A 45571-nucleotide genomic window follows, 5' to 3' on the forward strand; every position below is an offset into this window, starting at 1 on the left:
ATTGCTAATGGATTTTTAGCTACATCATTATTAAAACTCTCAGTATTTAAAGTTTCTGAAGTATATTTATAAATACTAGTGCCAGATGCGTAAGCTAACGATTCATTGATAACAAAAATTCTATTTAAATTACTACCAATGTTAAGGTTAGTCCAGGTTTGTCCACCATTATTTGTTTGGTAAAAGCCAGTGTTGTGGCCACCCATCCAACCTGTGGTTTCATTAATAAAACCAACGGCTTGCACATCACTTTCTGGAGCATCAAAACTGTTCCAAGTTATTCCTGCATTAGATGAAGAAATTAATTTTCCGGGGTTAGGTGCTGTGCTGTAAATAGCTCCAAAAAAAGTATTAGGGTTGCTGTTTAAGATTTGTAGTTTCCAGACATATTCACCAGAAATATTAGAGTTATAAATTTCTGTCCAGGTTTGTCCACCATCAGTAGTTTTTAAAATAACGGCTCCAGTTGTACTTTTGCCAGCAACATACCCTGTAGTTTCTGATGTGAATTTTATTTCAACCAAGGCTGTTGCATAGGCAGACATGTCTATGTATTGCCATGTGTTACCACTGTTTGTAGATTTTATAATATGGGCTGGTTCAAAATAAGCGCCACAACCATAAATAGTTGATGTTCCAACAACGTCTAGCCCACAAATAGCGTTTGGATTTGGTGTTATGTTTGTAACTTCACTCCAAGTTTGGCCACCATTAGTGGTTTTAAAAAAAACATTGTTTAAAGTGCCTAAAAAACCAATATTTTCATTTAAAAATATGATGTTTCTAAAATAATAATTACCAGGTAGATTGGCTTCGTTGAGTTGCTCAGTCCAAGTTAAACCTCCATCTGTTGTTTTAAAAACAGAAGCATAATAACCATTAGCTGCCCAACCTGTGTTTTCATCTAAAAAATAGACATCATCAAACCGTTGCCCATTATTATTTGGGACAATATTAGGGGCAAGCTTCCAGCTAGATTGTGCAAAAACAGAAAAGCTTAAAAGTAAAAAAGATATTTTAATTGCTTTCATTTGCAACAAACATAGCTAAAATGTATTAGAGGAAGTATTAAAAATTACTTTTTAATAACTTTAACATTCATTTCTTCCACTTTTTTGTTAGATAAAGGTGAAGGTGCACCAAATAATAAATCTTCACTAGTACCAGTTTTAGGGAATGCCATTACTTCTCTAATAGAGGCTTTTTTCTCTAAAATCATCATTAAGCGGTCTACACCCCAAGCTATACCGCCGTGTGGTGGTGCGCCATAATGAAATGCTTTGTACATTGTACCAACGCTTTTCATCATTTCTTCTTTGTTGTAGCCCATGTTGCGGTAGGTAGCTTCTAAAATTTCAGGCTTATGAGCACGAACAGAACCGCCACCAATTTCGTAGCCATTCAAAATTAAATCATATTGTTGTGCTATAATAGATCCTATTTCTTCTTCTTTACCGTTTATATGTTTTTCAATGTCATAAATTGCTGGCATTGAAAAAGGATTGTGTGTAAACGTCCAATTACCTTCGTCGGTTTTTTCAAACATAGGAAAATCTACAACCCATGCTGGTCTTAATTCTTTAGGGTTTATGAGCTTTAACATTTTGCCCATTTCTTGTCTAACCGCATCTAAAGCTTTATTTGCGGTAGCATAATCTGCAGCAGAAAAGAACACTATATCTCCTACTTGCGCATTGGTAGTTTTTATGATTCCTGCAGCTATATCTTCACCTAAAAATTTAATGATTGGTGATTGTAAATCGTTTTCATTAACAATAATATAAGCTAAACCGCCTAAACCATGGTCTTGAGCAATACCTGTTAGTTTTTCTATTTGTCCTTTAGACATGCGTTTGTTCCCTTGTTCTTTAGCGGAAACTTTTATGCATTTTACAATACCTCCTTCATCAATAGGTTTACTAAATACTTGGAAGGTAGTATCTTTAACTATTTCAGTTATATCTTGCATTTCTAAGCCAAAACGAAGGTCTGGTCTGTCGCAACCATATTTGTCCATGGCTTCCTTATAAGTTAATACTTGGAACGGTTTTAAAATCCATTTTTTGCCATATACTTTTTTAACAATATCATTGAACATATTGGTGTTCAAATCTATAATTTGTTGCATGCTGGCATAAGCCATTTCAATATCTAACTGGGTGAATTCTGGTTGTCTATCACCACGAGAATCTTCATCTCTAAAACAACGTGCTATTTGGAAATATTTTTCATAACCACTCACCATAAGCATTTGTTTAAATTGTTGAGGTGCTTGTGGTAGGGTGTAAAAAGCTCCAGCTTCTTTACGTGTTGGTACTATGAATTCTCGAGCGCCTTCATCGGTACCTGCGCTTAAAATAGGTGTTTCTATTTCTAGAAAATCTTGCCCATCTAAAATATCGCGCATTAGTTTAATAACTTTGTGTCGATTTTTTATAACACGGTGTACATCTGCATTTCTATGATCTAGAAACTTGTATTGAAAACGCGTAGTTTCATTGGTTTTAGTGGCACGTTTAATTTCAAACGGCAGTGTTTTTGAAAGGTTTAGTATGTCTAACTCTGAAGTTTCTAACTCAATAGTTCCTGTTCTTAGGCTTGGGTTGAAGTCATCTTCTTTACGTTTAACAATTTCACCCGTAACCATTATAACAGATTCTGGTTTTAATTTTACTAATTCATCTAAGTTAGGGAAGGTTTCTCTACTTAAACGTACTTGGAAAATTTCATTACTTGAATCGCGTAAGTCTATAAACATTAATTCGCCATGGTCTCTAACACTAGAAACCCATCCAGAAAGCGTTACTCTTTCTGATATGGATGCTTCAGATAAATCGGTTGCAACGTGTGTTCTATATTCTTCTTTAACTACCATGGGAATTTTAGGTAGTACTTCTTCCTCTTCTTTAGTGGTTTCTTTTTTGGTCTCGTTTTTCTGAGATTCTTTCTGTTTTTCGGTTTTAGAATCTACTACATTTTCAGCAGCTAAGGCATCTAAAATACCTTGGCGAATGACTTTTCCTGATGCTCCTTTACCAATAATACCAATAACTTTACCAACTAAAATACCGGCTTTACCTTGGTTGCCATTTTTAATATCGTTAGCTATAGCTTCATTTTCATTAATAACTTTAGCAATAGCACTGTCAATTTTTTCTTTTGAAATGGTGTTGTCTTCAAAATACTTGTTGTAATCAAAATTTCTATCTTTTAAATAAGATGTAATTGCATTTTGAACTAATACCGAAGTAATTTTATCTTCTTTAAAAAGTTTAAAAATTTCAATGAGGTGTTCAATTCTATAGATGTCTACATAATCATCGGCACCAATATTGTTTACTAATGTTTTGGCAACAAACGATGGGTCATTAAGCTCTTTGTTTATGGTTATAAAAGTTTTAGAGCGTAATGGGTCTGCTGTAAAAAATTTGGCATCTTGAGGTAATACACCGCCTTTAATTAAAATACGTTCTACGGCATATGGCAGTGAACTTATATCTACATCAATAGATTCTACAACATCTTTTATATTTACAAACGGTAAATCTGGCTCAGAGATGAAACGGTAATCTGCTTCAAACTCCTTTTTACGCATGGTTTTAGTTTGCTTTAAATCGGCATCAAATAAAACCGTTGTTTGGTCTGGTCTAAATTCTTTGTGTTCTATGTAGTAGTTAAGTTGTTTTTCAACCTCTTCTTTTAAAGCCTCTGTCATGAATTTAAAAGAGTTTAAATTTTTTATTTCAGTACGCGGGTTTAAGGTGTAGCTACGCTTTTTTCTGAGCGATACAGATACGTCTGATTTAAATTCTCCTTTTTCAAGATTAGCCTCAGAGATTTTTAAGTTTTGGACAATACGTTGTAAGTATTGTGCGTAGGTTGAAGCGTCTTCAATATGATGAATACATGGTTCTGTAACAATTTCAATTAGTGGTACACCAGCTTTGTTAAAATCTACCAAAGAAACTTTTTTCTCATGCACTAATTTGGCAGCATCTTCCTCAATATGAACTTGGGTTAAATTCACTGTAAATTCACTCCCGTCATTTCTAAAACAAGATACTTGTCCGTCTGGTATTACTGGGTGGTGAAACTGTGTAATTTGAATGTTTTTAGGGTTATCTGGGTATTCGTAATGTTTTCTATCCCATGAAATAACCTCATTGCTAAAAGTAGATTTTACGGCTTTACCAAAATATATAGCTTTGGTAATGGCCTCTTTATTAATAGCGGGTAAGACTCCCATTTGTCCTGTGCAAACAGAACAGATATTTTCATTAGGGGTTTCAACCTCTTGATTAGGGCAGGAGCAGAATAATTTGGTTTTTGTATTTAATCTAATATGAGTTTCTAGCCCTATAACCAATTCTAATTCGTGTGCTTTTAAAGCCTCTTTTAATTGCTCTAAATTCATTATATCGTATCTTTTAAGAAGTTAGCAAACTTCAAAACAAGTTCGTCATTATCTTTTGCGGCAGTAATTTGTAAGCCAGTTTCTGTGCCTTGAGGCACTGTTAAAGTAGGTAATTGCCCTAGGCTAAAGCCAACTGTATAAGCGTCTGATAAATACATGGCTAGCGGGTCTTTTAAGCTATCTCCAATTTTTGGTGGTGTCATTGGTGTTACGGGAGAAATTATGATGTCAACTTCTTTAAAATCGTTTTCAAAATTTTGAGAAATTTGATCTCTTAATGCTAAACCTTTTAAGTAAATTTCATCACTAAATCCTTGTGATAACACTTGGTTGCCACCTACAATTCTGCGTTTTGTTTCTTCTGAAAGATTTTCAGAACGGGTAACAGAGTAGCTTTCTTTAAGGTTGTCGGCTTCAATGCGGTTTCCGTAGTTTGTGCCATCTAAACGAGATAGGTTAGAAGCGGTTTCGGCCATGGCTAAGGTATAATAAGTTGAAACTAAAGTGTCAGATTCAAAGAAATCTAACTCTTTAACCTTAATGCCTTTTGCTTTTATTTTGTTAATAGCTGAAAGAAAATCGTTTTTTATTTTTTTGTCAATAGCTTCACTTTCTATAAAGTTCTTAAAATAGCCTATGGTTTTAATGGTATCTGAATTTAAAATGGCGTTTTGCTCTATTTCCGCAGACGCGTAAGTAGTTTGATCTTTTACGTCTTTACCACTCATAGTGTTTAAAACAATGCGAATATCTTCAATAGATTTTGCAATGGGGCCAACGCAATCTGTAGATGATGCATAGGCCATAATACCATATCTTGATATACGCCCATAAGTTGGTTTTAGACCGTAAATACCATTATAGCCGGCAGGTTGACGGATAGACCCGCCTGTGTCTCCTCCAATAGAAAAAACGGTGTAATTTTTTGCAACATTTACAGCAGAACCACCACTAGAGCCACCCCCAACAAGTTCTGGGTTTTTGGCATTTTTTACGGCGCCAAAAATAGTGTTTTCACTAGATGAACCATGTCCAAAACTATCACAATTTTCTTTCACTAAAGGTATAGCTCCAGCATCTAATAGTTTTTGTATTGCTGTAGCTGTGTAAGCAGATTTATAGTTTTTTAACAAATTAGAGCTAGCAGTGGTATAAGTGCCAGCAACCATGTAAACATCTTTAATGCCAAAGGGAATGCCTTCTAGCAAGCCTATAGTTTCTCCATTAGCAATTTTAGTATCTACTTTTTTAGCTAATTGTAAGGCAGTATCTTCTAATAAATTGTTAACGGTATTATGGGTGTTTTTCTTTAGTAGCTCTAATTTTTCTGTTACTAGCTTAACGCAAGAAATCTCTTTGTTTACTAGTTTATTGTGTATTGTGTGTATTTGAGATTCCATCATTATTCTTCTATCACTTTTGAAACAACCAAGTATCCGTTTTTTTCTTTTGGAAAATTCTCTTTAATAATTTGTTTTTCTGTTTTAGAGCTTTCAATTACAACATCATCTCTTAAATCATTAACAGAAACCGAATTATTATTGGTATTAAAAGTATTCTTATTGGTGTGTGCATTTTTTATTACATCAAATAATTTGCTTACCGCTTCAGAGGGTTTTGCACCTTTAATACTCGACAATACGTCGACTGTCATAATTTTACTCATCTCTTAATTTTTGTATTAAAAAAAGCCTTCCGTAGAAGGAAGGCTTTATATATTTTTAAACAATAACCTTCCTAATCCTATATGTTAGGATTATTAGAGTTGTTATTGTTATTATTATTTAACATCATTAATTTTTGGTGTTCAAATATATGTAGAATTATTGAACTATACTTCTTTTTTTTAATGATCACTTTTGAATTATCAAATTAATAAAAAATTAGGTTCTAATTTGAAAGTTGTCTAAGGATTAAAGGTTTAATTTGATACATTAATTGTGGGTGAAGGTTTATATTTAAATCGTGTCAAAGAAGTAGATTTATATATGAAAAACTTAATTGCAATATTGAATTTCGGGTTTAAATAAAAGCCTCTAATCAATTGTTTGAAAATTTAAATTCAACAAAACTTAAAATAACGCCAAAATCGATTTTAAGCTACTTTTTAGACGATTTAAGACGTTTTTTATATAATTAACAATTGTTGATAATTTTTGTATAAACTCCTTAAAAAGCTTTTTAACGGCTTTTATAATTTGTATATTTGTTATTCATGATAATGATGCAATTGCGTCATTTTTTTATGAAATGAATTTAGAAGTTAAATTAAAAAAACATATATGAGCGAAGAAGCTAAAAAGCACAATTATTCTGCCGATAGTATTCAGGCACTAGAGGGAATGGAGCATGTGCGTATGCGTCCATCAATGTATATTGGCGATGTTGGAGTACGTGGTTTACATCATTTAGTTTATGAAGTAGTTGATAACTCTATTGATGAAGCACTAGCTGGTCATTGTGATACTATAAAAGTAACTATAAACGAAGACAACTCAATTACAACTGAAGATAACGGACGTGGTATTCCTGTTGGGTTACATAAAAAGGAGGGCGTTTCTGCTCTTGAAGTTGTAATGACCAAAATTGGTGCAGGTGGTAAGTTTGATAAAGATTCTTATAAAGTATCAGGTGGTTTACACGGTGTAGGTGTAAGTTGTGTTAATGCCTTATCAGAGCATTTAAAAGCAACAGTACATCGTGAAGGCAAAATTTGGGAACAAGAATATGAAAGAGGTAAAACACTTTATCCTGTAAAAACGGTTGGTGATTCTGATAAAAATGGAACAGTAGTTACGTTTAAACCAGACCCTCAAATTTTTACTCAAACACTAGAGTATAATTATGATACATTAGCTAGCCGTTTGCGTGAATTAGCTTTTTTAAATAAAGGTATTACAGTTGTTTTAACAGATTTAAGAAATAAAGACGAAGAAGGTAATTTTATTTCTGAAACGTTCCATTCTGATGAAGGTTTAACAGAATTTGTTAAATATTTAGATGCAACAAGAGAACCCCTAATGCAAGATGTTATTGCGTTTGAAGGTGAAAAAAATGGTATCCCGGTTGAGGTTGCCATGATTTACAATACTTCATATGCAGAAAATTTACACTCATACGTAAATAATATTAATACACATGAAGGAGGTACTCATTTAACAGGTTTTAGACGTGGTTTAACACACACACTAAAAAAGTACGCAGATTCTTCAGGGTTAACAGATAAGTTGAAGTTTGATATTGCAGGAGATGATTTTCGTGAAGGTTTAACAGCTATTATATCTGTTAAAGTAGCAGAACCTCAGTTTGAAGGTCAAACCAAAACAAAACTAGGAAATAGAGAGGTTTCTTCATCTGTAAGTCAAGCAGTTTCAGAGATGTTAACAGATTACCTAGAAGAACACCCTGATGATGCTAAAACCATTGTTCAAAAAGTAATTTTAGCAGCCCAAGCGCGTCATGCAGCTCAAAAAGCTCGTGAGATGGTACAGCGTAAAACGGTTATGAGTGTTGGTGGTTTGCCTGGGAAATTAAGTGATTGTTCTGAACAAGATCCTGAAAAATGTGAAGTTTTCTTAGTAGAGGGAGATTCTGCAGGTGGAACAGCTAAACAAGGGCGAGATAGAGCATTTCAAGCTATTCTTCCTTTAAGAGGAAAAATATTGAATGTTGAAAAAGCTATGCAACATAAAGTGTTTGAAAATGAAGAAATTAAAAATATCTTTACTGCACTTGGTGTAACAATAGGTACAGAAGAAGATAGTAAAGCTTTAAACCTTTCAAAATTACGTTACCACAAAATTGTAATTATGTGTGATGCCGATATTGATGGTAGTCATATTGCAACTTTAATTTTAACATTCTTCTTTAGGTATATGAGGGAGTTAATAGAAAACGGACATGTTTATATTGCTACACCTCCATTATATTTAGTGAAACGTGGGGCTAAAAAACGTTACGCTTGGTCTGATGCAGAACGAGATGAAGTAATTGCTGAATTTGGGGACGGAAGTAAAATACAGCGTTATAAAGGTCTTGGAGAGATGAATGCAGAACAATTATGGGATACTACAATGAACCCAGAATTTAGAACTATGCGTCAAGTACAAATTGAAAATGGTTCTGAAGCAGATAGAATTTTTTCTATGCTTATGGGAGACGAAGTACCACCACGTAGAGACTTTATTGAAAAAAATGCAATTTACGCAAATATTGACGCGTAAATCATACTAAATAAGGCAGGAAAACCTCATAGTAAACGCTATGAGGTTTTTTATTTTATACATTTAAAGTATATAAGTTTTTTTGTTTATAAATAGCCTTCTATATAGAATCAACATTTTCGTTAGTAACAATAGTCATTGGCGATGGATAAATTGGTTTTGGCGTTTTATTCATTACTAAATAATCACTAAGTAGTTTAATGCCCTTATAGCCTTGATTATATGGGTTCTGACAAATTAAAAAGTCTATAGTATCATTCTTTAAAAACTCAATATTCTTTTTATTAGTATCATATCCTACCAACCTAATATGGTTAAGTTGAGAATTTTCTAAACATTCAGCAATTAAAAAAGAACTACTTGAAGGTACAAAAATGCCATCAACAATATCATTTTTTAAAGCCTCATTTAAGGTGTTATTAATTACCTCTAAGTTTTTAAAATTAGGAATTACTAAATCCTTAATTTTTACAGAAGTATATTTTTCTTTAAAAAAAGCTTTAAACCCGGTAATTCTGTTATTAATTGATGAATAATTTCCTTTATTTAATCTAAATACAGGAATTAAAATTTGGGCATTATCAGTCACCATAACACTCATGAGTTTAGCGGCTAAATAACCACTTTTGTATGAGTCTTGACCAATAAATGAAAGCGCATTAAAGCCCTTTATTTCAGTATTTATAAATACATAAGGCGTTTGTTTTTTATCTAGCTGCTTTATAAATTTTGCAGTTTCTTTATGAAAAACAGGAGCTATTAAAACAGCATCAAAATTACCCTTAATTAAATTTAAAAAGGCATCTTGATAAGAATTAGAGTCAAATTGATTAAACTTAAAAAACGTAGCAGAAATTTTAAAGTTTTTTATTTCTTCAATAGCGGTTTCTATACCTTTTTTGGGTTCAGACCAAAATTCATTTTCGGCGCGTGCTTCAGGAATTAATACGCCTATTTTATAACTCTTGTTAAGAGCTAATGTACTGGCAATAGTATTAATTTGAAAATTATGCTCTTTAATAATTTTTTGAACATGAGCTTTTGTTTTTTCAGAAACACCAGGTCTGTTATGTATAACTCTATCTACTGTACCTGTTGAAACATTGGCTTTTTTTGCTATGTCTTTTATAGTTGTCAATTGTTCAAAAATTTAAAGTAAATTAAACTGCAAAAACACTTATATAATTACGTTTGCAAGATTTAATTGGGGTAAATTTACAATTTTGCGTGTACGCTCACAAACTTGTTCTAAAAGCGGTTGTTTTTATTTAATTTTAAAAGTTTTGTATTTATCAAGTTGTGGTATCTTAAATTAGGGAAGCATGATAAGTTAAAGAAGTATTAAGGTTAACACAGAAGATTTTATTTTTACTATAGAAATAAGCAATATATCGTTAGGTTTAATACCTAAAAGGGAAACTTTAAGTTAAATTTTAAATGAGTTTTATATATTATAAAATCGTTAAAAAGTAATTTTTTATCGATGAAATGTTGTTTTTTGCAGATTTTTCCATATGTTTGTCTAACCAAGTCTAATTATAAATTATAAAAATGAAAAAGATATCCCTACTTATGTTACTGTGTTTTATAACACTAACAACAAAAGCACAGAATGATATTGATGCTTTATTGGCAGCAGGTGTTGAAGATGCCGAACGTTTTGCAAATGATTACTTAATGCCAGGAACCAATGGTTTAATGCATAGTATGAATTCTAATTGGTTTAATACAGCAGATGCTAAACCGCTTGGTGGTTTTGAAATTTCTATAGTTGCAAATGCTGCATTAACTAGTGATGAGAATAAGTCTTTTTTAATGAATACTGCTGAGTATAACAATATTCAGTTTGTACAAGGGGGGCAGTCTCAAAATGTAGCCTCGGTTTTAGGAGACAATGATCCTGATGTGGTTATAGAAGTAACTTATGATGACCCTATTTTTGGAGAACAAACAGAAGAAATAACATTGCCAACAGGCTTAGCTTCAGAAAATATAAGTATGATTCCTACGGCTTTTATTCAAGGTGCTTTAGGTTTAAGTAAAGGTATTGAAGTAAAAGCACGGTTTGTACCTAATATAAATACTGAAGATGTAGAACTTAGTATGTATGGGGCGGGTTTACAAGTTGAGTTTACCAAATGGTTGCCAGCAGATAAGTTGTTACCTGTTGCTATTTCTGGTTTAGTAGCATATACTCATTTAGATGCAAAATACGATTTAACAGACTCTTCAGGAATACAAGGTGAAGATCAACGTTTAGAAACTGATACAAATACATTGTTATTACAATTAATTGTTTCCTCAAAACTACCAGTAATTAATTTTTATGGAGGTTTGGGGTATATAAAAGGAAAGTCTGAATCAGATTTATTAGGTACTTATATAGTTTCAGATGGATTAATAACAGCAGATCCAATTGTAGATCCATTTTCAGTGTCTAGTGAAGTATCTGCAGTTAGAGGAACCATTGGAACCAAACTTAAATTAGGATTTTTTAGATTAAATGCAGAATACCACCTATCAGACTTTAATGCCTTTTCCGTGGGTATTAATTTTGGATTCAGGTAAAACCCTCTTGTAATAAAGAGTTTACAAAAATGATGTTTTAATTTTAGTTAGTTTATATTTAATTTTTTGTTTTAGAAAAGTACAGGATTTTATCCTGTACTTTTTTTATTTAGAGCATTTTAATTCTTAATTTTGCATGACTTTGGTCATAAATTATTACTTTTTAAATAGTGAGTTTTGTACCATAATGAATGAACTAAAAAGAAAGACTATTAAATTATTCTAATTATATAAAAACAAACAATAAAACATGAAAGTAACAGTTGTAGGAGCAGGAGCAGTAGGTGCAAGTTGTGCTGAGTATATTGCTATTAAAAATTTTGCTTCAGAAGTAGTTTTGTTAGACATTAAAGAAGGCTATGCTGAAGGTAAAGCAATGGATTTAATGCAAACAGCATCATTAAATAGTTTTGATACTAAAATAACAGGTGTAACTAATGATTACAGTAAAACTGCAGGTAGTGATATTTGTGTTATTACCTCTGGAATTCCTCGTAAACCAGGTATGACTCGTGAAGAGTTAATTGGTATTAATGCAGGAATTGTTAAAACAGTATCATCAAGTTTAATTGAGTATTCACCAAATACCATTATCATTGTGGTTAGTAACCCAATGGATACCATGACGTATTTAGTACATCAATCTACTAACTTACCAAAAAACAAAATTATTGGTATGGGTGGTGCTTTAGATTCTGCACGTTTTAAATACAGATTAGCCGAAGCTTTAGAAGCTCCAATTTCAGATATTGATGGTATGGTAATTGGTGGACATAGTGATACAGGTATGGTACCATTAACAAGTCATGCTACAAGAAATAGTATAAAAGTTTCTGAGTTTTTAAGCGAAGAAAGATTAGAACAAGTTGCTGCTGATACCAAAGTTGGTGGAGCTACACTAACTAAATTATTAGGAACATCTGCATGGTATGCACCAGGAGCAGCTGTTAGTGCTTTAGTTCAAGCTATTGCTTGCGACCAAAAGAAAATATTCCCATGTTCTACATTATTAGATGGTGAGTATGGTTTATCTGATATTTGTATAGGTGTGCCTGTTGTTTTAGGTAAAAACGGTATTGAAAAAATAGTTGATATACCTTTAAGTGATGCCGAAAAAGAACACATGCAAAAAAGTGCAGAAGGTGTTAGAAAAACTAACGGATTATTAGACGTTTAATAATCAAAACCTTAAAAAAGATATTTATATAAAGACTGTAGCAATACAGTCTTTATTTTTTTATATTTGGCGCATGAACGCAAAATGGTACTTTAGTACATTAATAATTGCATTAACTCTTCTTGGAGTTTGCCAAAAACAAGTTTCTGTACCCAATCAGGAAATTGTAATGGACTTTGTTGATGCTAATATTACTCCAGAAGACGTTCAAGCTGCCATAGCAAATGTTAAAGAGCAATTACAAGAAGTTGGTGCAGTAAATATTAACGTTCTACAAGAAAAAAAAGGCACTTTAAAAATTTCTTATTACAGCAAGGTTAATGTTACCAATGTTAAAAAATTACTTTTAAAAGATAACTATTGGCTACTTGGTTATGCCTCTAATAATCAAGATGAAAAAGATTCACAACCTTCAAATAATAAGTTAAAAGATTATAATCTTGATGTTTATGAAATAAAAACAAATCAAGAATCATCAAGTTTAAATGGTAAATGTGTTTTAGAAATAAAACATGATTATGACCGGTTTACAAAACCTAATCTATATAGTCCGTTCCAAAAAGAATTAGTTAGTGAAGTAAATTGCTCAATAAAAATAGCCTATAAAATTAATCGTAATATAGCCATTGCGTTAGATGACACTTCAAATAAAAAGCCAGAAGTAAGAGCAGGACCTTTATCTTAAAATTCTAGCATTTAACGGTTTTTATCCTTTACCCAAACTATTTTAAAGAATAAAAGCTGTTTGTTAAAAACCTTAACAATCAATTATAAACAAAAAAAATAATTGTCAAATCTTACAGTAAATCATACATTTGCTCGTTTTTAAAAATTTGACCAAAAAATAACATAAGAATGCAAAACAAAGGATTAGTTAAATTGTTTGCTTTATTATTCGGTTTGGTAAGTATTTACCAGTTATCGTTTACGTTTAAAGCAAATCAAATTGAAAAAAATGCCGAAGAGCTAGCTATAGAGAAAATTGCTGAGACAGAGCCAGATTATCGTGCTTTAAGAAGTCAAGAAGAAGCAAACTACTTAGAGTCTATTGCTACAGATACCGTGTTTAATATTGGTATAGCAAAATATACATACAATGAAGTAAAATCTAAAGCCATGAATCTTGGTTTAGATTTAAAAGGTGGTATTAACGTAATTCTTCAGGTATCTGTAAAAGATATCTTAAAAGGATTAGCAAATAACACTACAGATCCCGTTTTTAATACAGCTTTAGAAAACGCATCTGAAGTTCAAAAGAACAGTCAAAATACTTTTCTTGAAGATTTCTTTATTGAATTCGATAAAATTAAAGGCGATACTAAATTAGCTTCTCCAGATATATTTTACACTAAAGATTTAGATGGTGAAATTGATGGAAGCATGACAGATGAAGAGGTTAAAAAAGTAATATCAACAAAAATTGATGAGTCTGTTGTATCTGCGTTTGAAGTGCTACGTAAACGTATTGATGGTTTGGGGGTTACATCACCTACCATTCAACGTTTAGGAAATTCAGGTAGAATTTTAATTGAGTTGCCAGGTGTAAAAGACATTGAAAGAGCAGAGCGCAACTTTACTACCATGGCGCAATTACAATTCTGGGATGCCTATAAAGGTGAGCAATTTTACCAGTTTTTAGCCCAAGCAAATGAGGTGTTAAAACCACTAGTAGAAGAGGCTAAAGCAGAAGCAGAAGAAGCAAAAGGAAATGATTCTGAAGATGCTACACAACAAGATGCTATTGATGACCTTTTAGGAGAAGCTACTACAGATTCTACTGAAGTTAAAAGTGCCGCTAACCCATTATTAGATTTAATAAAAGGACCAGGTTACCAAGGAGGACCTGTAATTGCTCAATTTGATATTAAAGACAAAGAGCTAATCTTAGAGTATTTAAATAAAAAAGAAGTTAGAGCTTTATTACCTGCAGAACAACGTTATACTAAGTTTGCTTTTGGTAAACCAAGTAAAAATTCTGAGATAGTAGGTTTATATGCTTTAGTAGGAAACAGAGAAAATGTACCTCAATTAAGTGGAGCTGTAGTTACAGATGCCCGTGTTAATTTTGGACTTACAGGTAAACCAGAAGTGTCTATGCAAATGAATAGCAAGGGCGCTAAAATCTGGGAACAAATGACAGGAGAGGCTTATAATAAGCAAAGCCAAATAGCTATTGTTTTAGATGATATAGTGTATTCTGCTCCAGGAGTAACTACAGGGCCAATTGCAGGAGGTAATTCATCAATTTCAGGAGATTTTACTTTAAGTGAAGCCGAAGATTTAGCCAACGTATTACGTGCTGGTAAATTACCTGCTTCTGCAGATATTATTTCAAGTGAAGTAGTAGGGCCATCATTAGGTCAAGAAGCTATAGATAGCGGTACTATGTCATTCATTATTGCATTAATAGTGGTATTACTATGGATGGTTTTTTACTACGGAAAAGCAGGTGGGTTTGCAGATATTGCTATGGCGTTCAACATCCTGTTAATTTTTGGTATTTTATCTGGGTTAGGTGCTGTACTTACTTTACCAGGTATTGCAGGTATTGTGTTAACTATTGGTATGTCGGTTGATGCAAACGTACTTATTTATGAGCGTATTAGAGAAGAAATTACAAAAGGTAAAGGTTTAAAAGAATCTATAACAGATGGCTTTGGAAACGCATTATCTTCTATTTTAGATGCCAATATTACTACTGGTTTAACAGCTTTAATATTATTTATTTTTGGTACAGGTCCAATTAAAGGATTTGCTACTACATTAATAATAGGTATTGGTACATCATTATTCACAGCTATTTTCATAACAAGATTGTTAATAGACTGGTATGTAAATAAAGGAGGTAAACTAACATTCTCTACAGCAATTACTAAAAATCTTTTCAGAAATATTAATATAGAATTCTTAAAGAAACGTAAAATTGCTTTTATTATCTCAGGAATTTTTATTGCAATAAGCTTAGGTTCTTTATTTACTAACGGCTTAGATCAAGGTGTAGATTTTGTTGGGGGTAGAACATATTTAGTACGTTTTGCAAACGATGTTAGCTCTAGTGAAATTACTGATGCATTATCACAACCAGAAATTTTTGGAAGTGCAGAAGCAAAAACCTTCGGGTCTGAAAACCAATTAAAAATTACCACTAAATATAAAGTAAACGAAAGTGGTGCTGAGGTTGATGAAGAGTTAAGACATAAATTATTCACAGGTTTACAACCTTATTTAGAAGGTTATAACTACGAACAATTTATAGATTTAACTAACGAAAATAAACAAGTAGGCCTATTACAATCAGATAAAGTAAGTCCAACCATTGCCGATGATATTAAACAAGCATCTGTTTGGGCTGTATTGGGGTCATTAATAGTTGTGTTCCTTTATATATTATTCCGCTTTAAGCGTTGGCAATACTCTCTAGGAGCCGTAGTAGCAGTATTCCATGATGTATTAATAGTGCTAGGTATATTCTCTTTAACCTATAAATTCATGCCATTTAATATGGAAATAAACCAAGCATTTATAGCAGCCATATTAACGGTAATAGGTTACTCATTAAATGATACCGTGGTAGTGTTTGATAGAATTCGTGAGTTCTTTAATGAACACACAAGTTGGGGCTTTAACCGTGTAGTAAACTTTTCATTAAGCAGTACATTAAGTAGAACATTAAACACCTCTTTAACAACCTTAGTAGTATTATTAGCTATCTTTATTTTTGGAGGCGATTCCATTAGAGGTTTCATGTTTGCCTTAATAGTAGGTGTAATTGTAGGTACCTATTCATCATTATTTATTGCAACACCAATAATGTATGACACCGTACAGAGATTAGATAAAAATGATAAAAACAAAGAGTAAATTAAACTAACTCATTTTAAAAAGCCTATTAACAATTGTTGGTAGGCTTTTTTGTTTTAGGGCGTTACCCTATCGGGTCGGGCTATCCGCTATATCTTTTTTTCGTGCCTCAAAAAAGGATGTCGCTTCTATCCCTAACGCAAAAAGCAACACTCTAATACTTTTATAAAGTTTATACCAAATGGTTTAAAGTTTTAAAACCCACAACCATTTAGTATTTTAGTATCAAATTAATCTAAAAAAATGAAAACCCATTCAACATTAATATTATTACTATTTACAGCTTACTTGTTAAATGCACAAAAAACAAAAACCGTTAAAATAAATGATACATTAGTAGTAAAAGCAACTTTACAATATAGTGATGATTTTAGTAATAACCTTTCTAATTGGCAAGCCCAACATGAAATTGCAGGTGGGTTAGTAGAGATTAACAATGGTAAAATGGAAATTACTGCCAACAGAGGTTGTACTGTATGGTTTACTAAGTATTTACAAGCCCCAGTTTTAATAGAATATGATGCTGTAATGATTAATGAAGGAGGTCCTTTAGACCGTGTGTCAGATTTAAATTGTTTCTTTATGGCAACAGACCCTAATGATGCACAATCAAAATTTATTAATACAGGAGCTCTAAACGGTAGTTTAGGTGCTTACAATAAGCTTAAGTTATATTATGTGGGTCAAGGCGGCCGTAAAAATACCACAACCAGATATAGAAGATATCCAGGAACTGGAGAGCGCCCAATGCTACCCCAGCATGATTTAAAAGATAAAAAGTATTTGTTAACTGGTAATACCGTTAACCATGTTAAAATTATAGTTTACAAAAATCACATTCAATATTATAGAAACAACCAATTAATTTTCAATTTCTATGATCCTGAACCGCTTACGTTTGGGTATTTTGGTTTTCGTACTACAATTAACCATATGACAACAGATAACTTTAAGGTTTATAAACTTTCAAAAATTAAATAGTAGTAATTTAAAAGCTTAAACTATCACCCACTTTTAAGTTCCAAGAGTCTGCTAAACCAGCATTAATTTCTAATACATATTTAGCAGGTGCGTTAGAGGGGAGAGAGGTTTCATCAAAGGGTTGTGCATTTTTTTGAAAACTCACTATGGTTTTATTTGCCTTAATGAAAATAAGGTCTAACGGAATTTTAGTGTTTTTCATGTAAAAAGAACGAGGCCTTTCGTCATCAAAAACAAAAAGCATACCTTGGTTGTTCTTCATAGAATCTCTATACATTAATCCTGTTTGAATATCAAAATCGGTATCGGCAATTTCAATATCCAAATTAATAGTAGTAGAATCTGTTTTAATTTTATGAATAGAGAGTTCTCCCTCTTTTTTAAAAGTTACTTTAGTTTGTTTAATAGCTTTATTGTTGTCTTTACAAGCAACAATACTTAAACATAATATTAGTAAGCCATAAAAAAGTCCTTTAAAGCGCATTATTTAACAGCATGTTTGGGTTTGTAAACAAACATAAAATATAAGCCAATAAGTATAAACGGAATGCTTAACCATTGCCCTGTGTTTAATAACCAGTCGGCACGTTCTTGGTTTTGTGGTTCTTTTACAAATTCAACAAAGAAACGAACGGTCCATAGTAAAATTAAAAATAACCCAAATAAAAATCCGGTTTGGTCTTTTTTAGGTGTTCTAGAGTAAAAATACCATAAAATTAAGAATACAAAAATATAACAAAAAGATTCATATAATTGAGCCGGATGTCTATAAGGAACGGCTTGTAATAATTCAGAAAATTGTGGGTTATCAGTTACAGCGTTGTAAGCTTTTTGTACATCTTTTATACCAGTAAGTTGCGTAATTTGGCTTTTGTAATAATAGTCTTGAATAAAACGTACGCCTAACGGAAAGTCTCCAGATTCTTTACCTATAATTTCAGAATTAATAAAGTTTCCAATTCTAATAAATACAGCACCAGAGGCAACAGATATAACTAACCTATCAAGCAGCCAAAGCAAAGATTTATATTTGTATTTTTTTCGGTATAAATACATACCTATTATAATTCCAATGGCAGCTCCGTGGCTTGCTAATCCTTGAAATCCAGTGAATTCTATGCCATTTTTAAAGCTAAAGGGTAAGAAAATACTAAAAAAGTCTTCAGATATTAATTCAGATTGATAAAATATAACATGACCTAATCGGGCACCAATCATAGTGGCTAAAACGGTGTAAATAAACAACGGGTCTAAATAAGTTAAAGACACTTTTTCTTTGGTAAAAATACGTTTCATAATGTACCAACCAACTAAAAAAGCAATAATCCACATAAGGCTATAAAAGTGCAATTTAAAATTACCTATAATATCAATGCCTGTTATGGGGTTCCAGTCAAATTTTAATACGTGCATGCTTATTATTTTACTGTGTAAATATAAGTTTTTACTATAACTTAAGTGTTAAAAATATGTTGGATTATCTTAGTAATTCTAAAACTTCAACTTCAAAAATTAGATTAGATTTAGGAGGGATTCTGTTATTGCCTGCTTCACCATAAGCTAAGTAGTACGGTAAAAATAAGGTAGCTTTATCTCCAACATGCAATTGCTGAAGCCCTTCTTTAAACCCAGGAACCATTTGTGCGTCTGGACCAATATCAGCAGTTATTGGTTGGTATTTGTTGGCGTTTCTTCGTTTTTCGTTTATGGCATTAAGGGCTTCAGCTATTTTTAAGTTACTAGTTTCTATAAGTTTTCCGTTTTCAAAATATACGGCGTAGTGTACTTTTGCAATAGCATTACTGGGAAGTTTTTTACCGCTTCCCTTTTTAGAAATATAATATTGTAAACCAGAAGGTAATGTTATGGCTTTAGCTTGTTGTTTGTTAAATTTATCCTTAGATTTTTTAATAATAGCTTCGGCTTTTTGTTCTGCTTTTTTTTGTTTGTGCTCTTCTTCTGCAAAATGATTAATAAAAACTTTAGGAGCTTCAAAATTTATGGCGGCATTTCCTTTTCTAATAATTTTTACAGATTTTATGATATCATTTACTTTAATGGAATCTATAATATTAAGTCCTAAAACAACTTCTCCAAAGACAGAATGACAGAATACATAATCTTCTTCACAAAATTTTAAAATACCTTCCTCATCATAGGCATCTAACCATGGTGTTGGAATTAGAGTGATGTAAAATTGACTTCCATTAGAGTTGATATGACCTGTATTAGCCATGGCTAATACACCTTTTTTATCGTGTTTTAGAGTTTTGTCAAATTCATCACTAAACCTATATCCAGCGTCAGACATTCCGTATTTTATAGGTTTGCCAGTTTGAATTATAAAAGAGTCAATAACCCTATGGAATGTAAGCCCATCATAAAATTTTTTTCCAAGAAAAGTACTATCTACAAGAGGGTTGTTTGCTTCTGCTAATGATACAAAGTTTGCAACCGTTACTGGTGCTTTTTTGTAGGCTAATTTGGCAACCATTGTGCCTTTAGTAGTGTTTATTTCTGCATACAAACCATCATCTAATTTTGGATATTGGTCTTTGCAAGATACACATGCTATTAGTAAAATGGCACAACAAACTTTTAAGATGTTACTAAGATTAAGCATTTTAATTATTGTGATTTTGAGTAATAGAGTTAACCGTAACTTCGCAAATTAAAGGAACATTGGTTCCTATTTTATTTTCATCGCCGTAATAACCAAAGGCTTTTTGAGACGGAAATAGAAAAGTAACAGTTTCTCCTGTTTTCATGAGTTTTAAACCTTCTCGTAAACCGGTAAAAAGTTCTTGTTTATCCATGGCGTAATTTTGGGTTTTTATTTCGGCTTTAGAGTAAATGAGCTTGCCATTTAAGGTTTTTACATTGTAGTTGTAGTTAACAATATCTCCAAAACTGGGGGTTTTTAAAGTATCTGCATCTACCTTTGTATTATAGTAATACCAAAATCCACTTTCAGAAGCAATATAATCCTGCTCATTTTGTTTCATGATATTTTCTATAGCAGCTTGTTCTTTGGCATTTAATTCTTTATTTCTGGCTACAGACTCATCAATAAAAGAGCCAGATTTTGAAGAAACAGGTCTTCTAGCTTCTGGTGTTTTACAGCCAAATGCCAATAGTAGTAGCATAAGTGTAAGTAATTTATTCATTGTTTAGGGCTTTATTATAAGTAGGTAATATACTAATAAATTTTTCAACGGTTTCTTTTAAAGTAGCATAACTTTTTCCACCTGCGGCATTGGTGTGTCCGCCACCATTAAAATGAGCTCTAGACATTTCGTTTACTGAAAAATTACCTTTAGAACGTAACGATATTTTAATAATACCTTCCTGTTGGTCTTCAATAAATATGGCTGCAAGTATTACGCCTTCTAGTGATAATCCATAATTTACAACACCTTCAGTATCACCTTTAGTGTAATTGTAGGTGTTTAATTCTTTTTGAGATAATGTAATATAAGCCGTTTTAAACTCAGGTATTACTTTTAAATTATTAAGAGCACAACCTAAAAGTTGAAGCCTGTTATAGCTATTGGTATCATAAACATTATTATGTATGGTAGCATTATTTGCGCCTTTTTCAATAAGATTTGCAACTATTCTGTGGGTTGTGCTTGTTGTTGATGAAAATCTGAAAGATCCGGTGTCTGTCATAATTCCTGTGTATAAACAAGTAGCAATGTTGGCATCAATTAAATTTAAATCACCAAGCATATCTATAAAATGATAAATCATTTCACAAGTAGAACTCATTGTAACATCGCTAAACATATAGGTTGCATAATCATCAGGTGCTTGATGATGATCAATCATAATTTTAATGGCATTACTGTTAGAAAGCACCGTTTCCATATTCCCTGTTCTATGGAATGCGTTAAAATCTAAAGTGAAAATAATATCAGCATTATGAATTAATTCCTCACAAAGTTTGGTTTGTGAGTCATGTTTTAAAATAGTGTCTTCACCAGGTATCCATTTTAAAAAGTTAGGATAATTGTTAGGTGTTATAACTTGTGCCTTATGGTTGTTTTTTAAAAGGTAATGGTATAAGCCAAGTGTGGAGCCTATAGCATCTCCATCTGGGTTTTTATGCGGAACAATTACAATCTTTTTAGTAGTTGATAATAACTGCTTTATACTAATAATGTCTTGTTTTTTCATAGATGACGAATATACAATTTTTTAAAATTGGTTTGTTTGGGTTTAAATAGAAATAGCTTACTTTTGCGCCAAATTAAAATATAAAATGGCAACAAATAGAACATTTACAATGCTTAAGCCAGATGCTGTTGAGAAAGGACACATTGGCGCAATATTAGAGAAAATTTCGGCTTCAGGGTTTAGAATTGTAGCTATGAAATTAACGCAAATGACAAAAGCCGATGCAGAAACTTTTTATGCAATACATAAAGAGCGTCCGTTTTTTGGAGAATTGGTAGAGTATATGACTCGTGGGCCAATAGTGGCAGCAATATTAGAGAAAGATAATGCTGTTGAAGATTTTAGAACTTTAATTGGAGCTACAAATCCGGCTGATGCTGCAGAAGGAACCATTCGTAAGCTTTATGCAAATTCTATAAGTGAAAATGCTATTCATGGAAGTGATAGCGATGAAAATGCAGCTATTGAAGGAGCTTTTCATTTTGCAGGAAGAGAGCAGTTTTAGTTAAAACTCTTAACAGATATAAAAATCCAGCAATTATTTTGCTGGATTTTTTTTGAAAAAAAAATCTGCTAAAATAAATTAGCAGATTTTCGCATTTTGTAATTGTTAAAGTATATATCTATTAGATTACTTTTACGTTTACGGCGTTTAATCCTTTTCTACCTTCTTGTAGATCGAATTCAACATTGTCGCCTTCACGAATTTCATCGATAAGTCCTGAAATGTGTACGAAATGTTCTTTGTTGTTGTCCTCTTCAACTATGAATCCAAAACCTTTAGAATCATTGAAGAATTTTACGGTACCTTTACTCATTGTAATATGTATTAAAATAATAATTAAGCCACAAAGGTAAGTTAAATAATAATATGTTGTTGGTTTTAATTGAATTATTTACAATAAAATAACAAGTATAATTATCTTAAAATCAATTTCTTAATAATTTCTTTACCTAATTCTTCATTAAGCATGTCAATTATTTTTTGTTTTCCGTAGCTTAATTCTTCTCTTAAAACACTAGAACTTAACTGAACGTAAAGTGTGTCTCTTTGTAAATTTACAGAGGTTGTGTAATTATTAACGCCGTTGCCCATTAGGTTAGCCCAAGCATCGGCAACATTAACTTTATCTAAGCCTTTTTCTAAATTATTGGTTTCTACAAATTCTTTTAAGGCGTCTTTTATGCTAATATGTTCGTTATGGCGTTTAGGCATAATTTTAGAGATTAAAGTTTAAATATTTCATAAGATTGATGTGCTTGTTTTACAGCATTTTCGGTGCGTTCGGGGTGTGTGTCACTAATAAATAGTTGACCAAAATTTTCATCATCTACTAATTTAATTATTTGCGCTACACGTTGTTCATCTAATTTATCAAAAATATCGTCTAGTAAGAGAATTGGATTAACACCACTTTGCGCTTTTATAAAATCAAATTGAGCTAATTTTAATGCAATTAAAAACGATTTTTGCTGACCTTGGCTACCAAACTTCTTTATGGGGTGTGTTTCAATATTAAAATGTAAATCGTCTTTATGAATTCCAACACTAGTATATTGTAAGGCTTTGTCTTTATTTAAAGCACTTGCTAATAGCATGTTTAAATTGCTTTCAAATAAATGACTGTTATATACCAAATCAACAGATTCATTTCCATTACTTATAGCATAGTAACGTTCTTTAAAGATAGGTATAAATTCTTTTAAAAAAGCTTTTCGCTTTTCAAAAATAAGTGTTCCGTATTCTGTTAATTGGTTGTTATAAACCTCTAAAGTATCTGCATTAAAAGTGTGGTTTAAAGCAAAATATTTTAAAAGCGCATTACGTTGTGCAAGTATTTTGTTATAATTAATAAGTTTAGATAAGTAGTTTTTATCGCTTTGTGAAATGACACTGTCTATAAATTTTCGTCTAGTATCACTACCTTCAATAATTAAATTTCTATCTGCCGGAGAAATAATGACTAAGGGTAAAAAACCAATATGCTCACTAAATTTCTCATAAGCTTTTCCGTTGCGCTTAATAATTTTTTTTTGTCCTCGTTTTAAACTAACAACTATCTTTTCAGTTTTACTGTCTTTGTTGTATTCTCCATTAATAACAAAAAAATCTTCACCGTGTTTTATGTTTTGAGTAGCAACAGGGTTAAAATAACTCTTACCAAAAGACAAATGGTAAATAGCATCTAGAACATTGGTTTTACCAATGCCGTTATTTCCAACAAAACAGTTTATTTTTTCATTAAAATTAAACGATTTGCCATCAAAATTTTTATAGTTAAGTAATGAAAGTGATTTTAAAATCATGCTGCAAAAAACAAATTAAAGTCTGTTTTAGGGTGAAAACCGTTAAAAAGAAGTGCAAAATATTGAAAAATATCAAATAAATAACCTTTTAGTTAGGAAGAAAAATTATATTTTTGCGGCGCAATAATTTATAACATATGGCAACGTACAAGAAGAGAGGATATAAACCAAAAACTAAAGTAGAAAAACAACACGATATAGAAGAAGGTTCTACAACTGCTGAAGTTTTTAATACCTTAGATGAAGGTGCATCAAAAACTGAAGCTTTTGTTGAAAAAAATCAAAAGTATATTTTTATTATTTTAGGAGTTGTAGCAGCAATAGTTTTAGGTACTATGGGCTATAAAGAATTTATTTCTGGTCCTAAGCAAATAGCTGCAATGAATGATATGTATCAGGCTCAGAAGTATTTTGACGAGGCTACAACATCTAGCGTAGCTAAAGATTCTTTATATAATTTAGCATTAAATGGAGGAGAAGGTAAGTTTGGAATGCTAGATATTATTAATGAATATAGCGGAACTGATGCTGCTAATTTAGCGAGTTACTATGCAGGAACAGCTTATCTAAGATTAAAAGACTATAAAAATGCTGTTGAGTATTTAAGTAATTTTAAAAGTGAAGATGAAATTTTAGCACCTTTAGCAAAAGGAAATATAGGTGATGCATTTGTGCAATTAAATCAACCAGAAGACGCATTAGATTATTATGAGCAAGCTGCTAACATGAGAGATAATGAGTTTACTACACCAATGTATTTATACAAGGCTGGAAATATTGCATTAGAATTAGGTGATGCAGATAAGGCACTTTCTTATTTTAAAAGAATTAAGTCAGATTATGCAAACGCTACAGAGGCTTCAAACATTGATGTATTTATTGGTAAAGCACAAGTTTTAGCCAATAAGTAACATAACTTTGTGTTTATAGAAAAGCCTTAAAACAATTTAATCTCGATTATCGAGTATTATGGCAACAGAAAATAAAAACTTATCACATTACGATAAAACTACAATCCCAGATGCGAGCAACTTTCGGTTTGGGATTGTTGTTTCAGAATGGAATGACGCTATTACAGAAGCACTTTATCAAGGCGCCTATGATGCGTTAGTAGATAATGGTGTTTTACCAAACAATATCATTCGTTGGAATGTTCCTGGAAGTTTTGAGCTTATTTACGGTAGTAAAAAAATGCAAGAACAAATGGTTAATGCGGTTATAGCTATAGGTAGTGTAATACAAGGAGAAACCAAGCATTTCGATTTTGTTTGTGAAGGTGTTACACAAGGCATAAAAGACCTTAATGTACAAAATGAAACTCCAGTAATATTTTGTGTGCTTACTGATAATACTTTAGAACAAGCACAAGCACGTTCTGGAGGTAAACATGGTAATAAAGGTACAGAGGCTGCTATTGCTGCTATAAAAATGGCAGAACTACGTAATAATAGTTAGTTTATTTGTCTAGTACACGTTTTACCTTTTTGTAAAACATAGTGTCTATTTATTATAAAAAAGCACAGTATAACCTCTTTTACTAAGGTAAATTACTTTCTGTTTTTATTAACAATTTTTAGGTTTTCAAATTCTTAACTCTATCTTATTTTAAGTATTTTTGAATTTAAGCATTACAGAAATTTGTTTAAACAGCGAAAACATAGAACCTTTAACTATCAACCTCGGTTTTCAAAAGAAAACCAAGACCTGTCTAATTTAGAAAATGAAACTTCAAAAGATTTTATTTCTAAATGGAAAAATGCAAGAGAGAGTAAACGTAAAGTAAAAGGCGTTTTACCCATAAGAACCTTAATTTTAGCTTTGGTATTATTATTGATTCTTATGTATGTATTAGAAAAAAAATACATGTAACTCTAAAAACTAAGAAATTATGGGACTTTTAAAATTACGCAAAAACAAAAAGTTTAACTATACACCTCGTTATTATAAAGGAGAAGGTAACCCATATGAAATTAAACATAAGTTTGATGAGCATAGAGTAACGGTAGGAAACAATGCTGGCTTAAAGAATAAATTTAACAATGCAGTAAACGATTTTAAAAATAACCCCGATAAACAAGCAAATAAACGTGTGTTAATAATAGTGGCTATTTTAGTTTTAGTTTTTTTGTTTATTATAGGGTTTGATTTATCTATTTTCTTTTCAAAATAATACATGGCAGACATTATACAGCTTTTACCTGATCATGTTGCAAACCAAATTGCTGCTGGAGAAGTTGTTCAACGTCCAGCTTCAGTAGTTAAAGAATTGCTAGAAAATGCTATTGATGCAGGTGCTACAACTATAAAACTTATTATTAAAGATGCTGGTAAAACCTTAATTCAAGTTATTGATGACGGTAAAGGCATGAGTGTTACTGATGCCCGATTGAGTTTTGAACGTCATGCAACTTCAAAAATAAGAACCGCCGATGATTTGTTTCAACTTAACACAAAAGGTTTCCGTGGCGAAGCTCTAGCAAGTATTGCGGCCATTGCTCATGTAGAACTTAAAACTAAACAAGCGCATGATGATGTAGGAACCGCAATTATTATTGAAGGTAGCCAAGTAACCTCACAAGATGTAGTTGTTACACCAAAAGGAACTTCGGTCTCTGTTAAAAATTTATTTTTCAATATTCCTGCACGTCGTAATTTTTTAAAATCTAATGCTGTAGAGTTACGCCATATTATTGATGAATTTCATCGTGTAGCTTTAGCACATCCTAATTTAAGTTTTGCAATGTATAATAATGGTAGCGAAACTTTTAATTTGCCTATTAGTAATTATAGGCAGCGTATAGTTAATATCTTTGGAAATAAAACCAATGAAAAGCTGGTTCCTGTTGAAGAAGAAACCGAAGTGCTTAAAATTTCAGGTTTTGTGGGTAAACCAGAATTTGCTAAAAAAACCAGAGGAGAACAGTACTTTTTTGTTAACAATCGTTTTATAAAAAGTGCTTACTTAAATCATGCAATAGCATCAGCTTTTGAAGGTTTGTTAAAAAGCGGCATGCACCCAAGTTACTTTTTAAATTTAAAAGTAAACCCAGAAACAATAGATATTAACATTCATCCTACAAAAACAGAAATTAAGTTTGATGACGAACATACTTTGTATGCATTATTGCGGTCTGCAGTAAAACATAGTTTGGGTCAGTTTAATATTGCACCAGTTTTAGATTTCGACAAAGATCCTAGCCTTGATACCCCTTATAATTTTGAGAAAAAGGTAACTAACACACCTGTAATAGAGGTAGATAAAAATTTTAATCCGTTTAAAAACGATGTTAAACCATCTGGAAAACAATCACCCGCTTTTAAATCTACGGTTAGCAATTGGGATAGTTTGTATGTTGGATTAGAGTCTAAAAGTAATGATAGCCAACAAGATTTTAGCGAAGTTCATTTTGAAAGCGAAGAAACTACAGGGTCTATTTTTACTAATGAAAAAGAAACAGAACAAGTAAATACAACATATCAGCTTCATAATAAATATATTGTAAGTACCATTAAATCTGGTATGTTGGTAATAGACCAACACAGAGCACACCAACGTATATTATATGAAAAGTTTTTGAAGAATATGACAATAAAAGAAGCCGTGAGTCAACAATTATTATTTCCGCTTCAGCTTCATTTTTCAGTTCAAGAAATTCAAATATTAAATCAGTTAAAAGAAGATTTAGAGCATACAGGTTTTGTGTTTTCTAAGGTTTTAAAAGAATCGGTTGAAATTACAGGAGTGCCTATTAGTGTTCCAGAAAGCGAAGTTTCAATCATATTAGAGCAGTTAATAAGTGATGTTGAAAACGAAGTGCCAGATGCCCATTTTAGTGCTACTGATTTGTTAGCCAAATCTATGGCCAAAAGTTTAGCAATTAAAACAGGGCAAGCACTAAAAAAAGATGAACAAGAACATTTGGTTAATAAATTATTTGCTTGTAAAGAACCCAATGTTTCACCAACTAATAAAGCAACATTTATAACAATGAGTGTTGATGAGATAGATAAAAAATTTATTTAAAATATGATGAGAATTTCAGAAACCGTAAAGCATTTATTAATCATTAACGTGATTATGTTTATCGGTACATTGGCGATAGGAGAAGGAATTTTGTTTTACGATTGGTTTGCAATGCATTTTCCTAAAAACGAAGCATTTAAGCCATGGCAAATAATAACCCATATGTTTATGCATGGTGGCTGGAGCCATTTAATTTTTAACATGTTTGCCCTGTGGATGTTTGGCTCTCCTGTAGAGCAGGTTTTAGGTTCAAAAAAGTTTTTATTTATTTATTTTTCTGCAGGTTTAGGGGCAGTGGCTATGCAAGTGGGGTATTATTATTTTCAGTATTTACCAATTTATGATACGCTTGTTTCTTCTGGGTTATCAGGAGATGAAATAATTCAAATGCTATCAACTAATAAAGTTATTGAAGGTACATCACAAGCTCAAGTTGCCGAATTACAAAACATATTCCCAATATATAATGCATCTATGGTTGGTGCTTCTGGTTGTTTAATGGGGATAATGGCGGCTTTTGGTATGATGAACCCTAATGCAGAATTAATGCTTATATTTTTACCTATACCAATTAAAGCGAAGTATTTTATACCAGGTCTTATTGCTTTAGATTTAATATCTGGTATTAGCGGACAGTCTATTTTTGGGTACGGAAATGTAGCTCATTTTGCACACGTTGGGGGAGCTATAACTGGCGCTATAATTATGTGGTATTGGAAAAAAACACAGTTTAATAGAAATAGATGGTATTAAATGACAACGTTTACACAAGACATAAAGAATAAATTTAGTACACTTAATGCTTTAGAGAAAATTATAGCTGTTAATGCGGTTGTTTTTATAATAGAAAAGCTATTTAGGTTAGGACTTGTGTGGTTAAAATTACCAAGTAATTTTTTAGATTTTATTGTACAGCCTTGGAGTATAGTAACGTATGCTTTTTTACATGCCGATTTTTTTCATATTCTCTTTAATATGCTTTGGTTGTATTTTATTGGGCGTATAATTCTTAATTTGTTTAACCCCAAAACAGCCTTAAATATTTATTTTTTAGGAGCCATTTCAGGAGGGTTACTATTTATGTTAGGCTATCAAGTGTTTCCAAATGTTTTTGGAGGAAATTCATCATTGGTTGGGGCATCAGCAGCAGTAAGAGCACTATTAATTTTTATATGTGCTTACATGCCAAACCAAGAAGTACGCTTTTTTACATTTAATTTAAAATTGTGGTACTTAGCTGTGGCAATTATTGCTTTAGATGTAATAGGGTTGTCTGGAGGAAATGCAGGGGGTAATTTAGCGCATTTAGGGGGCGCTTTATTAGGTTATTTTTATGCTAAACAGTTATTGCAAGGTAATGATATAGGTAAAAGTTTTGAACGTTTTATGGATTCTATAGTTAGTATGTTTAAGCGTTCTAAAAAAAGCCCTTTAAAAACAGTACATAAAAATAAAGGTAAAGTTGGTGGCTATACTAAATCTGATTTTAATGAGTTTAATAACCAGAAAAAAATAGATGTTATTTTAGACAAAATAAGCAAAAGTGGTTATGATAGCTTAACAGCAGAAGAGAAAGATTTCCTTTTTAGAGCGGGAAAGTAAGCTTTAGCAATGTATGAAAAAATTAAGCTTCATAAATAAAATTATCTACTTCATCAATAGTGTTGTTGCCGTTTTATTGCTTTTATCATATGTGCTTCCTTATTTACCTCCTAAAACATTTGCTGTATTATCTGTGTTAAATTTAGGGGTGTCTTTTTTAATTATGGTCAATATTCTATTTGTACTATATTGGCTAATTAAACTAAAAAGGCAGTTTATAGTATCGTTTTTAATTCTGTTTATTGGCTATGTTTCATTTGGTTCATTATATAAATTTTCATCATCTAAAACAGTAGATAGTGATGATAACTTTAAGGTAATGAATTACAACGTACGTTTATTCAATTTGTATAATTGGATTAAAGAAGATGCTGTTGAAACAAAGATTATAGATTTTATTAAAACTGAAGCTCCTGAAATACTAAGCATTCAAGAGTATCACCCTCATAAAAATATTGATTTATCTTTTTTTAAATATAAATTTGAAAAACTATCTGGAAAGAAAACTAGGTATGGACAAGCTATTTTTTCACAATTTCCAATAATAAATTCAGGATCTATAGAGTTTCCAAATACAGGTAACAATGCTATTTATGCCGATGTTGTAAAAGGAGTAGATACTATACGTATTTATAATATTCATTTAGAGTCTATGCGTATTAATGCCGATGTTAAAAGTCTTAAAAACGAAGATTCTGAAAGGTTATTTAAAAGAATAGGTTCAACTTTTAAAATGCAGCAATTTCAAACAGAACTTTTTTTAATGCACAAAAAACAGTGTAAATATAAAATGATTATATGTGGCGATTTTAATAATACTGCATTTTCATATGTATATCGAAAAATAAAAGGAGATTTACAAGATACTTTTAAAGAAGCTGGTAGTGGTTTTGGGCGTACACACGATTTTAAATTCTTTCCCGTTAGAATAGATTTTATTTTTGCAGATGAAGCTTTTAATGTAAATGGTTTTAAATCTTTTAGTAAACATTATTCAGACCACTTTCCAATTATGACCACGTTGAGTTTAAATTAATAAACAGCCTATGTGTTATTGCATAAAAGAACAATCTACAACATCTGCAATAATATGAATAACCAATCCTAAAGCAACTAATCTAGATTTTTTAGGTATTAACAGAAATAAATAAAATAAAATTGCAAAAGAAGAGTGTAGCGGATGGAAACCAATACTACATCTGTTTGGGTCAAAAACAGGAGTTGCTAATAAATGATCTAAGTCTATTAACATGCCAGCAATCATTACTAAATATGCTGTTTTCCAGTTGGCTCTAAACCAAATGAAAGCCACTAGTAAAGGAATTAAAAAGTGACATCCGTAATGAGCTATATTTTGAAGCATTATGGCATTGTTAAGGTTTGAGACTCTAAATAATTTAAGGCGTTAGGACCTTCGTTAAATAGTAAATCTAAAATACTTAGGTTGCTAATATAACCATGCTTGTTACAAAAAACCTGAGTGTATTTTTCAAAATTTTGAGGCTGTTCTTTTTTAGCATTTACTAAAAACCTTAAATCTACTTTGCTTTCTACGTTTTTTTCAAAACTTTCAGATTTTGAAATGTTTAAATCTAGTTGTAAACAATTGCAAATAACTTCAAAACATTTAAAATTGAAGTCTAAAATATAGTCAGCTTTTTTTTGAAATAAAGGGAGTAATTCGTCTTCATAATATTCAAAATAAGGAGAAGTTCTATAAGCAGATAATAATGATTTCCAGTGGTTTAATTGCCACTTTTCAGCATTAAAAATTTTCACGTCTTTGTATTTTTGACGATTTTTTTGCGAATGAATAACAGGAATATTTAATACCAGTTTGCTATTAGCAGCGTAAATATTAGTTCTGTTTCTGTAGGTTTGTTTTACAAAGTTATCTTCTACCTCAAACATAACCTCTTTAGCCTTAACCATACCAACAAAATGCGCAATGTTAGGGAAATATGTTGGGTGAATTATAATCTTGTTCATTTGTTAAGAGGAGAACTGATAGGTTGAACTTAAATACACATCAGAACTTACACAATTAACCATTAGACTTTTTACGTTTACGCCACTTATTAAAACCTATAAAACCAAATAAAACAATAATAAACGGAATAAAGTATGATGTGGCTTTTCCGCTACCACCAACGGTAGTAAAGAAACGTTCCCAACGTGGATTTTTAATGCCATCCCAACTCATCCATATAAAAACAGGTTTACCAACAACATGGTCAAAAGGTACAAATCCCCAAGCGCGTGCATCTATAGAGTTGTGTCTGTTATCACCCATCATCCAGTAGTAGTTTTGTTTAAAGGTGTATTTGTCTGTTACTTCTCCATTTATTAAAATTTGATTTCCTTTAACTTGCAGTGTATTGCCTTCATATTCGGTAATAACACGTTTGTATAATGGTAAAACATCAACATTAATATCTATAGTTTTTCCTTTTTCAGGAATATAAAGCGGCCCAAAGAAATCTACATTCCAATTATAATTAGGGTCATGCGGAAATATATTAGGATCTCTCACCCCTTTTTCTTGTTTATTAGGCGTAATGCTAGCAACATTGGGGTGATTTTTAAACTTAGCTAAAGCTTCATCTGAAATGGCAGAGAAATAGTATGTGTTTTGATCATTTATAATACCAAAACCATCTGTGATATCGTATCTCTTTTTTAAAAACTCTGGATTAAACTGATTGGTTTTTGGTTGCACATAATAACTAAATTGTAAATGCGCTCTATCTGGCAACTCATTTTTCTTTCCGTTTATATAAACAAAGCCATCACGAATTTCTAAAGAATCACCAGGTACACCAACGCAGCGTTTTACCAAATTGGTTTTTTTATCAATAGGTTTATAGTAGTTTCTGTCTGGATGAAAATTATTCATATCCAACAGGGTATCTGCTGGTTGGTTAAAAACTACTATATCATTTCTTTTAATTTTTTGAAATCCAGGAATTCTTAAATAGGGTAATTGTAATTTGTTTTTCCAAGAATTACTTTCTTTATGATCATCAAATAAGTAAGATTTCTTTTTAAGTATAGGAATAGTATCATGTACCATAGGAGCAGCAACCGTTGTCATAGGTATTCTGGCACCATAATGAAATTTACTAACAAATAAAAAGTCGCCAACTAATAACGATTTTTCTAAAGAAGAAGACGGAATGGTAAAAGGCTGCATAAAATAAGTGTGTACAATGGTAGCAGCAACAATAGCAAACAATATAGAGCTTGTCCATTCTCCTGATGACGATTTTGGATTTAAATCTCTGTTTTCAACATATTGTACATCGGCAACATAATTTAGATAGAAATTATAAAACCCAAGTGTTATTACAGCTAAAAAAGTGTCTGCCATTTTGTTTTTACCAAAACTTCTGGCAGTTTCTACCCATACAATAGCTAACATGATAAGGTTTACTATAGGAAGAAAAAGTAAAATAACCCACCACCAAGGTCTATTTATAATTTTCATTAAAACCACACCATTATAAATAGGAATAAAGGCTTCCCAAGCCTGTTTTCCTGCTTTAATGTATAATTTCCAAGTGCCTAATCCGTGAATCACTTGAATAATTAATATGAAAATAAACCATTGGATTAATGTCATAATTGAAATATTTTAATGAGTTTGTTTGTGGCTAACATATTGCTAATGTTACACATTGCAATTATTATTAACCAATATTTAACACGTCGTTCATAGAAAACACCCCTGTTTTTCCAACAAGCCATTCTGCAGCTACTACAGCACCAAGAGCAAACCCTTGCCTATTATGGGCAATATGTTCTATGTTAATGGTATCTACCTCACTTTTATAACTAACAGAATGTGTTCCAGGTACATCTTCAATACGTTTAGCTACAATTGGAATTGATGTTTTATTATTGGTTTCATTTAATTCCCAAGCATCATAATTAGCATTGTTTTCAATAACACCTTCTGCTAAAGTAATGGCAGTTCCGCTTGGTGCATCTAACTTTTTTGTATGATGAATTTCTTCCATGGTAACATTGTATTGGCTTAAATTACTCATCATTTTAGCTAGTGTTTTGTTAAGTTCAAAAAAGATGTTAACCCCTAAACTAAAGTTAGATGCATAAATAAAAGCCCCCTTTTTTTCTTTACAAAGTGCTACGGCTTTTTCGTAATTATCTAACCAACCCGTAGTACCCGAAACAACGGGTACATTGTTGTTAATACAATTGGTAATGTTTCCATAAGCTGCAGATGGCAGGCTAAAATCTATGGCTACATCTGCTTTGGTTATATCGTAATCTCTATCATCTTTATCAATTTTTAAAACAACATCATGTCCGCGGCTAATTGCTATTTTTTCAATGGTTTGTCCCATGCGTCCGTATCCTAGTAAAGCAATTTTCATTTATTTAAAATTTAGTAAAGGTTAATAGTTTTTTTATGGGTTAAATTTAAAATTTAAAATTTAAAGTTAATCCTAAATTACTTGTAGCATCAAATTCGTTAAATTCATAATGCGGAGCCAAAGATAAGTTTTCGTCAACATTATATTGCAAAAGGTGTGCATCTACATTGGCATCAATAATATTAAGGGCATATATGCCTATGGTAACCAATAATGATATTTCCTTGTTTCGGCTATAAAAATCTTGTGCATCTTCTAAACCATCGGTACTAACTCTTGGGGTAGAAAGCTGGTTACCACTAGAGTCAAAATAAAATTCATCATCTGTATAGCCTGCAAGCCTTCTTTTATAAGCGTCTCTATATCTATTATACTCTTTGTTATTATTTACATAAAAGTAAATACCAGTTCCTAAGGCACCATAAACAATAGGTATTTTCCAGTATCTTTTATTGTATGCTTGCCCTAAACCAGGTAGAATGGCAGAGTAAAAAGCAGCTTTAGCTGGAGATAAAGGGTTAATAGGTTCTCTTTTTATAACAGAGTCTACAACAATTTCTTTAGATATTCTCTTTTTCTTAGTTTTTTCCTCTTTTTCTTGAGCTACTAATGAAAAACAAAACAAAAAGGCAAGTACACTTACTATAACGGATTTATTTAGCACCCTGAATTAATTTTTTAATACGATTAAAGTCTTCTTCTGAATGAAAAGGAATGGTTATTTTTCCTTTACCATTTTTAGAAACTTTAACGTCAATTTTGTGCCCAAAGTATTCTGAAAACACTCCAATTCCTTTTTTTATGTACTTAGGAGTTTCATCTTGGTTGTTTTTTGAAGGTATTTTAACTTCTTTAGAAGTGTTGTAATTTCTAATTAAAGTTTCGGTAGCCCTTACAGAGAGTTCATTTTGAAGCACTTTTTCATAAATATCTAGTTGAACTTTGTGGTCTTCAACAGAAATTAACGCACGCCCATGCCCCATAGAAATAAAACCATCTCTCATACCTGTTTGAATGATGGGGTCTAATTTTAACAACCTTAAATAGTTTGTAATGGTTGAGCGTTTTTTACCAACACGTTCACTCATTTGCTCTTGAGTAAGGTTAATTTCATCAATTAAGCGTTGGTATGATAAGGCTATCTCAATAGGGTCTAAATCTTGACGCTGTATATTTTCTACCAATGCCATTTCTAACGATTCTTGGTCGTTAGCAATTCTTATATAGGCAGGAATAGTTTCTAAGCCAATTAATTTTGAAGCCCTAAAACGGCGTTCACCTGAAACTAGTTGGTATTTATTAAACTCTAACTTTCTTACAGTTATGGGCTGAATAATACCCAATTCTTTAATAGAAGAAGCTAATTCTTGTAAAGATTCTTCGCTAAAATTAGTTCTAGGCTGAAACGGATTTACCTCAATAAAATCTAAATCGAGTTCAATAATATTACCTATAACTTTATCGGCATTCTTATCTTGAACCGATTGAATATCGTTCTCTGGGTCTTTTAATAGTGCCGATAAACCTCTACCTAAAGCCTGTTTTTTTGTTGCCTTAGCCATATTCTAGGAGTTTTTATTGATAATTTCTTTTGCCAAACTTAAGTAATTATTAGCGCCTTTACTACTGGCATCATAATTAATTATACTTTCACCATAACTTGGGGCTTCACTTAAGCGTACATTTCGTTGAATAATGGTTTGAAAAACCATGTTGTTAAAATGTTTTTGAACTTCTTCAACTACTTGGTTTGATAATCTTAAGCGCGCATCATACATGGTTAGTAATAGGCCTTCTATATCTAAGTCTTGATTATGTATTTTTTGTACACTCTTAATAGTGTTTAATAATTTGCCCAATCCTTCTAATGCAAAATACTCACACTGAATAGGTATAATAACAGCGTTGGCAGCAGTAAGTGCATTAAGTGTTAATAAACCAAGAGATGGTGCACAATCAATTAAAACATAGTCGTACTCATTTTTTATGTCTTGAATTGCCTTTTTGAGCATATATTCTCTTGATTTCTTATCAACCAGTTCAATTTCAATAGCAACAAGGTCAATATGAGCAGGAATAATATCTAAATTAGGCGTGTCTGTTTTAATAATAGCTTCTTTAGCAGAATGAGAATGTTCTAAAAGTTGATAGGTTCCAACTTCAACAGATTCTACATCAATTCCAATTCCAGAAGTTGCATTTGCTTGAGGGTCAGCATCTATCAATAATACTTTCTTTTCTAGTACTCCTAATGAAGCTGCTAAATTAATAGATGTAGTTGTTTTTCCTACACCGCCTTTTTGATTAGCAATAGCAATGATTTTACCCATTAAATTATCGGTTTTATTAACGGTAAAAATACAATTATTTACGAGGAATAAAAATCCATTTTTGTTAACAAGTTTTAAATACTAAAACTAGTATGTTTTTTATCGAATTATGTAAGATTTAAGCCATTAAAATTTCTAAGATTTTAATAGCAGCATCACTTATTTTTGTGCCAGGGCCAAAAACAGCGATAGCGCCTGCATCAAATAAAAATTGATAATCTTGTTTTGGTATTACGCCGCCAACAATTACCATAATATCGTCGCGACCATATTTTTTTAGTTCTTCAATTACCTGTGGAACAAGGGTTTTGTGACCAGCAGCTAATGAAGAAATTCCTAATATGTGTACATCATTTTCAACAGCTTGTTTAGCTGTTTCCTGTGGTGTTTGGAATAACGGACCAATATCTACATCAAAGCCAATATCTGCATAACTTGTGGCAACAACTTTTGCACCACGATCATGACCATCTTGCCCCATTTTGGCTATCATAATACGTGGGCGTCTGCCTTCTTGTTCTGCAAAAGTATCGGCTAGTTCTTGTGCTTTTTTAAATGATTTGTCGTTTTTCATTTCTTTACTATAAACACCAGAGAATGATTTTATTTGAGCTTTGTAACGTCCAAAAACTTCTTCAAGAGCATCACTAATTTCCCCTAAAGTGGCGCGTTCTCTTGCGGCTTCAATAGCTAAAGCTAGTAAATTTTCTTTACCTGTTTTAGCCGCTTTAGTTAATTTTGAAAGTATATGTTGTACTTTTTTAGAATTTCTTTCGGCTTTAAGCTTTTTTAAACCTTCAATTTGTTGATTTCTTACGGTTTGGTTATCAACTTCTAGGGTTGGTATAGGTGCTTCTTTTTCAAGTTTATATTTGTTAACTCCAACAATAATATCTTGATTAGAATCTATTCTAGCTTGTTTTTTTGCTGCGGCTTCTTCAATACGTATTTTAGGTATACCAGCTTCAATGGCTTTTGTCATTCCCCCAAGTTCTTCAATTTCTTCAATTAATGCCCATGCTTTTTGCGCAATATCATGGGTTAATTTTTCAACATAATAGCTGCCTGCCCAGGGGTCTACAGTTTTGGTAATATGTGTTTCTTCTTGTAAGAATATTTGTGTATTACGGGCAATTCGTGCTGAAAAATCGGTTGGTAATGCAATGGCTTCGTCTAAGGCATTAGTGTGTAAACTTTGAGTACCTCCAAAGGCAGCAGCAGCAGCTTCTATGGTGGTTCTGGCAACATTATTAAAAGGATCTTGTTCTGTTAAACTCCAACCACTTGTTTGGCAATGTGTACGTAATGCCAATGATTTTGGGTTTTTTGGGTTAAACTGTTTAACAATTTTAGCCCACAGCATACGTGCGGCACGCATTTTGGCAATTTCCATAAAATGATTCATGCCAATGGCCCAAAAGAATGATAACCGCGGTGCGAAAGTGTCAATATGCATACCGGCTTCAAGTCCTTTTCTAATATATTCTAACCCATCGGCTAGGGTGTAGGCCAGTTCAATATCACAGGTAGCACCAGCTTCTTGCATGTGATAGCCTGAAATACTAATACTATTGAATTTAGGCATGTTTTTGCTGGTAAATTCAAAAATATCAGATATAATTTTCATTGAAGGCACCGGTGGGTAAATGTAAGTGTTACGCACCATAAATTCTTTTAAAATATCATTTTGAATGGTGCCCGATAATAATTCTGGCTTTACACCTTGTTCTTCGGCGGCTACTATATAAAATGCCATAATGGGCAAAACAGCACCGTTCATGGTCATGGAAACTGACATTTTATCTAGTGGAATTTGGTTGAAAAGCACTTTCATATCTTCAACCGAATCAATAGCAACACCTGCTTTACCAACATCGCCTACAACACGTTCATGGTCACTGTCATAACCTCTGTGTGTAGCTAAATCAAACGCAACAGAAAGTCCTTTTTGGCCTGCCGCTAAATTTCTGAGGTAAAAGGCATTACTTTCTTCTGCTGTTGAGAAACCAGCGTATTGCCTTATAGTCCAGGGTCTTCTTACATACATGGTACTGTATGGGCCACGTAAATTGGGGGCTATACCAGCTACAAAATCAAGGTGCTCTATGTTTGCAATGTCTTCTTTTGAATAATTTGATTTTATGTTAATACCTTCAACTGTATTAAAAGTTGAAACTTCAAACTTTTTATTGTTGCTTGGAGTTTTAATTTTGATATGTTGAAGGTTTTTTCTTTGCATTATTTTTAAGATAATTTATTTACTACAATTCCCTTTTAAAGAAACAAGGTGTTTTGTTTTGGTTCTTTGTAAAGTTTGTAAAAACTACAAACTAGAATTAGAACACCTGCTATTACCAGTTATAGTTGTTAAGGTGTTTTATTAAAATCTACTTTAGTATCAGGCTTGTCAAAATTTATTTTTGAATAATCAATGTCAAATAATTTTGAATAATATAAATCTAAAGCAATATAAGTAGCCAGATATTTATCGTTTAAAGCATTTCTGTATTTAGTTGTAAGAGGAGCTCCAAAGAGTTTAGGACTCAGGTCGTTAATTGATAACAAAGCATTAAATGTCTGTTTTAAATTGTTGTCTTTTATATTTTCTGAAATACATTTAATTAACGGACTCTTGTAGTTTAAATGACTTTTTGTGTTTTCAGCATCCCAAAGTGTATTGTCGTTTTTTAGGGCTTTAAAAACTTCTATGGTGTGTTTTGATACAACTTTTTCATAAGGAATATGACTGTACACTGCAGTTCTAATAAATTGATTGTATGCATATGTTAGGGTAGGGCTAGAATTAGTAGCCCTTTTGTTTTTTCCGTAAAAATTTAAAATGTCATCTTCAAAAGCATAAAGTGCTTCTTTATAGAGGTTTTCATTTGAAATTTCACAAGCTGTAGCTACTGGTTTATCTGTATACTTGTAATTAAAATTTGTAGTTTGATTTTTACAATTGAATAAAATAAGTGTTAATGTAAACGCAATAATTTTTACTGTAGTTTTCATTTTAATTTTCTTCTTTTAAACGTTGTTGTTCTAAATTTTCGGCTAATCGTTTTTCTATTATAGGTTCAATTAAAGTTTTTCTTTGGTTTGTTTTTACAAAAGGGTAAAGTTCTAGGTTATCCTTCATTTTATCTTTAGGATTAGGATGTTTATTAGAGCCTAAAAGAATTTCTTTACCTGTGTTAAATTGGTTTTGTTCTTTGGCGGCACTTTCTTTTATTTTTCTTTGAATAGTGCCAATTTTTAATTGCTTTAAAAAACCACCATTTGCTTCAATACTTTTAAATAAAGTTAAGGCTTTTTCTGCTAATTGATGAGTTATTTTTTCTATATAATAAGCTCCATCTGCTGGATTGTTAACTTTGTTAAAATAGCTTTCATGTTTAAGAACTAATAATTGGTTTCTTGATATTCTATTACCAAATTCATTGTTTTTATGGAATATGGCATCGTAAGGTAAATTATTAATAGTATTAGCACCTCCTAAAATAGCACTCATACATTCTGTTGTAGTGCGCAACATATTGGTGTTGTAATCGTAAATTGTCTTGTTGCGTTTAGTTGGGGTAGCAAAAATATGGCAATTAGTATTGATTTGGTATTCTGAAGCTAGCGTTTCCCAGAGTAAACGTAATGCTCTTAGTTTTGCTATTTCAAAGAAGTAATTAGTACCAATAGAAACATTGAAAATAGTGTTTTTTATTACGTCTGTATTTTTTAAAAGATTTAAATATTCATTAGCATGAGCTAGGGCGTATGCTAGTTGTTGTACTATGTTTGCGCCAGCGTTTTGATATAATGATATATCTATACTAAATGAGTTTGTTTGTTTTACTATTGTTTCAAATTTTGAAAAATCATCGTTTAAATTGTTAAACCAATTACCAGTTCTGGCAAGATTTCCAATGATGTCAACATCTATGTGAAACTTTTCTCTTGTTGAAGTTTTTATAAGTTTAGTTACAAAATTGGGTGCTAAAAACTGTAATTCAAAATGAATTTCAGTTGATGTTAAATGAATGTTTTTTAACAAACTTTCAATTGAAATATCTTTAGAAGGAATGATAAATTTTATACTGTTTGCTCCTTTGTTTAGAGTGTTAATTGCTTTTATGTTTGATTTTTTTACATCTGCAACAAAAATAGTTTCGCAAATTTTCCAATTGGTAGCTTTGGTATTTGAGGTTGGAGGAAGTTCTTTAAAATCATCAGAATGATAGAATGGTTTAACAGCAATATCATCATTGGTGTTCCAAACAAGTGAGTCATTATAATCAGCTCCTTTTAAATCGAACTGTATTTTTTGTTTCCATTGTTTAGCTGAAACTGAATCAAACTCTTTAAATAAAGTTTTACTCATTCTTCCTGTTTTAAACTGTCTTCGTATTCTATTATAAAAATTTCTTCGTTATCGCGTTTCATGTAATATTCTTCGCGAGCAAACTTTTCTAAGCCCTCTTCAGTACTTAGTTCTTTTAAAATTTTATTGTCTTTTTCAATCTCCTTTTTATAGTATTCTTTTTCGTTTTCTAAATCTTTAATTTCGGTATTTAGTTCATGATGAATTAACCATGAATTGGCATCAAAAAACAACATCCATATAGCAAATGCTACTAAAATAAGGATGAAAATGTTTTTAAATGGTTTAAAGAATTTATGTTTAAAAAGGTTCATTTATAATTTTTCGTTAATTATGGTACGTACAATATCAATAGCTACGGTATTGTATTTATTGTTTGGAATAATAATATCTGCATATTCTTTCATGGGTTCAATAAATTGATCATGCATGGGTTTTAAGGTGTTTTGATATCTTGATAAAACCTCGTCTAAATCTCTGCCGCGTTCTGCTATATCTCGTTTTAGGCGTCTTATTAAACGCTCATCAGAATCTGCGTGTACAAACATTTTTATATCGAACATTTCTCTTAATTCTGGGTTTGTTAAAATTAAAATACCCTCTACTATCATTACTTTTCTTGGGTGGGTAATTATAGTGTCTCCAGTTCTATTATGTTTTACAAACGAGTATACAGGTTGGTGTATGGGTTTGTTATTTTTTAGTTCTTTTAAGTGTTCTTCTAAAAGATTAAAATCTATAGAGCTAGGGTGATCAAAATTTATTTTAATACGTTGATCGTAAGTTAAATGAGACGTGTCTTTGTAGTATGAATCTTGAGAAAGAACACCAACTTCTCCCTCTGGCAATTCGTTCAAAATTTGATTTACAACTGTAGTTTTACCGCATCCGGTACCACCTGCAATTCCTATTATTAGCATAAATTGGTAATTAATTGGCTTTAAGCAAAGTTACTTAAATGTATAATATTTTGTGTTTAATTGCTTATTTTTTAATTCTAGAAACTTCTTCTACAGTAACCATTTTAGGGTTTTTGTTTCCCCAATTATTACTAATGTAGTTCATAACATCTGCTATTTCATCATCACTTAAGCCCATAGGAGCCATCGTATTATTGTAAGTAATTCCGTTAACTATTATTTCACCTTCTTGCCCGTATTTAATGCCTCTAATGCTGGCTTCTCTATTTTTTATGAGATAGTCTGATTTTGCTAATGGAGGAAATGTGTTTTTTACACCTTCTCCATTAGGCATATGGCAGGTTACACAAAAATCGTTATATATTTCACTGCCTCGTTCTATACTTTCTTGTAGGAGTGTTTCTTGTTTGTTTTGAGAGGTTACTGTTGTTACTATAAAAATGGCTATTATAAACAGGAAAGGATTTTTCATATAATTAATTTTTTGGAATAATTTTTACAATACCGTGCCCTTCAATAGCAACATAAATATACCCATCTGGTGCTTGAACAACATTTCTAACTCTACCTATGTTTTCAAACAATTTTTCGCGTTTTACCACTGTATTATTTTTTAAGACAAGGCGTTCTAAGTATTGAAATTTTAATGAGCCTACAAGTACATTGCCTTTCCAGTCTGGATATTTGTTTGAAGAAACAATAGCCATTCCGCTGGGAGCTATAGAGGGTACCCAGTAAAACAAAGGTTGTTCCATGCCTTCTTTTTTTGTAATATCTGTAAAAGGTGTACCGCTGTAATTAATACCGTATGATATAACAGGCCAACCATAGTTTTTTCCTTTTTCAATAATATTAATTTCATCTCCGCCTTTGGGCCCGTGTTCATTTACCCAAATGGCTCCTGTAAAAGGATTTTTAACCATGCCTTGTGGATTACGGTGCCCATAACTAAATATGGCTTTTTTAGCATTTTCTGTGTTTACAAAAGGGTTGTTTGTAGGGATGCTACCATCATCATTTAATCTATAAATTTTACCACAATCTCTGGTTATATCTTGCGGGTTTACATCTCTATTACCTCTATCTCCAACAGAGAAGTATAGGTAGCCATCATTGTCAAACTCTATTCTAGATCCCCAATGCTGCCCTTTTTTTGTGTTAGGCTCTGCTTTATAAAGCAGCTCCATGTTTTCTAATTTATTGCCATTTAGTTTAGCTCTTACTAGTGCTGTGTTACCGCCATCACCATCACCTTGAGAGGAAGCGTGTGTCATGTAAACCCATCCATTGTTTTTATAATCTGGATGTAATTTAATATCTAAAAAGCCTCCTTGTCCACGCACATAAACATTAGGAGTGCCTTCAATATTAATTTTTTGTCCGTTTTTAAAATGAATTAACTCACCAGTTTTTTCAGTAATAAGCATACTTCCGTCTGGTAAAAAAGCCATTCCCCACGGAATGTTTAAATCTGGAACTACCATTTGGGTGGTATAGTTTGTATTAACAGGTGTTTCGGCTTTTACTTCAGATTCTGTTTGCTGTGCACAAGAAAAGCAGGTTATTAAACAGATTATAATTAAAGTGTTTAGTTTTTTCATTTTAAAAAGTGTAATTAAAGTTAATGCCGCTATAATAATTAACGGGGTTTCCTGGGTAATAGTACCTAGGTGCGCTATCATTAAAACTTGTTGCGTTAATCAAGATTTGTGATGCATAATGTGTATCAAAGATATTGTTTAAACCTATAAAAATATTCATTTTTAAAGATTTGTTAAGATTTTTTTTGAAACCAATTTTACAATTTGTTAAGTTGTAACTATCAGAATATAAGGTGTTACTGTCTGTTATAGGTATTTTGCCAACATATTGAAAGTTGAGGTTGCCGTATATACCAGAATTAGAATTAATATCAATTATAGCATTAAAAACTTTAGAAGGAACACCAGTTAAATTGTTTCCAGAAAAGTCATTTTCACCATCAATAAATTCTTTGAATTTGTAGTTGTTTAATGTGAGGTTTGTTGAGCAATTTATTTTAAAATTTTTTTTTGAAATCAATGGGGAATTTAAAGCTACTTCTATACCATCATGTTGAGTTTTTCCTGCGTTAACACCAATAAATTGATCCTCTGAAGTTCTTCTGGCAACTAATAGGTTTTTAATATTTAACCTGTAGATAGAAATACTAAACTGTAGCTTGTTATCAAATGCTGTACCTCTAGAGCCAACTTCAAAATTCCAACCCGTTTCTGGGTTTAAATTGGTGTTTATTTGTCCATCAGGGAGTAGTGTTTCGTTTAAAGAAATAGGAGAGAATCCATGACTAATACTTGTAAAAATATTTAAGTGTTTTGTTAGTGATTGTGATATTCCAAATTTAGGAGATGCTATGGTTTTGTATTTGAAAGAACCAGATTGATCTGGATTGTTTTCTTCTATAGGAAATCTGTCTTTTAAAGTATAAGAGGTTTTATTTAAATTAATACCAATAGAAAGTGTGGTTTTGTCTAAAATATCATAATTGGTTTCAAAAAACATATTGTAATAGTTTCTTTTTTCTTTAAAATTTGATAATTGATTGCCTTTAATACTTCCGGTGTTTGGTGGGTATTCTTCATACAAATTTTCAAAAGTTTCAGATTTGAGAGTGTCTCTAAATAACTCACCGCCAGCGGTCCAGTTAATTGTTTTATCAAATAATTTACCATTACCCACTAATCTACTTCGAATACCAATAGCCAAAGTGGTTTCAGATAAAATATTAAAAGGTCTGGGTTCATAAGATTTTCTAAAGGATGTAAAAATGCTGGTGACTTGTTTTATGTTGGTGTTAAATTGATGATGCCATGAAAGTCCCAAAACACCTCTTTTTGAATCTTCAAAACCCATAGCTTCCTTCCATGTAAAAGCTGCAGATTTTGGATTGTTTACAAAATTGGTTTTGTTTATTGAACTTGGAATAAAAGCTTTTAAATTAACAAAACTAGTTAGAAAAACTAGTTCGTCTTTTTTCTTAAAAAAATGACTAGAACTTAGGGTGAAAGTTTGTCTATTATATTTATTATTTTCTCTGTATCCATCACTATGTGTATTACTATAAACCATTTTATAACTGTTAAATTTAGAGCTTAAATTTAAACTTGTTAAACTTTTAACCAGTCCAAAAGACCCCAATAAAAATTCATTATTAATGGCTTGTTTGTTAAAAACACCTTGTTTTGGAATTAAATTTATTGTGCCTCCTAAACCAGCACCAAATGTACTAGAAACAGCACCTTTTATTATTTCTAACCTTGATATAGCTCCTAACTCAAAATCTTCAATATTAGTCTCTCCGCTGCCATTAGTTAGTGGTATGTCTTTAAAGTAAGCTCTTATTTTTGAAGTACCATAAAGGTTTCTAGAGCCAATGCCTCTAATAGTAATTCGGTTGGTATTTAAGGCACCTGTTTGCATAAAAACTCCAGGGGTTTTATTTAAAATTGAAACGGGATTTAAGTTGTTTGAGTATTCAATCTCCTTTGAAGAAATAATGCTTATAGAGGCAGTTGATTTTTTTAGTTTTTTAGGAATATGATTACCAAAAATTACCACTTCATTTATTTGATTTGGGTTAAGGTTAAGTTGTATTACATAATTTGAACCCATTTTTAGAGAAACCAATTTGCTTATATATCCAACTTTTTTGAATGAATATGTGCCAGATTCAGTTAATTGAAAATAACCCTTTTGGTTTGAAGTAACGGTTGTTTCTGTTTTAACGTTAGTTATTTTAACCGAAGGTAATTTTATATTATTATCAGAATCAATAATGATTCCAGTTATTTTTAACTGGCAATAACCATTAAAATAACTTAAAATGGAAAGAATGAAAATTATTTTTTTTAGTAAGTACAACTATTAAAAGAATTTATGAATTAATAAAAGTATTGATTTTAATATTATTTGTGGGTGAAATATTTTTCTAAAAGATTCCTTGTAATTAAGAAAAAAAAGTATATTTGCACCCCGCTACGGGAAATATTACTCGGGGTGTAGCGTAGCCCGGTTATCGCGCCGCGTTTGGGACGCGGAGGTCGCAGGTTCGAATCCTGCCACCCCGACAAAATAGTATATCAATCATCATTAAAAACCTGTTAATCGTGTGATTACCAGGTTTTTGCATTTTTAACGGTTTCATAAGAAAGTAAAAAATACTGTTAAAAAAGTCAAC

42 protein-coding genes, 1 tRNA gene and 2 pseudogenes (1 of these 45 only partly in view) are annotated in these 45571 nt (G+C 31.7%); 16 read left to right on the top strand and 29 right to left on the bottom strand.

Going from position 1 to position 45571, the window contains the following annotated elements; translation table 11 throughout:
- From J1D01_RS09770 to J1D01_RS09790, 5 genes and pseudogenes are all read right to left on the bottom strand, one after another.
- On the bottom strand, positions 1 to 1031 hold the 5' portion of the coding sequence (locus J1D01_RS09770) for a YCF48-related protein (protein ID WP_421150683.1). Its footprint begins 247 nt before the window's first position; only the first 1031 of its 1278 coding nucleotides appear in the window; it begins with the start codon at positions 1029 to 1031; its stop codon lies off the left edge, out of view.
- A 44-nt stretch (positions 1032 to 1075) separates the two neighbouring features.
- A pseudogene (gene aspS / locus J1D01_RS09775) lies at positions 1076 to 2899 on the bottom strand (aspartate--tRNA ligase); the annotation flags it as partial.
- Positions 2900 to 2985: 86 nt separating this feature from the next.
- Positions 2986 to 4414, bottom strand: a pseudogene (gatB, locus tag J1D01_RS09780) (Asp-tRNA(Asn)/Glu-tRNA(Gln) amidotransferase subunit GatB); the annotation flags it as partial.
- A complete protein-coding gene (locus J1D01_RS09785; RefSeq protein ID WP_421150701.1) occupies positions 4414 to 5814 on the bottom strand; it encodes an amidase family protein in 1401 nt (466 codons plus the stop codon). The pseudogene gatB and the gene J1D01_RS09785, both read right to left, overlap by 1 nt.
- A gap of 2 nt (positions 5815 to 5816) precedes the next feature.
- A complete protein-coding gene (locus J1D01_RS09790; protein WP_372936885.1) occupies positions 5817 to 6080 on the bottom strand; it encodes a hypothetical protein in 264 nt (87 codons plus the stop codon).
- Positions 6081 to 6696: 616 nt separating this feature from the next.
- Between J1D01_RS09790 and gyrB the strand changes: the two genes are divergently transcribed.
- Positions 6697 to 8637, top strand: a complete 1941-nt coding sequence (gene gyrB, locus J1D01_RS09795) for a DNA topoisomerase (ATP-hydrolyzing) subunit B (protein ID WP_421150684.1) — start codon at positions 6697 to 6699, stop codon at positions 8635 to 8637.
- 100 nt (positions 8638 to 8737) lie between these two features.
- Here the strand turns inward: gyrB and J1D01_RS09800 are convergent, their stop codons facing one another.
- Positions 8738 to 9775, bottom strand: coding sequence for a substrate-binding domain-containing protein (locus J1D01_RS09800; RefSeq protein WP_421150685.1), 1038 nt, complete (start codon positions 9773 to 9775; stop codon positions 8738 to 8740).
- A 413-nt stretch (positions 9776 to 10188) separates the two neighbouring features.
- On the opposite strand from J1D01_RS09800, the gene J1D01_RS09805 reads away from it, so the two are divergent.
- From J1D01_RS09805 to J1D01_RS09825, 5 genes are all read left to right on the top strand, one after another.
- Positions 10189 to 11205 carry a DUF6588 family protein gene (locus J1D01_RS09805; RefSeq protein ID WP_421150686.1) on the top strand — a complete coding sequence of 339 codons (1017 nt, stop codon included), beginning with the start codon at positions 10189 to 10191 and terminating at the stop codon, positions 11203 to 11205.
- A 250-nt stretch (positions 11206 to 11455) separates the two neighbouring features.
- On the top strand, positions 11456 to 12382 hold the full coding sequence (gene mdh, locus J1D01_RS09810) for a malate dehydrogenase (RefSeq protein WP_421150687.1): 927 nt from the start codon (positions 11456 to 11458) through the stop codon (positions 12380 to 12382).
- A 73-nt stretch (positions 12383 to 12455) separates the two neighbouring features.
- Positions 12456 to 13067, top strand: coding sequence for a hypothetical protein (locus tag J1D01_RS09815; protein WP_421150688.1), 612 nt, complete (start codon positions 12456 to 12458; stop codon positions 13065 to 13067).
- A 170-nt stretch (positions 13068 to 13237) separates the two neighbouring features.
- Positions 13238 to 16243, top strand: a complete 3006-nt coding sequence (secDF, locus tag J1D01_RS09820; protein WP_421150689.1) for a protein translocase subunit SecDF — start codon at positions 13238 to 13240, stop codon at positions 16241 to 16243.
- Positions 16244 to 16486: 243 nt separating this feature from the next.
- The gene (locus tag J1D01_RS09825; protein ID WP_421150690.1) at positions 16487 to 17224 is read left to right on the top strand and encodes a DUF6250 domain-containing protein; all 738 of its coding nucleotides are present in this window, start codon (positions 16487 to 16489) and stop codon (positions 17222 to 17224) included.
- Between the two features lie 7 nt (positions 17225 to 17231).
- Here the strand turns inward: J1D01_RS09825 and J1D01_RS09830 are convergent, their stop codons facing one another.
- From J1D01_RS09830 to J1D01_RS09850, 5 genes are all read right to left on the bottom strand, one after another.
- A complete protein-coding gene (locus J1D01_RS09830) occupies positions 17232 to 17708 on the bottom strand; it encodes a DUF192 domain-containing protein (protein WP_372936031.1) in 477 nt (158 codons plus the stop codon).
- Positions 17708 to 18637, bottom strand: coding sequence for a prolipoprotein diacylglyceryl transferase (lgt, locus tag J1D01_RS09835; protein ID WP_372936028.1), 930 nt, complete (start codon positions 18635 to 18637; stop codon positions 17708 to 17710). The genes J1D01_RS09830 and lgt overlap by 1 nt, the downstream gene beginning before the upstream one ends.
- 64 nt (positions 18638 to 18701) lie before the next feature.
- Positions 18702 to 19847, bottom strand: a complete 1146-nt coding sequence (locus J1D01_RS09840) for a peptidylprolyl isomerase (RefSeq protein WP_372936026.1) — start codon at positions 19845 to 19847, stop codon at positions 18702 to 18704.
- Position 19848: 1 nt separating this feature from the next.
- Positions 19849 to 20391, bottom strand: a complete 543-nt coding sequence (gldI, locus tag J1D01_RS09845; protein WP_372936024.1) for a gliding motility-associated peptidyl-prolyl isomerase GldI — start codon at positions 20389 to 20391, stop codon at positions 19849 to 19851.
- The gene (locus tag J1D01_RS09850) at positions 20384 to 21403 is read right to left on the bottom strand and encodes a DHH family phosphoesterase (RefSeq protein ID WP_372936022.1); all 1020 of its coding nucleotides are present in this window, start codon (positions 21401 to 21403) and stop codon (positions 20384 to 20386) included. Before J1D01_RS09850 ends, gldI begins: the two co-directional genes overlap by 8 nt.
- Before the next feature lie 85 nt (positions 21404 to 21488).
- Between J1D01_RS09850 and J1D01_RS09855 the strand changes: the two genes are divergently transcribed.
- The gene (locus J1D01_RS09855; RefSeq protein WP_372936020.1) at positions 21489 to 21908 is read left to right on the top strand and encodes a nucleoside-diphosphate kinase; all 420 of its coding nucleotides are present in this window, start codon (positions 21489 to 21491) and stop codon (positions 21906 to 21908) included.
- Positions 21909 to 22029: 121 nt separating this feature from the next.
- Here the strand turns inward: J1D01_RS09855 and J1D01_RS09860 are convergent, their stop codons facing one another.
- The 3 genes from J1D01_RS09860 to recF all read right to left on the bottom strand — a co-directional run bounded on the left by J1D01_RS09860 (position 22030) and on the right by recF (position 23710).
- Positions 22030 to 22221 carry a cold-shock protein gene (locus J1D01_RS09860; RefSeq protein ID WP_076698245.1) on the bottom strand — a complete coding sequence of 64 codons (192 nt, stop codon included), beginning with the start codon at positions 22219 to 22221 and terminating at the stop codon, positions 22030 to 22032.
- A 101-nt stretch (positions 22222 to 22322) separates the two neighbouring features.
- The gene (locus tag J1D01_RS09865; RefSeq protein ID WP_372936018.1) at positions 22323 to 22619 is read right to left on the bottom strand and encodes a DUF721 domain-containing protein; all 297 of its coding nucleotides are present in this window, start codon (positions 22617 to 22619) and stop codon (positions 22323 to 22325) included.
- Between the two features lie 11 nt (positions 22620 to 22630).
- Positions 22631 to 23710 (bottom strand): DNA replication/repair protein RecF, encoded by a 1080-nt coding sequence (gene recF / locus J1D01_RS09870; RefSeq protein WP_421150691.1) that lies wholly within the window; start codon positions 23708 to 23710, stop codon positions 22631 to 22633.
- A 137-nt stretch (positions 23711 to 23847) separates the two neighbouring features.
- Between recF and J1D01_RS09875 the strand changes: the two genes are divergently transcribed.
- From J1D01_RS09875 to J1D01_RS09910, 8 genes are all read left to right on the top strand, one after another.
- Complete coding sequence (locus J1D01_RS09875) at positions 23848 to 24621, top strand: tetratricopeptide repeat protein (RefSeq protein ID WP_372936014.1); 774 nt, start codon at positions 23848 to 23850, stop codon at positions 24619 to 24621.
- 58 nt (positions 24622 to 24679) lie between these two features.
- Entirely contained in the window at positions 24680 to 25165 is a 486-nt protein-coding gene (ribH, locus tag J1D01_RS09880) for a 6,7-dimethyl-8-ribityllumazine synthase (RefSeq protein ID WP_421150692.1), read from the top strand.
- A gap of 183 nt (positions 25166 to 25348) precedes the next feature.
- A complete protein-coding gene (locus J1D01_RS09885; RefSeq protein ID WP_372936010.1) occupies positions 25349 to 25579 on the top strand; it encodes a hypothetical protein in 231 nt (76 codons plus the stop codon).
- 19 nt (positions 25580 to 25598) lie between these two features.
- Positions 25599 to 25880 carry a riboflavin synthase subunit beta gene (locus tag J1D01_RS09890; RefSeq protein ID WP_372936008.1) on the top strand — a complete coding sequence of 94 codons (282 nt, stop codon included), beginning with the start codon at positions 25599 to 25601 and terminating at the stop codon, positions 25878 to 25880.
- 3 nt (positions 25881 to 25883) lie between these two features.
- Positions 25884 to 27734, top strand: a complete 1851-nt coding sequence (mutL, locus tag J1D01_RS09895) for a DNA mismatch repair endonuclease MutL (RefSeq protein ID WP_421150693.1) — start codon at positions 25884 to 25886, stop codon at positions 27732 to 27734.
- Between the two features lie 3 nt (positions 27735 to 27737).
- Positions 27738 to 28487, top strand: a complete 750-nt coding sequence (locus J1D01_RS09900) for a rhomboid family intramembrane serine protease (protein ID WP_372936222.1) — start codon at positions 27738 to 27740, stop codon at positions 28485 to 28487.
- A complete protein-coding gene (locus tag J1D01_RS09905) occupies positions 28488 to 29336 on the top strand; it encodes a rhomboid family intramembrane serine protease (protein WP_372936224.1) in 849 nt (282 codons plus the stop codon).
- A gap of 13 nt (positions 29337 to 29349) precedes the next feature.
- Entirely contained in the window at positions 29350 to 30372 is a 1023-nt protein-coding gene (locus J1D01_RS09910) for an endonuclease/exonuclease/phosphatase family protein (protein ID WP_421150694.1), read from the top strand.
- A gap of 15 nt (positions 30373 to 30387) precedes the next feature.
- On the opposite strand, the gene J1D01_RS09915 is transcribed toward J1D01_RS09910, so the two are convergent.
- The 15 genes from J1D01_RS09915 to J1D01_RS09985 form a co-directional block, all read right to left on the bottom strand.
- Positions 30388 to 30699, bottom strand: coding sequence for a DUF6122 family protein (locus tag J1D01_RS09915; RefSeq protein ID WP_372936228.1), 312 nt, complete (start codon positions 30697 to 30699; stop codon positions 30388 to 30390).
- Entirely contained in the window at positions 30699 to 31325 is a 627-nt protein-coding gene (locus tag J1D01_RS09920) for a WbqC family protein (RefSeq protein WP_421150695.1), read from the bottom strand. Before J1D01_RS09920 ends, J1D01_RS09915 begins: the two co-directional genes overlap by 1 nt.
- Positions 31326 to 31380: 55 nt before the next feature.
- Positions 31381 to 32958, bottom strand: a complete 1578-nt coding sequence (gene lepB / locus J1D01_RS09925; RefSeq protein ID WP_372936232.1) for a signal peptidase I — start codon at positions 32956 to 32958, stop codon at positions 31381 to 31383.
- Between the two features lie 67 nt (positions 32959 to 33025).
- A complete protein-coding gene (gene dapB, locus J1D01_RS09930) occupies positions 33026 to 33733 on the bottom strand; it encodes a 4-hydroxy-tetrahydrodipicolinate reductase (RefSeq protein ID WP_421150696.1) in 708 nt (235 codons plus the stop codon).
- A gap of 46 nt (positions 33734 to 33779) precedes the next feature.
- Complete coding sequence (locus tag J1D01_RS09935; protein ID WP_076698222.1) at positions 33780 to 34397, bottom strand: DUF5683 domain-containing protein; 618 nt, start codon at positions 34395 to 34397, stop codon at positions 33780 to 33782.
- Positions 34387 to 35295, bottom strand: a complete 909-nt coding sequence (locus J1D01_RS09940; protein ID WP_372936237.1) for a ParB/RepB/Spo0J family partition protein — start codon at positions 35293 to 35295, stop codon at positions 34387 to 34389. The genes J1D01_RS09935 and J1D01_RS09940 overlap by 11 nt, the downstream gene beginning before the upstream one ends.
- A gap of 3 nt (positions 35296 to 35298) precedes the next feature.
- Entirely contained in the window at positions 35299 to 36063 is a 765-nt protein-coding gene (locus tag J1D01_RS09945; protein ID WP_372936239.1) for a ParA family protein, read from the bottom strand.
- 118 nt (positions 36064 to 36181) lie between these two features.
- Complete coding sequence (gene scpA, locus J1D01_RS09950) at positions 36182 to 38302, bottom strand: methylmalonyl-CoA mutase (protein ID WP_421150697.1); 2121 nt, start codon at positions 38300 to 38302, stop codon at positions 36182 to 36184.
- A gap of 128 nt (positions 38303 to 38430) precedes the next feature.
- Positions 38431 to 39075, bottom strand: coding sequence for a hypothetical protein (locus tag J1D01_RS09955; RefSeq protein WP_372936243.1), 645 nt, complete (start codon positions 39073 to 39075; stop codon positions 38431 to 38433).
- Position 39076: 1 nt separating this feature from the next.
- Positions 39077 to 40435, bottom strand: a complete 1359-nt coding sequence (locus tag J1D01_RS09960; RefSeq protein ID WP_421150698.1) for a methylmalonyl-CoA mutase subunit beta — start codon at positions 40433 to 40435, stop codon at positions 39077 to 39079.
- On the bottom strand, positions 40432 to 40749 hold the full coding sequence (locus J1D01_RS09965) for an FtsB family cell division protein (protein ID WP_372936247.1): 318 nt from the start codon (positions 40747 to 40749) through the stop codon (positions 40432 to 40434). Before J1D01_RS09965 ends, J1D01_RS09960 begins: the two co-directional genes overlap by 4 nt.
- Entirely contained in the window at positions 40750 to 41355 is a 606-nt protein-coding gene (gene udk / locus J1D01_RS09970) for a uridine kinase (protein WP_372936249.1), read from the bottom strand.
- Positions 41356 to 41419: 64 nt separating this feature from the next.
- Complete coding sequence (locus J1D01_RS09975) at positions 41420 to 41827, bottom strand: c-type cytochrome (RefSeq protein ID WP_372936251.1); 408 nt, start codon at positions 41825 to 41827, stop codon at positions 41420 to 41422.
- 4 nt (positions 41828 to 41831) lie between these two features.
- A complete protein-coding gene (locus J1D01_RS09980; protein ID WP_372936253.1) occupies positions 41832 to 42956 on the bottom strand; it encodes a PQQ-dependent sugar dehydrogenase in 1125 nt (374 codons plus the stop codon).
- 1 nt (position 42957) lies between these two features.
- Positions 42958 to 45255, bottom strand: coding sequence for a TonB-dependent receptor domain-containing protein (locus J1D01_RS09985; RefSeq protein ID WP_421150699.1), 2298 nt, complete (start codon positions 45253 to 45255; stop codon positions 42958 to 42960).
- A gap of 131 nt (positions 45256 to 45386) precedes the next feature.
- On the opposite strand from J1D01_RS09985, the gene J1D01_RS09990 reads away from it, so the two are divergent.
- Positions 45387 to 45461 (top strand) — tRNA-Pro (locus J1D01_RS09990).
- Positions 45462 to 45571: the final 110 nt, after the last annotated feature.

This window comes from Seonamhaeicola sp. NFXS20 (genome assembly GCF_049132085.1).
GTDB lineage: Bacteria > Bacteroidota > Bacteroidia > Flavobacteriales > Flavobacteriaceae > Seonamhaeicola.

Excerpts from the sequence above, each read along its gene's own strand:
- J1D01_RS09785 (WP_421150701.1), bottom strand. The coding sequence starts at position 5,814 with ATGGAATCTCAAATACACACAATACACAATAAACTAGTAAACAAAGAG.
- J1D01_RS09790 (WP_372936885.1), bottom strand. The coding sequence starts at position 6,080 with ATGAGTAAAATTATGACAGTCGACGTATTGTCGAGTATTAAAGGTGCA.
- gyrB (WP_421150684.1), top strand. The coding sequence starts at position 6,697 with ATGAGCGAAGAAGCTAAAAAGCACAATTATTCTGCCGATAGTATTCAG.
- J1D01_RS09805 (WP_421150686.1), top strand. The coding sequence starts at position 10,189 with ATGAAAAAGATATCCCTACTTATGTTACTGTGTTTTATAACACTAACA.
- mdh (WP_421150687.1), top strand. The coding sequence starts at position 11,456 with ATGAAAGTAACAGTTGTAGGAGCAGGAGCAGTAGGTGCAAGTTGTGCT.
- J1D01_RS09815 (WP_421150688.1), top strand. The coding sequence starts at position 12,456 with ATGAACGCAAAATGGTACTTTAGTACATTAATAATTGCATTAACTCTT.
- secDF (WP_421150689.1), top strand. The coding sequence starts at position 13,238 with ATGCAAAACAAAGGATTAGTTAAATTGTTTGCTTTATTATTCGGTTTG.
- J1D01_RS09825 (WP_421150690.1), top strand. The coding sequence starts at position 16,487 with ATGAAAACCCATTCAACATTAATATTATTACTATTTACAGCTTACTTG.
- J1D01_RS09830 (WP_372936031.1), bottom strand. The coding sequence starts at position 17,708 with ATGCGCTTTAAAGGACTTTTTTATGGCTTACTAATATTATGTTTAAGT.
- lgt (WP_372936028.1), bottom strand. The coding sequence starts at position 18,637 with ATGCACGTATTAAAATTTGACTGGAACCCCATAACAGGCATTGATATT.
- J1D01_RS09840 (WP_372936026.1), bottom strand. The coding sequence starts at position 19,847 with ATGCTTAATCTTAGTAACATCTTAAAAGTTTGTTGTGCCATTTTACTA.
- gldI (WP_372936024.1), bottom strand. The coding sequence starts at position 20,391 with ATGAATAAATTACTTACACTTATGCTACTACTATTGGCATTTGGCTGT.
- J1D01_RS09850 (WP_372936022.1), bottom strand. The coding sequence starts at position 21,403 with ATGAAAAAACAAGACATTATTAGTATAAAGCAGTTATTATCAACTACT.
- J1D01_RS09855 (WP_372936020.1), top strand. The coding sequence starts at position 21,489 with ATGGCAACAAATAGAACATTTACAATGCTTAAGCCAGATGCTGTTGAG.
- J1D01_RS09860 (WP_076698245.1), bottom strand. The coding sequence starts at position 22,221 with ATGAGTAAAGGTACCGTAAAATTCTTCAATGATTCTAAAGGTTTTGGA.
- J1D01_RS09865 (WP_372936018.1), bottom strand. The coding sequence starts at position 22,619 with ATGCCTAAACGCCATAACGAACATATTAGCATAAAAGACGCCTTAAAA.
- recF (WP_421150691.1), bottom strand. The coding sequence starts at position 23,710 with ATGATTTTAAAATCACTTTCATTACTTAACTATAAAAATTTTGATGGC.
- J1D01_RS09875 (WP_372936014.1), top strand. The coding sequence starts at position 23,848 with ATGGCAACGTACAAGAAGAGAGGATATAAACCAAAAACTAAAGTAGAA.
- ribH (WP_421150692.1), top strand. The coding sequence starts at position 24,680 with ATGGCAACAGAAAATAAAAACTTATCACATTACGATAAAACTACAATC.
- J1D01_RS09890 (WP_372936008.1), top strand. The coding sequence starts at position 25,599 with ATGGGACTTTTAAAATTACGCAAAAACAAAAAGTTTAACTATACACCT.
- mutL (WP_421150693.1), top strand. The coding sequence starts at position 25,884 with ATGGCAGACATTATACAGCTTTTACCTGATCATGTTGCAAACCAAATT.
- J1D01_RS09900 (WP_372936222.1), top strand. The coding sequence starts at position 27,738 with ATGATGAGAATTTCAGAAACCGTAAAGCATTTATTAATCATTAACGTG.
- J1D01_RS09905 (WP_372936224.1), top strand. The coding sequence starts at position 28,488 with ATGACAACGTTTACACAAGACATAAAGAATAAATTTAGTACACTTAAT.
- J1D01_RS09910 (WP_421150694.1), top strand. The coding sequence starts at position 29,350 with ATGAAAAAATTAAGCTTCATAAATAAAATTATCTACTTCATCAATAGT.
- J1D01_RS09915 (WP_372936228.1), bottom strand. The coding sequence starts at position 30,699 with ATGCTTCAAAATATAGCTCATTACGGATGTCACTTTTTAATTCCTTTA.
- J1D01_RS09920 (WP_421150695.1), bottom strand. The coding sequence starts at position 31,325 with ATGAACAAGATTATAATTCACCCAACATATTTCCCTAACATTGCGCAT.
- lepB (WP_372936232.1), bottom strand. The coding sequence starts at position 32,958 with ATGACATTAATCCAATGGTTTATTTTCATATTAATTATTCAAGTGATT.
- dapB (WP_421150696.1), bottom strand. The coding sequence starts at position 33,733 with ATGAAAATTGCTTTACTAGGATACGGACGCATGGGACAAACCATTGAA.
- J1D01_RS09940 (WP_372936237.1), bottom strand. The coding sequence starts at position 35,295 with ATGGCTAAGGCAACAAAAAAACAGGCTTTAGGTAGAGGTTTATCGGCA.
- J1D01_RS09945 (WP_372936239.1), bottom strand. The coding sequence starts at position 36,063 with ATGGGTAAAATCATTGCTATTGCTAATCAAAAAGGCGGTGTAGGAAAA.
- scpA (WP_421150697.1), bottom strand. The coding sequence starts at position 38,302 with ATGCAAAGAAAAAACCTTCAACATATCAAAATTAAAACTCCAAGCAAC.
- J1D01_RS09955 (WP_372936243.1), bottom strand. The coding sequence starts at position 39,075 with ATGAAAACTACAGTAAAAATTATTGCGTTTACATTAACACTTATTTTA.
- J1D01_RS09960 (WP_421150698.1), bottom strand. The coding sequence starts at position 40,435 with ATGAGTAAAACTTTATTTAAAGAGTTTGATTCAGTTTCAGCTAAACAA.
- J1D01_RS09965 (WP_372936247.1), bottom strand. The coding sequence starts at position 40,749 with ATGAACCTTTTTAAACATAAATTCTTTAAACCATTTAAAAACATTTTC.
- udk (WP_372936249.1), bottom strand. The coding sequence starts at position 41,355 with ATGCTAATAATAGGAATTGCAGGTGGTACCGGATGCGGTAAAACTACA.
- J1D01_RS09975 (WP_372936251.1), bottom strand. The coding sequence starts at position 41,827 with ATGAAAAATCCTTTCCTGTTTATAATAGCCATTTTTATAGTAACAACA.
- J1D01_RS09980 (WP_372936253.1), bottom strand. The coding sequence starts at position 42,956 with ATGAAAAAACTAAACACTTTAATTATAATCTGTTTAATAACCTGCTTT.